The sequence below is a fragment of the Rhodoferax bucti genome, assembly GCF_005876985.1.
In the GTDB taxonomy this organism is placed as follows: domain Bacteria; phylum Pseudomonadota; class Gammaproteobacteria; order Burkholderiales; family Burkholderiaceae_C; genus Allorhodoferax; species Allorhodoferax bucti.
The window spans coordinates 338,459-394,426 of sequence record NZ_VAHD01000002.1 but is presented as its reverse complement, the minus strand read 5'-3'; the positions used below and the strand labels follow the sequence as shown (position 1 = coordinate 394,426).

General features: G+C 62.3%; 54 protein-coding genes and 6 tRNA genes (2 of these 60 only partly in view). 33 read left to right on the top strand and 27 right to left on the bottom strand.

The genetic code is table 11. The features are described 5' to 3' along the window. Positions 1-519, bottom strand: the 5' portion of a protein-coding gene (locus FDM28_RS08425) for an ATP-binding cassette domain-containing protein (RefSeq protein WP_138514711.1). 162 nt of this gene lie to the left of the window's left edge; 519 of the gene's 681 nt are visible here — the first part of the coding sequence; its start codon is at positions 517-519; the stop codon falls past the left edge of the window. Further along, entirely contained in the window at positions 516-1,004 is a 489-nt protein-coding gene (locus FDM28_RS08420; RefSeq protein WP_138514710.1) for a Fur family transcriptional regulator, read from the bottom strand. Before FDM28_RS08420 ends, FDM28_RS08425 begins: the two co-directional genes overlap by 4 nt. 268 nt (positions 1,005-1,272) lie before the next feature. Between FDM28_RS08420 and FDM28_RS08415 the strand changes: the two genes are divergently transcribed. From FDM28_RS08415 to FDM28_RS08400, 4 genes are all read left to right on the top strand, one after another. After that, the gene (locus FDM28_RS08415) at positions 1,273-2,034 is read left to right on the top strand and encodes a metal ABC transporter ATP-binding protein (protein WP_138514709.1); all 762 of its coding nucleotides are present in this window, start codon (positions 1,273-1,275) and stop codon (positions 2,032-2,034) included. Beyond that, a complete protein-coding gene (locus FDM28_RS08410) occupies positions 2,031-2,918 on the top strand; it encodes a metal ABC transporter permease (protein WP_138514708.1) in 888 nt (295 codons plus the stop codon). The genes FDM28_RS08415 and FDM28_RS08410 overlap by 4 nt, the downstream gene beginning before the upstream one ends. Before the next feature lie 40 nt (positions 2,919-2,958). After that, positions 2,959-3,906: a metal ABC transporter substrate-binding protein gene (locus tag FDM28_RS08405; RefSeq protein ID WP_138514707.1), complete on the top strand. Its 948-nt coding sequence runs from the start codon at positions 2,959-2,961 to the stop codon at positions 3,904-3,906. 117 nt (positions 3,907-4,023) lie between these two features. Then, positions 4,024-4,218: a hypothetical protein gene (locus tag FDM28_RS08400; RefSeq protein ID WP_138514706.1), complete on the top strand. Its 195-nt coding sequence runs from the start codon at positions 4,024-4,026 to the stop codon at positions 4,216-4,218. Positions 4,219-4,242: 24 nt separating this feature from the next. Here FDM28_RS08400 and msrA read toward each other — a convergent pair whose 3' ends face one another. Further along, on the bottom strand, positions 4,243-4,785 hold the full coding sequence (gene msrA, locus FDM28_RS08395) for a peptide-methionine (S)-S-oxide reductase MsrA (RefSeq protein WP_138514705.1): 543 nt from the start codon (positions 4,783-4,785) through the stop codon (positions 4,243-4,245). A 205-nt stretch (positions 4,786-4,990) separates the two neighbouring features. Here msrA and FDM28_RS08390 point away from each other — a divergent pair, with 205 nt between their 5' ends. The 6 genes from FDM28_RS08390 (at position 4,991) to FDM28_RS08365 (ending at position 12,454) form a co-directional block, all read left to right on the top strand. Then, a complete protein-coding gene (locus FDM28_RS08390) occupies positions 4,991-5,680 on the top strand; it encodes a TetR/AcrR family transcriptional regulator (RefSeq protein ID WP_138514704.1) in 690 nt (229 codons plus the stop codon). A 4-nt stretch (positions 5,681-5,684) separates the two neighbouring features. Next, positions 5,685-6,818, top strand: coding sequence for an efflux RND transporter periplasmic adaptor subunit (locus FDM28_RS08385; RefSeq protein WP_138514703.1), 1,134 nt, complete (start codon positions 5,685-5,687; stop codon positions 6,816-6,818). Further along, positions 6,818-9,997, top strand: coding sequence for an efflux RND transporter permease subunit (locus FDM28_RS08380; RefSeq protein WP_138514702.1), 3,180 nt, complete (start codon positions 6,818-6,820; stop codon positions 9,995-9,997). The genes FDM28_RS08385 and FDM28_RS08380 overlap by 1 nt, the downstream gene beginning before the upstream one ends. A 42-nt stretch (positions 9,998-10,039) precedes the next feature. Then, positions 10,040-10,693, top strand: a complete 654-nt coding sequence (locus tag FDM28_RS08375; protein WP_138514701.1) for a protein-L-isoaspartate O-methyltransferase family protein — start codon at positions 10,040-10,042, stop codon at positions 10,691-10,693. A 19-nt stretch (positions 10,694-10,712) separates the two neighbouring features. Continuing rightward, on the top strand, positions 10,713-11,054 hold the full coding sequence (locus tag FDM28_RS08370) for a rhodanese-like domain-containing protein (RefSeq protein WP_138514700.1): 342 nt from the start codon (positions 10,713-10,715) through the stop codon (positions 11,052-11,054). Positions 11,055-11,119: 65 nt separating this feature from the next. Further along, positions 11,120-12,454, top strand: coding sequence for a TolC family outer membrane protein (locus FDM28_RS08365; RefSeq protein ID WP_138514699.1), 1,335 nt, complete (start codon positions 11,120-11,122; stop codon positions 12,452-12,454). A gap of 3 nt (positions 12,455-12,457) precedes the next feature. Here FDM28_RS08365 and FDM28_RS08360 read toward each other — a convergent pair whose 3' ends face one another. Genes FDM28_RS08360 through FDM28_RS08350 form a run of 3 tightly spaced genes read right to left on the bottom strand, consistent with a single transcriptional unit; the run spans position 12,458 to position 16,297 of the window. Further along, complete coding sequence (locus FDM28_RS08360) at positions 12,458-13,816, bottom strand: 3-deoxy-D-manno-octulosonic acid transferase (RefSeq protein WP_138514698.1); 1,359 nt, start codon at positions 13,814-13,816, stop codon at positions 12,458-12,460. Between the two features lie 19 nt (positions 13,817-13,835). Next, positions 13,836-14,891, bottom strand: a complete 1,056-nt coding sequence (gene waaC, locus FDM28_RS08355) for a lipopolysaccharide heptosyltransferase I (RefSeq protein ID WP_240791951.1) — start codon at positions 14,889-14,891, stop codon at positions 13,836-13,838. Next, positions 14,888-16,297, bottom strand: a complete 1,410-nt coding sequence (locus FDM28_RS08350) for a phosphomannomutase/phosphoglucomutase (RefSeq protein WP_138514696.1) — start codon at positions 16,295-16,297, stop codon at positions 14,888-14,890. Before FDM28_RS08350 ends, waaC begins: the two co-directional genes overlap by 4 nt. Before the next feature lie 116 nt (positions 16,298-16,413). Between FDM28_RS08350 and FDM28_RS08345 the strand changes: the two genes are divergently transcribed. From FDM28_RS08345 to FDM28_RS08335, 3 genes are all read left to right on the top strand, one after another. Next, positions 16,414-17,988, top strand: coding sequence for a DNA-3-methyladenine glycosylase 2 family protein (locus tag FDM28_RS08345; protein WP_138514695.1), 1,575 nt, complete (start codon positions 16,414-16,416; stop codon positions 17,986-17,988). Positions 17,989-18,055: 67 nt separating this feature from the next. After that, positions 18,056-18,550, top strand: a complete 495-nt coding sequence (locus FDM28_RS08340; RefSeq protein WP_138514694.1) for a methylated-DNA--[protein]-cysteine S-methyltransferase — start codon at positions 18,056-18,058, stop codon at positions 18,548-18,550. Further along, a complete protein-coding gene (locus FDM28_RS08335; protein WP_138514693.1) occupies positions 18,551-19,483 on the top strand; it encodes a DMT family transporter in 933 nt (310 codons plus the stop codon). On the opposite strand, the gene FDM28_RS08330 is transcribed toward FDM28_RS08335, so the two are convergent. Beyond that, entirely contained in the window at positions 19,480-20,022 is a 543-nt protein-coding gene (locus tag FDM28_RS08330; protein ID WP_338110182.1) for a DUF1345 domain-containing protein, read from the bottom strand. The two genes, FDM28_RS08335 and FDM28_RS08330, sit on opposite strands and share 4 nt — an antisense overlap. Positions 20,023-20,784: 762 nt before the next feature. Here FDM28_RS08330 and FDM28_RS08325 point away from each other — a divergent pair. From FDM28_RS08325 to FDM28_RS08305, 5 genes are all read left to right on the top strand, one after another. Next, on the top strand, positions 20,785-22,278 hold the full coding sequence (locus FDM28_RS08325) for a DUF3987 domain-containing protein (RefSeq protein WP_138514692.1): 1,494 nt from the start codon (positions 20,785-20,787) through the stop codon (positions 22,276-22,278). A gap of 145 nt (positions 22,279-22,423) precedes the next feature. After that, entirely contained in the window at positions 22,424-22,684 is a 261-nt protein-coding gene (locus FDM28_RS08320) for a hypothetical protein (RefSeq protein ID WP_138514691.1), read from the top strand. A 42-nt stretch (positions 22,685-22,726) separates the two neighbouring features. After that, positions 22,727-23,947 carry a plasmid recombination protein gene (locus FDM28_RS08315; protein ID WP_138514690.1) on the top strand — a complete coding sequence of 407 codons (1,221 nt, stop codon included), beginning with the start codon at positions 22,727-22,729 and terminating at the stop codon, positions 23,945-23,947. Between the two features lie 196 nt (positions 23,948-24,143). Then, a complete protein-coding gene (locus tag FDM28_RS08310) occupies positions 24,144-24,452 on the top strand; it encodes a winged helix-turn-helix domain-containing protein (protein WP_240791950.1) in 309 nt (102 codons plus the stop codon). A 59-nt stretch (positions 24,453-24,511) separates the two neighbouring features. Then, the gene (locus tag FDM28_RS08305) at positions 24,512-25,258 is read left to right on the top strand and encodes a sulfite exporter TauE/SafE family protein (protein ID WP_138514688.1); all 747 of its coding nucleotides are present in this window, start codon (positions 24,512-24,514) and stop codon (positions 25,256-25,258) included. Positions 25,259-25,330: 72 nt separating this feature from the next. On the opposite strand, the gene FDM28_RS08300 is transcribed toward FDM28_RS08305, so the two are convergent. From FDM28_RS08300 to folC, 13 genes are all read right to left on the bottom strand, one after another. Continuing rightward, entirely contained in the window at positions 25,331-25,573 is a 243-nt protein-coding gene (locus FDM28_RS08300) for a hypothetical protein (protein ID WP_138514687.1), read from the bottom strand. Continuing rightward, positions 25,573-26,733, bottom strand: coding sequence for a tyrosine-type recombinase/integrase (locus FDM28_RS08295; protein WP_206021937.1), 1,161 nt, complete (start codon positions 26,731-26,733; stop codon positions 25,573-25,575). Before FDM28_RS08295 ends, FDM28_RS08300 begins: the two co-directional genes overlap by 1 nt. A gap of 231 nt (positions 26,734-26,964) precedes the next feature. Continuing rightward, positions 26,965-27,041 (bottom strand) — tRNA-Asp (locus FDM28_RS08290). A 102-nt stretch (positions 27,042-27,143) separates the two neighbouring features. Continuing rightward, positions 27,144-27,219 (bottom strand) — tRNA-Glu (locus FDM28_RS08285). 60 nt (positions 27,220-27,279) lie between these two features. Next, positions 27,280-27,356: transfer RNA gene (locus FDM28_RS08280), tRNA-Asp, on the bottom strand. Positions 27,357-27,458: 102 nt separating this feature from the next. After that, a tRNA-Glu gene (locus tag FDM28_RS08275) sits at positions 27,459-27,534 on the bottom strand. Positions 27,535-27,566: 32 nt separating this feature from the next. Continuing rightward, positions 27,567-27,642, bottom strand: a tRNA-Ala gene (locus tag FDM28_RS08270). Positions 27,643-27,717: 75 nt separating this feature from the next. Further along, positions 27,718-29,118: a glutamate--tRNA ligase gene (gltX, locus tag FDM28_RS08265; protein ID WP_138514685.1), complete on the bottom strand. Its 1,401-nt coding sequence runs from the start codon at positions 29,116-29,118 to the stop codon at positions 27,718-27,720. A 1-nt stretch (position 29,119) separates the two neighbouring features. Continuing rightward, positions 29,120-30,331, bottom strand: a complete 1,212-nt coding sequence (locus FDM28_RS08260) for an O-succinylhomoserine sulfhydrylase (RefSeq protein WP_138514684.1) — start codon at positions 30,329-30,331, stop codon at positions 29,120-29,122. Positions 30,332-30,335: 4 nt separating this feature from the next. After that, positions 30,336-31,838 (bottom strand): amidophosphoribosyltransferase, encoded by a 1,503-nt coding sequence (purF, locus tag FDM28_RS08255; protein WP_138514683.1) that lies wholly within the window; start codon positions 31,836-31,838, stop codon positions 30,336-30,338. Positions 31,839-31,848: 10 nt separating this feature from the next. Beyond that, positions 31,849-32,337, bottom strand: a complete 489-nt coding sequence (locus FDM28_RS08250; RefSeq protein WP_138514682.1) for a CvpA family protein — start codon at positions 32,335-32,337, stop codon at positions 31,849-31,851. 12 nt (positions 32,338-32,349) lie between these two features. Beyond that, entirely contained in the window at positions 32,350-33,180 is an 831-nt protein-coding gene (locus tag FDM28_RS08245; protein WP_138514681.1) for an SPOR domain-containing protein, read from the bottom strand. A gap of 11 nt (positions 33,181-33,191) precedes the next feature. Continuing rightward, positions 33,192-34,538, bottom strand: a complete 1,347-nt coding sequence (gene folC / locus FDM28_RS08240) for a bifunctional tetrahydrofolate synthase/dihydrofolate synthase (RefSeq protein ID WP_138514680.1) — start codon at positions 34,536-34,538, stop codon at positions 33,192-33,194. 48 nt (positions 34,539-34,586) lie between these two features. Here folC and FDM28_RS08235 point away from each other — a divergent pair, with 48 nt between their 5' ends. From FDM28_RS08235 to FDM28_RS08215, 5 genes are all read left to right on the top strand, one after another. After that, positions 34,587-34,937: an ArsC family reductase gene (locus FDM28_RS08235; RefSeq protein WP_138514679.1), complete on the top strand. Its 351-nt coding sequence runs from the start codon at positions 34,587-34,589 to the stop codon at positions 34,935-34,937. 74 nt (positions 34,938-35,011) lie between these two features. Next, entirely contained in the window at positions 35,012-35,338 is a 327-nt protein-coding gene (gene ppnP / locus FDM28_RS08230) for a pyrimidine/purine nucleoside phosphorylase (RefSeq protein WP_138514678.1), read from the top strand. 103 nt (positions 35,339-35,441) lie between these two features. Then, positions 35,442-36,773 (top strand): argininosuccinate synthase, encoded by a 1,332-nt coding sequence (gene argG, locus FDM28_RS08225; protein WP_138514677.1) that lies wholly within the window; start codon positions 35,442-35,444, stop codon positions 36,771-36,773. Positions 36,774-37,243: 470 nt separating this feature from the next. After that, the gene (locus FDM28_RS08220; RefSeq protein ID WP_240791949.1) at positions 37,244-37,750 is read left to right on the top strand and encodes a putative pterin-binding protein; all 507 of its coding nucleotides are present in this window, start codon (positions 37,244-37,246) and stop codon (positions 37,748-37,750) included. Between the two features lie 8 nt (positions 37,751-37,758). Further along, the gene (locus FDM28_RS08215) at positions 37,759-39,705 is read left to right on the top strand and encodes a response regulator (protein ID WP_138514676.1); all 1,947 of its coding nucleotides are present in this window, start codon (positions 37,759-37,761) and stop codon (positions 39,703-39,705) included. Here FDM28_RS08215 and FDM28_RS08210 read toward each other — a convergent pair. Continuing rightward, positions 39,682-40,647: a complex I NDUFA9 subunit family protein gene (locus FDM28_RS08210; protein WP_138514675.1), complete on the bottom strand. Its 966-nt coding sequence runs from the start codon at positions 40,645-40,647 to the stop codon at positions 39,682-39,684. The genes FDM28_RS08215 and FDM28_RS08210 overlap by 24 nt on opposite strands. Before the next feature lie 44 nt (positions 40,648-40,691). After that, complete coding sequence (murB, locus tag FDM28_RS08205) at positions 40,692-41,762, bottom strand: UDP-N-acetylmuramate dehydrogenase (RefSeq protein ID WP_138514674.1); 1,071 nt, start codon at positions 41,760-41,762, stop codon at positions 40,692-40,694. Between the two features lie 37 nt (positions 41,763-41,799). Here murB and FDM28_RS08200 point away from each other — a divergent pair, with 37 nt between their 5' ends. Genes FDM28_RS08200 through FDM28_RS08190 form a run of 3 tightly spaced genes read left to right on the top strand, consistent with a single transcriptional unit; the run spans position 41,800 to position 43,918 of the window. After that, positions 41,800-42,306 carry a YajQ family cyclic di-GMP-binding protein gene (locus FDM28_RS08200; RefSeq protein ID WP_138514673.1) on the top strand — a complete coding sequence of 169 codons (507 nt, stop codon included), beginning with the start codon at positions 41,800-41,802 and terminating at the stop codon, positions 42,304-42,306. Beyond that, positions 42,306-42,950 (top strand): retropepsin-like aspartic protease family protein, encoded by a 645-nt coding sequence (locus FDM28_RS08195; protein WP_138514672.1) that lies wholly within the window; start codon positions 42,306-42,308, stop codon positions 42,948-42,950. Before FDM28_RS08200 ends, FDM28_RS08195 begins: the two co-directional genes overlap by 1 nt. Positions 42,951-42,958: 8 nt before the next feature. Then, a complete protein-coding gene (locus tag FDM28_RS08190) occupies positions 42,959-43,918 on the top strand; it encodes an HD-GYP domain-containing protein (protein WP_138514671.1) in 960 nt (319 codons plus the stop codon). A gap of 23 nt (positions 43,919-43,941) precedes the next feature. Here FDM28_RS08190 and plsY read toward each other — a convergent pair whose 3' ends face one another. From plsY to FDM28_RS08170, 4 genes are read right to left on the bottom strand one after another with little or no spacing between them, the layout of a single operon-like run. Further along, positions 43,942-44,583 (bottom strand): glycerol-3-phosphate 1-O-acyltransferase PlsY, encoded by a 642-nt coding sequence (plsY, locus tag FDM28_RS08185; protein ID WP_138514670.1) that lies wholly within the window; start codon positions 44,581-44,583, stop codon positions 43,942-43,944. Between the two features lie 14 nt (positions 44,584-44,597). Further along, on the bottom strand, positions 44,598-45,089 hold the full coding sequence (locus FDM28_RS08180; RefSeq protein WP_138514669.1) for an aminoacyl-tRNA deacylase: 492 nt from the start codon (positions 45,087-45,089) through the stop codon (positions 44,598-44,600). Positions 45,090-45,128: 39 nt separating this feature from the next. Next, positions 45,129-46,196: an aldo/keto reductase gene (locus tag FDM28_RS08175; RefSeq protein ID WP_138514668.1), complete on the bottom strand. Its 1,068-nt coding sequence runs from the start codon at positions 46,194-46,196 to the stop codon at positions 45,129-45,131. Positions 46,197-46,218: 22 nt separating this feature from the next. Next, positions 46,219-48,033 carry an acetate--CoA ligase gene (locus FDM28_RS08170; protein ID WP_138514667.1) on the bottom strand — a complete coding sequence of 605 codons (1,815 nt, stop codon included), beginning with the start codon at positions 48,031-48,033 and terminating at the stop codon, positions 46,219-46,221. Positions 48,034-48,068: 35 nt separating this feature from the next. Here FDM28_RS08170 and FDM28_RS08165 point away from each other — a divergent pair, with 35 nt between their 5' ends. The 7 genes from FDM28_RS08165 to FDM28_RS08135 all read left to right on the top strand — a co-directional run bounded on the left by FDM28_RS08165 (position 48,069) and on the right by FDM28_RS08135 (position 55,689). After that, complete coding sequence (locus FDM28_RS08165) at positions 48,069-48,971, top strand: alpha/beta fold hydrolase (protein WP_138514666.1); 903 nt, start codon at positions 48,069-48,071, stop codon at positions 48,969-48,971. A gap of 134 nt (positions 48,972-49,105) precedes the next feature. Further along, positions 49,106-50,210 (top strand): peptide chain release factor 2 gene (prfB, locus tag FDM28_RS08160; RefSeq protein ID WP_138514665.1). Its coding sequence is split into 2 segments (ribosomal slippage): positions 49,106-49,186 and positions 49,188-50,210, totalling 1,104 coding nucleotides; the frame shifts between segments, so codons are not numbered across the junction. Positions 50,211-50,212: 2 nt separating this feature from the next. Further along, a complete protein-coding gene (locus FDM28_RS08155; RefSeq protein WP_138514664.1) occupies positions 50,213-50,887 on the top strand; it encodes an HAD family hydrolase in 675 nt (224 codons plus the stop codon). Continuing rightward, positions 50,871-53,597: an aminopeptidase N gene (gene pepN / locus FDM28_RS08150; RefSeq protein ID WP_138514663.1), complete on the top strand. Its 2,727-nt coding sequence runs from the start codon at positions 50,871-50,873 to the stop codon at positions 53,595-53,597. Before FDM28_RS08155 ends, pepN begins: the two co-directional genes overlap by 17 nt. 23 nt (positions 53,598-53,620) lie before the next feature. Beyond that, positions 53,621-54,652, top strand: coding sequence for a class 1 fructose-bisphosphatase (locus FDM28_RS08145; protein ID WP_138514662.1), 1,032 nt, complete (start codon positions 53,621-53,623; stop codon positions 54,650-54,652). A 35-nt stretch (positions 54,653-54,687) separates the two neighbouring features. After that, positions 54,688-54,763 (top strand) — tRNA-Thr (locus FDM28_RS08140). 275 nt (positions 54,764-55,038) lie between these two features. Continuing rightward, on the top strand, positions 55,039-55,689 hold the full coding sequence (locus FDM28_RS08135) for a hypothetical protein (RefSeq protein ID WP_138514661.1): 651 nt from the start codon (positions 55,039-55,041) through the stop codon (positions 55,687-55,689). A 53-nt stretch (positions 55,690-55,742) separates the two neighbouring features. Here FDM28_RS08135 and FDM28_RS08130 read toward each other — a convergent pair whose 3' ends face one another. After that, positions 55,743-55,968: the end of a hybrid sensor histidine kinase/response regulator gene (locus FDM28_RS08130; protein WP_138514660.1), read on the bottom strand. The gene runs 941 nt beyond the window's last position; only the last 226 of its 1,167 coding nucleotides appear in the window; its start codon lies off the right edge, out of view; it ends in the stop codon at positions 55,743-55,745.

Genomic DNA, 55,968 nt, shown 5'->3' with positions numbered 1-55,968 from the left:
GGCGGCGGCGGCATCGTCCAGGCTGGCAGTGGGCTCGTCGGCCAGCAGCACGCGGGGCTGCAACAACACCGCCCGCGCCAGGGCCACGCGCTGCGCCTGCCCACCCGAGAGCTGCTCGGGCTTGCGGCCCGCCAGCTCTGCCACGCCCAGCGCACCCAGCGCGCGGGTGATGGCCGCGGCATCTTCCGGCTGGCCGGCCGCCCACTGGGCCATGGCCAGGTTTTGCTGCACCGTGAGCGCGCTGCTCAGATGCAGCTTTTGCGGCAAAAAGCCAATGGCCTTGGCCCGCCAAGCGTCCGCCGCCACGTTGTGCAGCGCGTGCAGCGGCAGGCCGGCCACTTCCAGCACCCCTTCAGAAGGCGCCACGAGGGCGGCCAACAAGGCCAGCCAGGTGGATTTGCCGCAACCGGACGGGCCGCTGAGCAGCAGCACCGCGCCGGGGGGCACCGTCACATCCGGAAACGTCAGTGCCGCACCTGCCCCGGGGTAGCGGTAGGCCAAGCCACGGCTGCGGATCATGCGGCGGGTCCGGCAGCGCAATCTGCACACACACCGCGCACCGCGAAGTCGAGGTGCATGTCCTGGTAACCCAGGGCGCGCAGCGATTCGATGGCGGTTTGGGCGGCTTTTTCCAGGTCCACTGCGGCCAATGCGCCCGCCAGCGGGCTGTCGCGGTGGCAGGTCTGGCACTCAAAGTGGGGGGTGGCGTGCACGCTGGCCGGCATGGCCTGGTAGCGGCGCACGCGCTGGCTGTCCACCCGGCAGAGCAGCAGGCCGACCTGGGTCAGGCGGTCGATCAGGCGGTACAGCGTCACCCGGTCCAGCGGCTCGGCATCGTTACCGGCCAAGGCATCTTGCAACTGGGCGTGGGTGTAGCTGGTGTCCGGGTGGGCCAGCAGCCAGCCCAGCACGCGGCGCGCAGCCGCTGTGCGGCGCAGGCCGTGGGCAGACAACAGGGCGTCAATCGGGTCGTCACCCTTCAACACAGGAGGCGGAGAAGGCATAAGTGGCGAGGCAGAGGCCATGGCAGCATCCCAATAAATGCAATTCAGTTGCATTAAATACATAAATGCAACCAAGTTGCGTTAGACTATATCGCAATTTAGTTGCATTATGAGGTCGCTTTGTGACAAGTCGCTCCCCCACCCCCGAACTTTACAAACAGGTCAGTTGGCTCGCACTGCCCGCGTGGCGCAGAGTGGCCCTGATCCTGCCCGTCTTGGCCCTCTTGTGGATGGGCGTGTGGTGGGCCAGCCTCGAGGCGGCGCCTTTATGACGGCACCCGCATCGCCTCCCGCCTTGGCCCTGCAGCAACTCACGGTGCACTACCGGCAGCACCGCGCGCTGCAACAGGTGAGTGGTCACTTTGACAAGGGCTCGCTCACCGCCGTCATCGGGCCCAACGGCGCGGGCAAAAGCACCTTGCTCAAAAGCCTGGCCGGCCTGGTGGCGCCGCAGCGCCCCTCGCGCATTACCCGCGCGGCGGGCCTGCGCTTGGCCTATTTGCCGCAGCACAGCGAGTTGGACCGCAGCTTTCCGCTCGAGGTGCGCGACTGCGTGCTCCTGGGCCTCTGGGCGCAATCCGGCGCGTGGGGCTGCACCACTGCGCCCATGCTGGCACGCGTGCACGCCGCACTGGAAGCCGTGGGGCTGCACGGCCTGGAGCGCCGGACGATCAACACCCTCTCCAGCGGCCAACTCCAGCGTGTGTTGTTTGCCCGCCTGGCAGTGCAAGACGCCGACATCATCCTGCTGGACGAACCCTTCAACGCGGTAGACAGCGCCACCACCACCGCCCTGCTCACCCTGGTGCAGCACTGGCACCGGCAAGGCCGCACGGTGATTGCCGCTGTGCACGATGACGCGCAAGTGCGTGAGCACTTCCCCCACACCCTGCTGCTGGCGCGCGAGTGCATTGCCTGGGGCCCCACTGCCGAGGTGCTGACGGACGCACACCTGCAGCGCGCCCGTGCAGTGCTTGCCCGCACCCATGCGGAAGCCGACGCCCCAGCCCACGAGGCCTTGCCCGCATGAGCACGCTCGCACTGGTGGCAGACGCCGTGTTCACACCCTTTGCCGAATTCGCCTTCATGCGCCGGGCGCTGGTGGCCACGCTGGCGCTCTCACTGAGCTCTGCACCGCTGGGAGTTTTTTTGACGCTGCGGCGCATGAGCCTGCTGGGCGATGCACTTAGCCACGCGATCTTGCCGGGCGTGGCCATCGGTTTCATGGTGGGAGGGCTGTCGCTCACGGCCATGGCAGCAGGCGGCGTGGTGGCCGGCCTGGTGGTGGCCGGGCTGGCCGGTGCGGTCAGCCGTTTCACGCCTTTGCAAGAAGACGCCAGCCTGGCCGCTCTCTACCTGGTGGCGCTGGCGCTGGGGGTCACGCTGATCGCCCGCAACGGCACGCAGCTGGATGTGCTGCACATCCTGTTCGGTAGCGCCCTGGGGGTGGATGCTAGCGGCTTGCTGCTGGTGGCCGGTGTGGCCTCCGCCAGCCTGGTGGCGCTGGCGCTGATGTACCGCGGGCTGGTGCTGGAGACCTTCGACCCCGTGTTTTTGAGCGCCCACCGCACCGGGGTGCCGCCCTGGCTGTGGCAGCAAGGCTTTTTGATGCTGGTGGTGCTCAACCTGGTGGCGGGTTTTCAGACCCTGGGTACGCTCATGGCCGTGGGGCTGATGATGCTGCCCGCCGTAAGCGCCCGCCTTTGGCACGTCACCCTGCCCGCCCAACTGCTCAACGCCAGCGCGCAGGCCGCACTGGCCGGTGGGGCCGGCTTGCTGCTGTCCTACCACCTCGACACGCCCTCGGGCCCCACCATCATCGGCTGCGCAGGGGCGCTGTACGCCATCTCGCTGCTGATCGCACCCGGCGGGTGCCTGCCCCGCTGGCGCGCCGGCCTGCTGCGCCCGGCCTGAGGCCGTTTTCACCCTTCTTTTTCTCTTGAGTACCTTCACCATGACCCTGCACGTGTTTCGCCCCTCGTCCCTCGCTGCCATCCCGCGCCGCCTGTTTCTCGCCAGCACCGTGGCACTGACTTTGTGGAGCCCGGCTGCCCGCGCTGCCGACAAATTGCCGGTGACGGCCACCTTCAGCATCTTGGGCGACCTGGTGCGGGTGGTGGGGGGTGACAAAGTCAGCGTTACCACCCTGGTAGGGGCCGACCAGGATGCCCATGTGTTTGAACCCAAACCGGGCGACGCCAAAGCCCTGCTGGCCTCCAAACTGCTAGTCATGAACGGGCTGGGCTTTGAGCCCTGGGCCGGCAAGCTGCTCAAGTCCACGGGTTACCGGGGCGAGACGGTGGTTGCCGCCAAAGGGGTGGAAGCGCGCTTTCTGCGCGCCGGCTCCGGCCACGCGCATGCACACGGCCAGGAGCCCGATCCGCACGCCTGGCAAAACCCCAACAACGTAATGCTCTACGTGCGCAACATTGCAGCCGGCCTGGGCAAAGCAGACCCGGCCAACGCGGCAAGCTACCAAGCCAATGCCAATGCCTACATCAAGGAGCTGCAAGCACTGGACGCCTGGGCGGCCGCCCAAATATTTGCCATTCCCGGCGGGCAACGCAAAGTGATTACCTCGCACGATGCCTTTGGCTACCTCGCTGCGCGCTACGACATCACCTTCCTCGCGCCGCAAGGCATCAACACCGAAGTCGAACCCAGCGCCAAACAGGTGGCCAAGCTCATCCAGCAGATACAGCGTGAAAAGATCGGGGCCGTGTTTCTGGAAAACATGAGCAACCCCCAGCTCATTGCCCAGCTCAGCAAAGACGCCGGCGCCCCTTTAGGTGCCAGCCTGTACGCCGATGCCCTGTCCGCCCCCGACCAGCCGGGCGCCACCTACCTGCAACTGATGCGCCACAACGTCACACATCTGGTGGCGGGCATGAAGTTGAACTGAAGGCTTTTTTTGCTATACATTCAGGAGCTGCTCGCGCACATTCAATGGGCGCTGCAGCCACTTTTGTATGCAATTTACCGTTTAGCTCACTCTGCACGGATTCCACAGTTAGTTCCCATGGCCAGCGATAAAGAACCCAAACTTTGGCTCACCATTCTCAAATTGGCGCTGGGCGCCGCCGCCATTGCCGGACTGGTGTGGCTGCTCCTGTGGTACGCCGCCAACTACGGCGGCGAAAGCATGACGCCACCGCTCAAACCCAAGGCAGACTGGGGCATCGTGCACGACTCGCCCATCCGCAGTAACCGCTGATCTGACCAAACCAACGCCGCAGCGTCACGCTTTCTGCAAGCGCGCAAACGTCTTGCGGAACTTGGCCACCTTGGGCGCAGCCACGGCCACGCAGTAACCCTGCGTGGGGTTGCGGGCAAAAAAATCCTGGTGGTAGTCCTCGGCCGGCCAGTAGTTGTGCAAGGGCAGCACCTCGGTCACGACGGGGCGGCTGTAGTGGCCGCTGGTCGTGAGCTCGGCGATGATGGCGCGCGCCTCGGCCTCTTGCTCCGGGGTGGAGTAATAAATGCCGCTGCGGTACTGGGTACCGGTGTCATTGCCCTGGCGGTTCAGGGTGGTGGGGTCGTGGATCACAAAGAAAATCTCCAACAACTCGCGGGTACTCACCACCGCCGGGTCGTACACCAGCTTCACCACCTCGTTGTGCCCCGTGGTGTCGGTGCACACGGCCTCATAACTGGGCTGGGGCAGATGGCCATTGCTGTAGCCGGACTCCACATCCACCACACCCTGCACCTCCACATACACACTCTCGGTGCACCAAAAGCAACCGCCACCCAAGGTGATAGTTTGAAGGGTCTGGCTCATAAAGTGCTCCTGAAATGAAGTGAATCGTGAAAGCAATGTCGTGCAAGGAGGCTGCATCTTACGGAAGCCCATGGTGATGACAGACACACCAGCCGAATGACCCGAACTTTGCACAACTTTGCCGTGCTCACCCCGGAAATGAAACCGCCCGCATTGACACTGCCCGGTGGCACCGGTACATTAATAACCAACCAGTCAGTAATTTATGCCTACCCTGCCCTCTCTGTGTGACCTTGCAGCCAACGCCCGCGCCAAACATGCGCGGCGCAAAGACGCGCGGCACGGCGAGTTGCTGGAAGCTGCCCTCGAGTTGTTTGTGGAAAAAGGCTTCGCCGCCACCCGGGCCGAAGAAGTCGCCAAGCGCGCAGGCGTCTCCAAAGGCACGCTGTTTCTCTACTTTGCAAGCAAGGAAGAGCTCTTCAAGGCGGTGGTGCGTGAAAACATTTCGGGCCGCTTCTCCGAGTGGAGCATTGAGCTGGAAAACTTCGAAGGCAGCAGTGCCGACCTGCTGCGCTACTGCATGACCGCCTGGTGGGAGCGCGTGGGCGCCACCAAGGCATCCGGCATTTCCAAGCTGATGATGAGCGAAGCCGGCAATTTTCCGGAACTTGCCGCCTTTTACCAAGAAGAAGTCGTCAAACCCGGCAACGACTTGATCCGCCGCATCTTGCAGCGGGGCGTGGACTCCGGCGAGTTCCGCACGCTGGATGTCGAGTACGGCGTTTACCTGCTGCTGGCACCCATGATGTTTCTGGCCCTGTGGCGCCACTCCATCGGCCACTGCGTAGCGGCCGATGCCCCGTTGGACCCCGTCGCCTACATCAACACCCATATCGATAACCTGCTGCTGGGCCTCACGGTGCGGCCACTAGCAGCCGGAGCACCTTCTGCGTGAGCGTATGAAACCCTGGATCAAATGGACTTCGGTCGCCATCAGCGTAGCGGTACTTGCGGGCGTAGGCCTGCGGCTGGTGAACTCCAACAAAGCCAAAAGAGAAGCCCTGGAAAGCCAACAGGCAGCCCTCAAAGTGCCGGTCAGCCTGGAGCTGGCTGCCAGTGACGTGGTGACGGCCCGCACCTTGGACCTGAGCCGCACCCTGCCCGTGTCCGGCCCCATCAAGGCGGTGAACTCCGCATTTGTCAAAGCCCGCGTCTCGGGTGAGCTTCAAGGTCTGACTGTGCGCGAGGGCGATATGGTCAAAGCCGGTCAGGTGCTGGCTCGGGTGGACTCTACCGAGTACCAGGCCCGCACCCGCCAGGCACAACAGCAAGCCGAGTCAGCCAAAGCGCAGGTGGACATTGCCCGCCGCAGCTTTGAGAACAACCGCAAGCTGGTCGACCAGGGCTTTATTTCGCAAACCGCACTCGAATCTTCCAGCGCCAGCCTTGCAGCGGCCGAGGCCTCCTACCGCGCTGCGATGGCAGGTGTGGATGTGGCGGCCAAATCACTGGAAGACACCGTGCTGCGCGCCCCCATCTCAGGCCAGGTCGCACAGCGCCTGACCCAGCCCGGCGAACGCGTGGCGATTGATGCGCGCGTGCTGGAAATCGTGGACCTGAGCCGCCTGGAAGTGGAAGCCAACCTGGCCGCTGCCGATTCGCTGGGTGTCAAACCCGGACAAACTGCGCAACTGACGGTAGAAGGCTCTGCCCAGCGCCTGCAAGCCCGCGTGGCCCGCATCAACCCCAGCGCGGTGGCTGGCAGCCGCTCCGTGCTGGTGTATTTGAGCCTGGAAAAGCCCGAAGGCCTGCGCCAAGGCCTGTTCGCCCAAGGCGCACTGGCGGTGGGTGTCAGCCGCACATTGGCTTTGCCGGTGAGCGCCATCCGCACCGACAAACCACAGCCCTATGTGCAGTGGGTGCAGGACAACAAGGTCGCCCACCAGACAGTGGAGCTGGGCGAGCGCGGTGAGGCAGACGGCGTGGCCGTGGTGGCCGTCAAAGGCATACCCGAGGGCACCCCCGTGTTAGCGGGTGCAGTGGGCGCCCTGCGTGCGGGAACCGCTATCAAAACCATAGCAGGCAGCCGCTGATGTGGTTCACCCGCGTTAGCCTCCAGAACCCGGTGTTTGCCACCATGGTCATGCTGGCCCTGGTGGTACTGGGCCTGTTTTCGCTGCAGCGGCTGCAGGTCGACCAGTTCCCGAATATCGACTTCCCGGTGGTGGTGGTGATTACCGACTACCCCGGCGCATCGCCCGAGATTGTGGAGAGCGAAGTCTCCAAAAAAGTGGAGGAAGGCGTCAACTCGATTGCCGGTATCAATGCCCTGACCTCACGCAGCTACGAAGGCCAGAGCGTGGTGGTGATCGAGTTTGGCCTGCACATCGATGGCCGCAAGGCGGCCGATGATGTGCGCGAAAAGGTGGCGGCCGTCAAACCCAACTTACGTACCGAGGTGAAAGAACCCCGCGTGCTGCGCTTTGACCCGTCCTCGCGCGCCGTGTGGTCAGTGGCCGTGCTGCCGGATAACGCCAACGGAGCGAAAGCACTCACCGCCGTGGAGCTAACCAACTGGGCCGAGCAAAACTTCAAAAAGCGCTTGGAAAACGTGCGCGGCGTGGGCTCAGTCACCTTGGTGGGGGGCACCAAGCGGGAAATTAACCTCTACCTGAATCCGCAGGCGCTGGAATCTTTCGGCATCACGCCCGACCAAGTGGTCACCGCGGTCACCAACGAAAACCAGGACCTGCCCCTGGGCACCATCCACTCAAACGAGCAGGAGCGCGTGATTCAGGTACAAGCCCGCATGCTGCGGCCCGAGGACTTCGGCAGCATCATCGTGGCCCGCAAAAACGGCACGCCGGTGCGCCTGGACCAGGTCGCCCGCGTGGCGGACGGCGCCCAGGAAGCCGAAACCCTGGCCCTCTACAATGGCCAGCGCACCCTGCTGATGAATGTGCAAAAGTCGCAGGACGAAAACACCATCATGGTGGTGGACGGCCTGATCAAAACGCTGGCAGAGATGCAAAAGCAACTACCACCCGGCGTGCGGCTGGAGCAGATTACCGACGGCTCCCGCCAGATCCGCGTATCCGTGGACAACGTGCGGCGTACGCTGATTGAAGGTGCGGTGCTGACCGTGCTCATCGTGTTCCTGTTCCTGAACTCGTGGCGGTCCACCGTGATCACCGGCCTCACATTGCCGATTGCGCTGATCGGCACCTTTTTGTTCATGAATGCCTTCGGCTTCACCATCAACATGATCACGCTGATGGCCCTGTCGCTGTGCGTGGGCCTGTTGATTGACGACGCCATCGTGGTCCGCGAAAACATCGTGCGCCACGTGCAGATGGGCAAAAACGCCTTCAATGCCTCGTTGGACGGAACGCAGGAAATCGGCCTGGCCGTGCTGGCCACCACCCTCTCCATCGTGGCCGTGTTCCTGCCCATCGGCTTCATGGGCGGCATCATCGGCAAGTTCTTCCACGAGTTCGGTATCACCATCGTGGCGGCAGTGCTGATCTCGATGTTTGTGAGCTTCACGCTGGACCCCATGCTCTCCAGCGTCTGGCACGACCCCAGCATTGAAAGCCATGGCAAACATCACGCCCCGGTGGACTGGTACGACAAGACCATAGGCCGCGTCACCGGCCTGTTTGACCGCGGTACCGAGGCCCTGGCCGAGGGCTACCAAAGCATCCTGCGCTGGGCGCTGGTGCACAAGCTGGCCACGGTGCTGATTGCGGTGGGCATTTTTGTGGGCAGCATCTTGATGGTGCCGCTTCTGGGCACCGAGTTCGTGCCCAAGTCCGACTTCTCGGAAACCTCGCTCACCTTCAACACGCCAGTCAGCTCCTCGCTCGAAGTGACCGAGGCCCGCGCCCGGCAGGTGGAGGCCATCATCCGTGAGTTCCCCGAGGTGCGTTACACGTTGACCACCATCAACACGGGCAATGCGCAGGGAAAAATTTACGCCAACATCTACATCCGCCTGGTAGACCGCAAAGACCGCAGCCTGAGCGTGGACCAGATGTCGGTCAAGCTGCGCCAGCGCTTGCGCAATGTGGCGGGCATCACGGTGACCCACGTAGGCCTTCTAGACGCGGTGGGCGGGCAAAAGCAGATTCTGTTTTCCATCCAGGGGCCGGACACGCATGAGCTGGAGCGCTTGACCGTGTTGGCCCTGGAGAAGGTGCGCGATGTTCCCGGCCTGGTCGATCTGGACTCCAGCATGAAACCCAATAAACCCACGCTGGACGTGCAGGTGCGGCGGGATGCGGCCTCTGACCTCGGTCTGAATGTGGCGCAAATCGGCAGCGCCCTGCGCACCTTGATTGCCGGCAAAACCGTGGGCAACTGGCGCGCGCCGGATGATCAAACCTACGACGTCAACGTACGCCTGGCGCCCGATGCCCGCAACGCCGCCGTCGACCTGCAGCGCCTGCCCTTCACCGTGGGCAGCAACGCGGACGGTAGTGCCCGCATCGTGCGCCTGAACCAGGTCGCCGACGTGCGCGAATCCACCGGCCCCAATCAGATCAACCGCCGCGACCTCACGCGCGAGGTCTCCATCAGCGGCAACGTGTCCGGCCGCTCGACGGGCGAGGTGTCGGCCGACATCAAGACCGCGATGGACAGCATCAGCCTGCCGCCGGGCTACAGCTATAAATTCAGCGGCTCCACCAAAGACATGGCTGAAGCCTTTGGCTACGCCATCTCGGCGCTGGTGCTGGCCATTGTGTTTATCTACATGATTCTGGCCAGCCAGTTCAAGAGCTTTTTGCAACCGCTGGCACTTATGACCGCCTTGCCGCTCACGCTGATCGGTGTGGTGCTGGCGCTGATGATGTTCAACTCCACGCTCTCCATGTTCTCCATCATCGGGGTAGTGATGCTGATGGGCTTGGTCACCAAAAACGCCATCCTCCTGGTGGACTTTGCCATCCGCGCGCGGGAGGACCAGACGGACGCGAACGGCCGCACCATCCCCGGCATAGGGCGCTCCGAAGCCTTGCTGCTGGCCGCCAAAGTGCGCCTGCGCCCCATCCTCATGACCACGCTGGCCATGATCTTCGGCATGGTGCCACTGGCCTTTGCCTTGACCGAAGGCTCCGAAATGCGTGCCCCCATGGGCCAGGCGGTGATTGGCGGCGTCATCACCTCCTCCCTGCTCACCCTGGTGGTGGTGCCCGTGGTGTATTGCTATATGGATGATCTGGCCGCCTGGGCCAAGCGCTTGTGGGCCGGCTCAGCCGCCACCGGCCGGTAAAATTTGTCACACCCTTTAAACGTGACCCAAGGAAACTTCGCCATGCATCCGAATCAAGCCCGTTTCAACATGATCGAGCAACAAATCCGCCCGTGGAATGTGCTCGACCTCCAAGTCCTGGAATTGCTGGACAACGTGCACCGCGAGGAGTTTGTGCCCGCCGCCCACAAGGCTCTGGCGTTTGCCGACCTCGAAATCCCCCTGCCCGCCGGCCAGTGCATGCTCGCCCCCCGCCTGGAAGCCCGCCTGCTGCAAGACGTGGCAGTGCAGTCCCACGAGACCGTGCTGGAAATCGGTGCCGGCTCCGGCTTCATGGCCGCCCTGCTAGCCCACCGTGCCCGCCAGGTGCTGACCCTGGAAATCGTGCCCGAACTCGCCGCTTTTGCCCGCAGCAACCTCGCACAAGCCGGCCTGACCAACGTCACCGTGCGCGAAGCCGATGGCTCCAAGCTGGCCGCCGCAGAAGGCAACTTCGACGTGATCCTGCTCAGCGGCTCTGTGGGCCAGATTCCGCAAGACCTGCTGCAGCGCCTGAATGTGGGCGGCCGTCTGGCGGCCATCGTGGGAGATGACCCGGTCATGCAATGCACCATCGTCACCCGCACCAGCGCTACCGATTTCCGCACCAGCGCCACCTGGGAAACCGTGGTGCAGCGCCTGCAGGGCTTTGCAGAGCCTGAGCGTTTCCAGTTTTAAACCTCCCTGTGCAATTGGCATGATCAGTCAAATCCGTCCCACCGACCTAGAAGCCTGGTACGCCAGCGTGGAAGGCCATGGCCAGCCTCTGGTGCTGGATGTGCGCGAGCCCCACGAACTGGCCTTGGCCAGCGTGGCGCCGGACGGATTGGAGGTGCTCAGCATTCCCATGGGGGTGATTCCGGTGCGTATCCACGAATTGCCTGCCGACCGGCCCATCGCCTGCCTGTGCCACCACGGTGCGCGCAGCATGCAGGTCGCACTGTTTTTGCAGAGCCGGGGCTTTGAAGACCTGGCCAACATCGCCCGCGGTATCGATGCCTGGTCCCTGGACAGAGACCCTGCAATCGCCCGCTATTGAGGCCCACGGCAAACGCACGCAACACCCCCTTTGTTTTATTGACATTTCGACTGAGAAAGCACTCCATGCACCGCACTACCTCTTTACGACTGCCCTTGTTGCCCCTGGCACTGGCCCTGGCCGGCGCCCTGGTGGCCCCCCATGCGGGCGCCCAAAGCCTGCAAGACCTGTACACCGCCGCCCGCGGGTTTGATGCGAGCTACCAGTCGGCCAAGAGCCTGTTTGATGCCAACCTGGCCAAGGCCGAGCAAGCCAAGGCCTTGTTGCTGCCCACCGCCAACTTTGCGCTGGGGGCCAGCCGCTCCAACCAGGAGATCCTGCCCAACCCGGACCGCAGCTATGGCGCCCAGACCGCCACCATCAGCGCATCGCAACCGCTGTACCGCCCGGTCAACGCAGCGAGCTATGAACAAGGCATGAAGAGCGTTGAAGCCGCGAAAGCCCAGTTGCAAGTGGCTGAGCAAGACCTGATCGTGCGCGTCAGCCAGGCCTACTTCGATGTGCTGGCCTCCTCGGACAGCCTCACCTTCGTAAAGGCGCAAAAAGCCGCTGTGGCCGAGCAACTGGCCTCCGCCAAACGCAACTTCGAGGTCGGCACCTCCACCATCACCGACACCCGCGAAGCCCAGGCGCGTTTTGACCTGGTGGTCGCCCAAGAGCTGGCCGCTGAAAACGACCTGCGCGTCAAAACCCTCGCGCTGACCCAACTGGTGGGCGTGAGCAATGCAAGCCCCAAACCGCTGGCAGCACCGGTGGTGCTGGCACCCATTGAGCCCGCCGACCCCGAAGCATGGGTGCAACAGTCAGAAGCCCAGCACCCCGGCCTGGCCCAACTCAAGGTTGCGCTGGACGTGGCCAAGCTCGAAACCGCCAAGGCCGAAGCCGGCCACAAGCCCACGCTGGACTTGACGGGTAGCTACTCTGCGGTAAACAACAACGGTACCTCCACCGCCATCGGCGACAGCAGGGTGAATGTGGCCACCGTGGGCGTGAGCTTCAACCTGCCCCTGTTTGCCGGCTTTGCCACCCAGAACCGCATCAAGGAAACCCTGGCGCTGGAAGACAAGGCCCGCACCGATCTGGAAGCCAGCCGCCGCACCATCGCCCAAGGCACCCGCACCGCCTTCTTCGGCGTGCAAAGCGGGCAGGCGCAGGTGAAGGCTTTTGAAGCCGCCGAAGCCTCCAGCCAAAGCGCGCTGGACGCCAACAAACTGGGCTACCAGGTGGGTGTGCGCATCAACATCGATGTGCTCAACAGCCAGAGCCAGCTCTACAGCACCAAAGCCAGCCTGGCCAAGGCGCGCTACGACGTGCTGGTGGGCGGCTTGAAGCTCAAGCAAGCGGCCGGCACGCTCAAGGCAGAAGACCTGGCACCCATCAACAACCAGCTGGTGCCCTGAAAATTACTGCTTGTGAATCACAGCGGCCACTTCGGTGGCCGTTTTCATTGCAGCGCCCCGGTGCGCGGCGCCCAGGCCCCAAGCCGCGTCCTGCATGGCTTGCAAGCGTGTGGGGTCTGCGGCTAGGGCCACCGCCTCGGTCACGGCGTGGGCCAGGTCTGCGCACCGCAGCGCGGCACCAGCCTCTGCCGCCAGCGTGGAGGCTTCTGCAAAATTGAAAAGGTGCGGCCCCATGAACACCGGCACGCCGCACGCGGCCGCTTCAATCAGGTTTTGCCCGCCCAGGGGCGCAAAACTGCCCCCCAGCAAAGCGGCATGGGCGATGCCGAAATACAGCGCCATTTCGCCCAGCGAGTCGCCCACCCACACATCAGCCGTCTGCGGCACCTCGCCCCACTGGCTGCGCCGGCTCACTGCATAGTCGGCATCGACAAACAGCTGCGCCACCTCCGCAAAGCGCTGGGGATGGCGCGGCACCACCAGCAACTGGAATGGCAAGGACGCCCCGCCCTGCGAAACACTTGCTATGGTTTCAGGAGCTGCTTGCGCAGACACTGCGTGCGCTAGAGGCCATTTTTGCTTCAAAACGTCGAGCAGCATCTGCTCTTCGCCTTCCCGCGAACTGGCAAACATCAGCACCGGGCGCCCCGCACTCGCGCGCCAGGCGCGACCTTGCGCCAGCAAGGCGGCATCCGGCGTGGCATCAAACTTGAAATTGCCCAACACGCCCCGCACTGGCGCACCCAGCTCACGCAGACGTTGGGCATCTGCTTCGCTCTGCGCCCACACCGCGTACAAGCCGCGATACGCGGGGCCAGCCAGCCAGCGCAGGCGCAAAGACTGTTGGTAGGTTTTGTCACTCATGCGGGCATTGACCAGGCACAGGGGCACACCGCGCTGCGCACAGCCGGCCACCAGATTGGGCCAGACCTCGGTTTCCATGAGCAGGCCCACATCGGGCTGAAAACGGGCGAGAAAACGCCCTACTGCCGCAGGCGTGTCCCACGGCTGCCAGACCTGCACATCGCCGGGCTGCAGCAAAGCTTTGCCGGCCTCGCGCCCGGTCGCCGTGCCGTGGGTCAGCACCAGGCGCATGCCAGGCAGGGTGTCGCGCAGCCGCGCCAGCAGCACGGTAGCGGCGCGGGTTTCCCCCAGCGACACCGCGTGCAGCCAGACCACGGGCGGGCGCTGCGCGCCCTCTGCTGGCCGGGGCAGCCCCTCCACAGCAGGGTCGTAGTAGCCAAAGCGCTGCGGGATCCACTCACCATACAAGGGCTCGGCCTGCGCACGGCGCAGCAGTTTGCGCCGCACCAAAGGCTGGGCAGCGTAGGTCAGCAGGGAATAGAGGGCGCGCATCAACATGGGGGGGTCACAGGCAGATTCAGCGGCTCAGCACCGGGGTGGCCAGCGCCTCCCAGGCGGACCACACGGACTCCACATCCGGGCACGGTTGTGCGACCACGCTGCATTGCCGCGCGGGCTTGCCGCGTGCGTCCAGCGCCGCCGGGCCAGTGCGCCAGGCGGTGTCAAAGTTGTAGATTTGCACATGGGGCAAGTCCAGCGCCACCGCAATGTGGCTCACGCCACTGTCCACGCCCACCACGCCGGCGCAGTGGGCCAAGGTGTCAGTGAGCACGTCCAGCCCCACGGCAGGCAGCACCCAGGCCTCGTCGACCCCGGCGGCAATCGCCTGGCTGGTGGCCAGCTCGCGGGCGCCGGCATGGGGCAAGGCCACGCTGAAGCCGGCATCGTTCAATCGGCGGCCCAGCGCAATCCAGTGCTCCAGCGGCCACTCTTTGTCAGCCCGTGAGGTGCCATGCACCAGCGCCACCAGCGGCTTGCGGGGCACAAAGGGGTTGTCGGCATGGCCCAGGTGCTTGGGCAGCGGCGCGCTCAAGGCGCGAGCCTGGCCCACCAACCCGAAGCGCAGCGCATCCGCGGGCGTATAGCCCAGCGCTTTTGCACACAGCAAGCGGCCGCGCTGTACGGCATGCACATGGGGCTCCAGCGCAATGGCCGTATCTGCCACCCAGCGAGTCGGCGCCTCGTAGCCCGAGCCTTCGGTCTGGTTGGCCATGGCGTAGCGGCGCCCCTCGGGCGTAGTACGAGCCAGCCACGCTACCAGCGCGGATTTGCTCAGGCCTTGCAGGTCGATCACCGCGTCATAGTCGTCTTGCTGCAGGTCGGCCTTGAAGCTGCGCCAGGCGGCACGGGTAGCCGCGGCGAATGGCTTTTTGCTCCAGGCACGGAGTTCGCAAGGGATGACCCGCGACACGCCCTCGCAGCGCGCCACCAGTGGCGCAAAGCCGCGCTCTACCACCCAGTCGATGCGGGCTTTCGGAAAAGCAGCGCGCAGGTCTTGCACCGCCGGCATGGTGTGCACCACGTCTCCCAAGGACGAGAGCTTGACGATCAAAATCTTTTGGGGCGCTTTCAATGGGCCGCCTCCATGAGTGCGGCGTCGGGCTGGATGCGTCGCACCCATCCCATCAGCAGGGCCTGAATGCGGGCCAGCGCTTCGGGCGTGCGCCCCTCGCAGCGCATTACCAGCACCGGTGTGGTGTTGGAGGCGCGCAGCAGGCCGAAGCCATCGGGCCAGTCCACGCGCAGACCGTCCACGGTGTTGGGGCGGGCATCCGCATCCAAGGTCAAATTCGCCAGCAACTGCGCCACCAGCGCATGCGCCTCGCCCTCCTGGCAGGCAATGTGCAGCTCGGGGGTGATGTAGCTGTCGGGCAGCGCGTGCAGCACGGCGTTGGCGTCCGCACTGCGGCTCAGCACTTCCAGCAGGCGGCAGGCGGCATACGTGCCATCGTCAAAACCGAACCAGCGGTCGCCAAAAAACACATGACCACTGATTTCGCCGCCCAGGGGCGAATTCAAGGCGCGCATCTTGGCTTTGATCAGGGAGTGACCGGTGCGGTCCATCACCGGCACGCCACCGGCAGCCTCAATCACGGGCGCCAAGCCTTGGCTGCATTTGGCATCGAACACCACGGCTGCACCGGGGTGGCGCGTTAGCACATCGGGCGCCAGCAGCATGAGTTGCCGGTCGGTATGGATGGTGCGGCCATCGCGGGTGACGAGGGCCACGCGGTCGCCATCGCCGTCCCAGGCCAGGCCCAGTTCGGCATCGCCCTCACGCAGGGCGCGCACCAGGTCAGCCAAGTTTTCAGGGCGACTGGGGTCGGGGTGATGATGAGGGAAATGCCCGTCCACCGCGCTGTGCAGCTCTTGCACCTCGCAGCCTACGGCGCGCAGCACCGCCGGTGCGCTGGCACCGGCCACGCCATTGCCGCTGTCCACCACCACCTTCATGGAGCGGGCCAGTTGAATGTCTTGGACTATGCGCTCGCGGTAGGCGGGCAGCACATCGACGCGCTGCACCGGCTGTGCCGGCCATGCCTCATCCGCAGACACCGCATCGTCCGGTCGCGCCAGCAGCGCCTCCATGCGCAAGCGCAAGTCCTGCACCGCATCGCCATACAAAGCCTGGCGGTGCAGCACCATCTTGAAGCCGTTGTCGTCTTTGGGGTTGTGACTGCCCGTGACCTGGATACCGTGCGGGCACAGGGTATGGGTCGCAAAGTACAGCTGGGGCGTGGTGGTTTGGCCGATGTCAATCACCTGCACACCCGCCACCGACAAGCCTTGCATGAGTGCCTCTGCCAAGGCGGGGCTGCTCAGTCGCCCATCGCGGCCCACGGCCACGGCCTCACCGCCCTGCTCGTGCACCAGCGCCGCAAATGCACGGCCCAGCAGGTGCGCCACCGCCGGCGTCAACGTGGAGGGCACGGTGCCGCGGATGTCGTAGGCTTTGAAAATTCGGGGGGACAGGTGCATGCAGCTGAGCGGGTAAGGGCCGGTTCCGCCAGAGGGCGGGTGGGCAGGATTGTAGGCGGCAGCCACATGTCCGGAAACGGCTACTCCGGGCGCAGGCGCTGCGTATCATCCGTCCCATGCCCCGCCACGCCACGCACCCGCCCGCCCCAGCGCCTGCCACCGGTCCACACGACTCCCTGGCGGTGGACGATGCCGGCCGCTACCTTGCTCTGAAGGCGCGGGATGCGCGGTTTGACGGCCGGTTTTTCACCGGCGTGACCAGCACCGGCATCTATTGCCGCCCCGTCTGCCGGGTCCGCACACCCAAGCCGGAGAACTGCCGGTTTTTCGACCGCGCGGCGCAGGCCGAGGCGGCCGGCTTCCGGCCCTGCCTGCGTTGCCGACCCGAGCTGGCTCCGGGTGCCAACCGCTGGCACAGCCCCCACGCCTGGACCACCCAAGACGCCAGCAGCCTGCTGGCGCTGCAAGCCGCCGAGTTGATGGACACGGCCGCCGCCTGGAGCGACGAGCCCATCAGCGCGGCCGGCGTGGCGCAGCGCATGGGCATCAGCGATCGGCATTTGCGCCGTATTTTTGATGCGCACTGGGGCGTCTCGCCCTTGCAATACCTGCAAACCCGCCGCCTGCTGCATGCCAAGCAATTGCTCACCGACACCACGCTCCCGGTTGCCGAGATTGCCCAGCTCAGTGGCTATGCCAGCCAGCGTCGTTTTCACACCGCGTTTCTGGCGCATTACCGGCTCCAGCCCACGGCCTTGCGCAAGCAGGCGGCAGGCAGCGCGGTACAGGCCGCCCACGCGGCCGGCGAGCCCCAAAGCGGATTCACCCTGCACGCGGCCTACCGCCCGCCGCTGGACCACCACAGCCTGCTCCGGTTTTTTCAGCAGCGGGCACTTGCCGGGCTGGAACTGGTGGACCCTGCCGCCGGCACCATGGCCCGCACCCTGGCGCTGCGCCACCGCGGCAGCACCTTACGCGGGGTGGTAGCAGCCCGCTGGCAACCGGCACACCACCGGGTGGAGTTACACATCAGCGCAGCGCTGGCCCCGGCCCTGCCCGGCGTGCTGGCGCGCATGCGCGCTTGGTTGGACTTGGATGCCGACCCGACGTACCTGGAGCCTTTGCTGGCCGCGGACTTCCCCGAGGCCATCGGTGTGCGGGTTCCCGGCAGCCTGGATGGTTTTGAGTTGGGCGTGCGCGCCATTCTGGGTCAGCAAATCACCGTGCAAGCCGCACGCACCCTGACCCAGCGCCTGCTGGAGCCTTGGGGAGCCCCCCTGGAGTCCGCATGGCCCGGACTGCAGCTATGTTTTCCGGATGCTGCCACTGTAGCCCGCATCCCGCCGGACGCGCTGGGTGCCATGGGCATTGTCAAATCCCGGCAACAGGCCCTGATTGCACTGGCACGCGCCGTAGACAGCGGCACATTGGCCTTGCACCCGGGCGCCCCGGTAGAGGCCACCCTGCAAGGGCTGCTGGCACTGCCGGGCGTCGGCCCGTGGACCGCACATTACATTGCCATGCGGGCCTTGCGTTGGCCAGACGCCTTTCCCGCCGGGGACGTGGTGGTGCAGCAAGTGCTCGGTGTGCGCGACGCGCCCCACCCCGCCCGTGCAGCCGAGGCACGCTCACAGACGTGGCGCCCGTGGCGGGCCTACGCCACAGTGCGGGCCTGGCACAGCGCTAAATAAACACTTCCTCATGCTATTAAATTCATAGCTACTCGCGCACCAATTTCAAGCACCAAAGGCCTGTTTTATGAAAATCCCTCTGTCTGCCACCATCTCCCGAGGCCACAGCCCCTGGGGCGATCTGGTGTTCGCCGCGCACGATGCCGGACTCCTCGGCATCTGGTTCGACGGGCAAAAGCACCAACCCGACTTTTCCCGTCACCACCATGCCGTGCATCCCATTGCCACTGTGGCGCAACGCCAGCTGGATGCGTATTTCGCCGGCGAATTGGCCGAGTTTGATGTGCCACTGGACCTCTCCAGCGGCACCGAATTTCAACAATCCGTGTGGCGCGCCCTGTTGGGTGTGCCCCATGGCCTTACCATCAGCTACGGGGCATTGAGCACCCGCGTGGGCAAGCCCAGCGCAGTGCGCGCGGTGGCCGGAGCCGTGGGCCGCAACCCGGTCACCGTGATCGTGCCCTGCCACCGCATCATTGGCAGCAATGGCGCACTCACCGGCTACGCCGGTAGCCTGCACCGCAAAGTCGCCCTTCTGGAACTTGAAACACGAAAGCACTGAGTGAGCACCTCCACATCAGCCCCCGCCTCCGCCCCGCGTACCTGGGTGATCGACTTCATCGTATTGGCCGCCATCTGGGGTGCCTCCTTCTTGTTCATGCGCACCAGCGGCAAAGCCTTTGGTGCCCTGCCCACGGCCGGGCTGCGGGTGATGATTGCCAGTCTGTTTTTGCTGCCCCTGCTGGCGGTACGCGGTCAGCTCCCCGCCTTGCGCCAGCACTGGAAGCTCAGCTTTACCGTGGGCGTGCTGAACTCCGCCATTCCTTTTGCCTGCCTGTCCTGGGCCCTGCTTTCTATCTCCACCGGTTTGTCCGCGCTCATCAATGCCACCGTCCCGCTGTTTGGTGCGGCCATTGCCTGGTGGTGGCTGGGTGACAAATTGCAGGGCTCACGGGTGTTGGGCCTGGTCATCGGCTTTGCGGGCGTGGCCTTGCTCGCTTTGTTTCGCGACACCGGCGGCGGCCATGCAGAGGGTGCCAGCGGCTGGCAGGCCATTCTGGCTTGTCTGACAGCCTGCTTCTTCTATGGGCTGTCTGCCAGCTTCACCCGGCGCTTTCTGCCCGGTGTGCCCTCTCTGGTGCTCGCGACCGGCAGCCAGCTGGGCGCATCGCTGGCACTGCTGCCTCTCACCTGGTGGGCGTGGCCTGCAGAGGCAGCGCCTGCGCAGGCCTGGGGTGCCGTCATCGCGCTCGGCGTGGTCTGCACCGGTTTGGCCTATGTGATTTTCTTTCGCCTGATTGAGCGCACCGGCCCTTCCCGTGCCCTGTCGGTTACCTACGCCATTCCGATGTTTGCCATCCTGTACGGGGTGCTGCTTTTGGGGGAGTCTGTGACCCTGTGGATGGGCATATGCGGCGCCATCATCATGCTAGGCACCTCGCTCTCCACCGGCTTGATTGCGTGGGGAAAAGCACCCGCGGGGCGCAAGCCCTAGAGCAAGCCGGCCATGACGTTGATGCTCAAGGCCAGCACCAACATATTGAAAGCAAACGCGGCCAGGCTATGCAGCAATGTGAGGTGGCGCATGGGCCTCGAAGTCACCACCACGTCCGACACCTGGGACGTCATGCCCACCACGTGGGCGTAGTATAGAAAATCAAAATAATCCGGTGGCAACACCCCGGGGAATTGCAGGCCGCCCCCGGCCGGGTGCCGCCCCAGCTCTGACTGGTAGTACAAATGGGCGTACCTGAAGGCAAAGATGCACTGCATCAACAGCCATGAACTCACCAAAGCAAGGGCAGATACCGCCACATGCCCCACCCGCACCCAAGGCCCCATGTCCCGGCTGTTGGACAACAGCATGGCAATTGCAGCCACGCTGGCAAATACCGACATCAGCAACAAGCTAAACCACACGGCACTGGGTTGATCTTGCGACTGTGCCCGGGCCTTGGTACGGGGTGCGTCAAACACCACCGCCAGCCACCACGCGAGGACGACATAAGTGCTCGCTCCCAGAGTCCACGCCATCAATCCCTGAAGACCTGAGCTCCACGGAGTGGGAACAAAAGCCGCAACCAAACCGACACTGGCCCCGAGCAGCAAGCGCTGGTGTCCGGTAGTGTGTGAAAGACGCTGCAACAACATGCTCGGATTGTGCATGCGCGGTTCATGCGCACAAACTGCGAGACAACAAAAAAGCCGATGCATTCGCATGCATCGGCTTTGTAATTTGGCGGAGTGGACGGGACCTACCGGAAAAAAAGCCCGTTTTCCCTCTGTGCAGCTGTGGGTGGCAGCACAAAAACACGAAAAAAACCGATACCTAAAATGCTACCACGATGGGCGGCGGTTAGGAACTTGGACGAGACTCCGACTGCGAGTCTCACAGCCATGCGATCTGCTGACGGTGCTGACAGTGCTGACGCTTGCTGACAAGCCCGTCAGCACTCTAAGTCATTGAATTCATTAAGGAAATTGCAATTTGCTGACATGCTGACGCCGTTGGGCTACGCCGGTCAGCAGCGAGTCGCGGTTCAAGGGCATAACCACTTCCGACGCCGTGGCTGCTGACATTGCTGACGCCTGTTGACGAGCCTGTCAGCACGGTAAGTCATTGATTTTATTAAGGAAAACTTAGTTTGCTGACATGCTGACGTTTACCCGTCCTAGGAACTAAACTCTTGAAACCCCTTGATTGCTGACGTTTTTGAAATAAAGTCAGCAAACTCATTGACTATTGCTGACGATTTTCGTAAACTGTCAGCAGTTCATCACAACAAGGAGGCAAATATGAAGAAAACAGAGAATCCCATTGAGTCGTCCACCCCTGCGGTGGCACCCCTGCCGGTAGTGTCTGGGGTCTACGAAATCAAGACCCCCACGGGCGACGGCCGTGCAGCCTTAGAGGCGATGGCAGCAGCATCCCCGGTGCCCACCTATGTCTATTCGCAAGAGCAGGTTGACGATCTGATCGTGAACACCCTCGCCCCTAATGAGACGCTATGGCGGGCTTTCGCCAAACCCAGCATTCACGGCAAGTTTGTTCAGGCAGCCATTGACCCTACCCGGTCGATGGTGCGTTCCATGCTGTCTGTGGTCGCTGGCGGCAAGTGGCCAACACTGGATGCCTGCATCCCTCCCGGCAGCATCTTGGACGATGTGGACCGCATGTTCTACGAAGGAACAGACATCCCGCGAGAGCTGCCGTTTTTCACGGTGATTCACTACATTGCCGCGATGCTGTTGCAGCAAGATGTGCAGATCGAGGTCGAGGGCCGCACGACCCGGCCCGACATCTGGACCATTGCACTCGCACCATCCGGTGCAGGCAAGACGTTCACGCAGAACGTCATTGAGGAAATTTTCGGCAAGGGCGTGCGGCAGTTCCCCGAAGCGGCGTCAGCGGCCAAGTTTGTCGAGTGCCTGCGAGACAACAACCATTCGTTGTGGCTCCGCGATGAGTTCGCTCAATACCTCAGCTCCGTGGAGACACAGAGCCACATGGCACAGGTCAAAGACTTCCTGCTCCGCACCTACGACAACAACGACATCGAACACCGCACGAAGGAAGAGGATGTCATCGTCGAAGACCCGGCCCTGACGATCTTCGGCACGACACCATTTGCGACGATCAAGAACTATCTTTCGAGCGAGTCCTTGGTGGACGGCTTCGCCCAGCGGTTCGCGTTCGTGGTTGCTGAGCGTGATGAGCGTCGCATCAAGCCAATCTATCGCACCAAGGCACGGTTGCCCCAAATCCAAGAGAAGTGGGCCGCGAACCTCGCCACGCAGTTCCACAAGGTTTATCACGTCGATGACGTGGGCATCGCAGCCTACGAGGAAGCGTTCTACATGATCGTCGCTCGCAGCGGCTCGGAGTCCATCGACGAGAGCTTCTCACGTCGCATCATGTGGCGGTCCCTCAAATACGCGTTGATCTACCACGTCATCACCGGCAAGACCGACAACGTGTTGCACGCCGAAGACTTGACGTATGCCGCCCGTTTGGCTGCACTGAACCTGCGTGATCTTCGCAAGGTGCTGGACCAATACGACATGCCTGTCTTCAACGACATCTCGAAGAAGGCCAAATCGTTCGTTGAACGTCGTGCCGCCAGCGGCTTGAAGACGAGCAAGCGTGATCTGGTCGCTGGTGTGCGTGGCGTGGGCAAGGCTACCGAAGCTCAGGAGATGCTCGAATTCCTTGCGGATGACCCGGCACTTGCTCCGCACATTGAGCTGGCCGCAGCCCGAAAAAGCAACAGTGGCCGCTCGTCCTACTGAGCTGAACATTGGCCGGGCGGAGATTGACACCTCGCCCGCCCGGCTCAAGACTGGTTCCAGTTCATGGAGGAGTTGCATGTCCAACACACTGATACCTAGCCCGATGATTACAGCGAGTGAGCTGCTTCACGTCAATCTTGACTCCATGCAGCTCGACGATCTGATTGAGCATCAGCGGGAGGCGTTGGACGCGTTAGCGGAGCTGAACGACCGCCTCAATCTGCCGGGACGCAAGAGTGCGGATGAACGCCGCAACATGACCCGGCTGTGGAAGGCCCTGATGGTGCACTTGGCACAACTCCGCGATCTGATCAACGCACGCAAGGCCGCAATGGCCTTGGTGCAGGCCGCTCAGGCGGAAGGGGCTGTCAACACTATGCACGACAGCCGCCCTTTCCGCCACTGACCGCGACCGCCAACTGAGCGGGGTGGAGTTGGATCGCTTGCGATGCAGCTCCACCCCGCTCCATCTTTTGCGAGCCGCCAATGCTGGGAACGATGCCACGCAGGGCATGGTTCCCAGCTCGGCGAGCTGCCGAGGCGTGAGCCTCGGCACATGCCCCCCGCCCTCGTAGGGCGGGGTTGGGGGTGGGTCGAACAGAACCGAGCTTCGCTCGGTGTAGTGAGTAGACCGAACGTTCAGACGGGCGGGCGTGCCATCTTCGGCTGCTCGCGGTATCACTGCGGTATGACTACGACACATACCGCAGGCCATCCGTCAGCACCCGCGTATGCGGTGCTGAGGGTGGATCGCCGCAAGGCGAAGGCCATGGCTGCCATCGCGGCAGCCAGCGGCCACCAACTCCGCACGAATCCGCCGCCAAACGCCGATCCCAACGCACCGCCGCCTATCGTGATGCACCTCGCCGCAGGCAAGACGCCTTACCAAGCGGCCCAACATCTGCTCAATGGTGCGGAGCGACGGAACCGCGACACGGTGCTGTGCCGAGAGATAGTTCTGTCGGCGAGCCCGAGCTACTTCCGGCCCGGTCGGGAGCACATGGGCGGCGTCTATGAACCGGAGCGATTGAAGGCGTGGGCCTCGGCGGCGTTGGCATGGGCCAAGCGGACTTGGCCGGACCAGCTCGCATCCATGGTGCTGCATGCCGATGACGAAGTTACACCGCATGCCCACCTGCTAGTGGTGCCACGCACACGAACCGCAGCGGGTGCATGGAAGCTCAACAGCAAGGCCCTATTTGACAAGGAACGGCTACGCGAATTGCAGACCAGCTTCGCCGAAGCTCTGCAACATCTGGGCATTCGACGCGGTGAGCCTGGCAGCCAGGCCAACCACACCGAAGTGCGTCAGTTCTACGGGACCATCCAGCAGGCCAAGGACTTGCCACAACGAGCCGCCATCCCTGCGGCACCGAAGCCGCCGACGCGGCCCGAGGGCCTTGCTGCTGGTGCATCGAAGGTCGGCGAGGCCCTAGGCATTGAGACGGCCTACCAGAAGGAGGTCAAGGCACACGAGGCAGCCATGCGGGCATGGCGTCAGACCGTCAAGGAGCTACTTCAGGCAGACACACAGGCGTGGGATCGCATGCGAGCCATGGCGTCGGTGGCACCCATCAAGCAACGCAGCCAGCGTCAGGCGACTCCCTCGCCTACCGTCCAGCCATCCCCAAAAGTGCAATCAAGTCCAGCTCGTCCGCGTCCTAGATGAGGCATTCGACCAAACGCCGAGAGATTAGGGGGTATGCCTATCCCTTACCCATGGTCTGATCGGGTCTCCTAGGCCGTTCTATGAGGTCAGTTTTCTGCGGCCCACACCTGCCGCCCGCATATCGAGAGGTTGGCTCGATAATCGAGCTATGCCTAGACGGAAAACGATCACCGAACCTCGCCTGAGAGTTCATGTCATGCATGGTGTTGCCATCGGCCCCGGCAAGGCAGCGTTGTTGGAAATCATCAGCATTACAGGTTCCCTCAGCGAGGCTTCACGAGTCCTCGACATGAGCTATCGAACGGCATGGCAACTGATAACGAGCATGAACGACAGTTTTGCTTCCCCATTGGTGACCCTCACCAAAGGCGGCAGCAGTGGCGGCGGTGCGGCCTTGACTGAAAGAGGTTGGGCTGTGCTCGATGTCTACAAAGACATGGACCAGAAAGCCAGAGACGCTGTTGCAGAGGGTGCCAAGCAGCTCGAAGCATTGATGCGATCCTAGCAGGGCGTCGGTGGGCTGGCAGCACCGATATGTTTTAATCAGCATATCGGAGACGACCCATGTCTGCACACGACATCATCACTGCATTCTTGATCTTGCTGGCTGCGTTGCTCTATGCATCTGTCGGCCATGCCGGTGCGTCCGGCTACTTGGCGGTCATGGCTTTGATGACAGTTCCGCCCGAACAGATGAAGGTGTCGGCCCTTGGCCTCAATGTGCTGGTAGCGATGATCGCAACGGTCCGTTTCTACCGTGCAGGTGCTTTCTCGGCTCGGCTGTTTTGGCCGCTCGCCGTTGCTTCGGTGCCAATGGCATACATAGGGGGAACTCTGACGCTGCCCGGACACATCTACAAGCCGGTGGTTGGCGTCTTGCTGATCTACGCGGCGGTCAAGTCGTTTGCGACAGCAAAGACAGCCGCAACTGCCGAGATTCGCTCTGTCGCTACGCCCATCCTGCTTGCAGTGGGTGCGGCCCTAGGCTTGCTCTCGGGCCTTACTGGCGTTGGCGGCGGCATCTTCCTCAGTCCCATACTCATCTTCTATCGTTGGGCCAGCACCAAGATCGTCTCTGGCGTTGCAGCGGCGTTCATCTTGGTCAACTCAATAGCGGCTCTGGCCGGAGTGCTCACCAATTCCTACGCCATCCCTTCCTCGCTCCCCCTGTGGGCCGTTGCCGCCCTGCTTGGGGGCTTCATCGGTGCTGAGTTCGGCAGCAGACGGCTGGGCAATCCCAACATCCAGCGACTGCTGGCGTTGGTGCTGCTCATTGCAGGCATAAAGATGATGCTGACAGCAGCGAGTTGAGGGACTGGGGGCATGCCAAGCCCTTACCCATGGTCTGATCGCGTCTCCTAGGCCGTTCTGTGAGGTCGGTTTTCACGGATTTGCGTCGAGGAACGTTGAAATATCGTCACCTTCGCTCAATGCGTTCCGAAATGCCGCCTCTTGGCGTGCATCGGCCATGCGTCGCTCAAACTCGGCGGCAGAGTTCAGCAGCTCGAAGTCATCGGCATCAATGGCCGAAAGCACCGCGAGGGTGCTCCGGTCCTCGCCTCGCATGACGGCGAATTCCAGCCGTCCGCTGGGATACTCGTCAAAGATGGCCTGCCACGGCTCCATCAGGCAAACGCGATCAGGTCCAGCAGCTTGATCTGACTCGGCTCCACCAATGCGGCCAGCTCTTGCAGTGTGTATGGCTCGGAGTAGACGGCCACATTGACGTGCTCGATCTCATGGCCCATGAACTGGCACCGTGCCTCGAAGGGCACCTTCTCACGAATGAAGAAGTTGTTGAGGGTCTTGCGAAGACCGTGGAAGGTCAGACCTTCATCACCCAGACCTACGCTCTCCAAGTGCGGCGTGAGCATCTTGCGTATGGGGTCGGATGACCCCTTACCGTCTGGACGGCTGGTGAAGCCGAAGCCTCCGGAGTCGCTGAGGAACGTTTTCAACGGTGCATGCAGGCGTCCCGGTATGGGCACATCGCGTGTGCCTGCTGCGGTCTTGTCGCTCTTCACGCGGATGTAGGGCACACCCTCCATGGAGACCCGCACATCCTTCGCCTTCAACGCTGCCAGAGCGGACACGCGGATACCCGTGATGATCCCTGCAATCGCGATGAACCGAAACGCTGGCTCTGTGGTGGCGAACTCTCGGAAAGCATCGCAGTCATACATCTGCTTGATGTCTTCGAGCTTGAAGAAGGCCAGCCCGCCCGAGTTCTTCTGCTTGCGTGTGAGCAGGTTTCGCTCGGCTGCCGGGTTCTCGCCCACAAAGTATTTCTGCTTGATGGCGAAGTTGAACAGTGCCCGCAGCGTGCCCACCTTCTTGTCCACAGTTCTCTCGGTGTTGCCACGGTCGGAGAGCCACTCCATGTAGGCCGTGATCTTGTCGCCGTCGATCTTCGACATGATGGGCTTGCCTGCCCATTCATCGAACTGCTTGACCGTGGCCTCGTAGTCGGTCTTGGTCCCCGCCGATACCTTCTTCTTCATGGACAGGAACTTCACCAAGAACTGCGTCAGCGTCAGCTCGACCTCATGCAGTTTGAGGTTGCCGCCCGCAGCGGGGGCCGACGCCTGAGGCGTCTTCTGAAACGCCCCTGAGATGGCCCCTATGCGGTCAATGGCAGCCATCAGGTTGTCATGGTCCTCCTTGGTGCCATCGGTTTCCATTTGACCCGTCTGCGGGTTCAGCTTGTATTTGCTGAGCTTGCCCGAGAAGTCGAAGTCGCTCACGTTCGGGTTGTCTCCCTTGATCGCCATATGCACTACCTCCATGATTTTTATGGCTCTCAGTGTAGCGATGCGGGGATCAGCAGTGCGTAGGGTTCGCTTGATCTGTATGCCCTGCACGCGGAAGTGCACGACATAGGTGTTGCCAAGCATGTAGATGGGCAGTGATAGAGCCATGGTTTGCTACCAAAACTGCTACCACCCCAAAAAACACGATCCAAACCCGAAAGCAAAAAACCGTTGCAAATCAATGACTTGCAACGGTTTTTCTCGTTTTGGCGGAGTGGACGGGACTCGAACCCGCGACCCCCGGCGTGACAGGCCGGTATTCTAACCAACTGAACTACCACTCCTGGTAGCGGTAACCATTCGCTCGTTGTCTTGCAACGCGGAGCCAAGTCGCTTCCTTGCAGAAGCTGTTACCGACTTGTTGCCGTTCACCTTGCGGTAAAACTTGGCGACCCTACGGGGATTCGAACCCCGGTACTCACCGTGAAAGGGTGATGTCCTAGGCCTCTAGACGATAGGGTCAAAACCTAGAAAACTCTTCAAGAAAAAAGCCGTTGAATGCTCAACGGCTTTTTTCAAATTTGGCGGAGTGGACGGGACTCGAACCCGCGACCCCCGGCGTGACAGGCCGGTATTCTAACCAACTGAACTACCACTCCTGGTAGCGGCAACCATTTGCTCATCGTCTTTCGACTCGGAGCCAAGTCGCTTCCTTGCAGAAGCTGTTACCGACTTGTTGCCGTTTACCTTGCGGTAAAACTTGGCGACCCTACGGGGATTCGAACCCCGGTACTCACCGTGAAAGGGTGATGTCCTAGGCCTCTAGACGATAGGGTCAAAACCTTGGAACGTATCCGTTTCAGAAGAATTGGTGGAGGTAAGCGGGATCGAACCGCTGACCTCTTGCATGCCATGCAAGCGCTCTCCCAGCTGAGCTATACCCCCAATTTCCTGAACACATTGCTAAATTTTGTTTGGCTTTGCATTCAACTTCCGAGCCTCAAATTATATACAAGTTTTTCAGGCTTTAGCAAGTCGAGCCAAAACTTTTGTTTTTCCGCTGAGTTCGAGCACGGCATCCAGCGAAGGAGTCTGGGCAGTGCCCATCACCAGCACACGCACGGGCATGGCCAACTGGGGCATCTTGAGGCTGTGCGCGGCCAACACTTCTTTGATCACCGCCCCAATCGAGGCTTTGTCCCATGTGCACGCTGTCAGCTTGTCTGCCAATGTGGCAATGGCCGGCTTGACGGTATCGGTCACATGCTGGGCCAACTCTGCGGCATCGACTTGCACCTCGGCATAGAACTTCGCTGCCCACTGGGCCAGAGCCACCGTGGTATCGCAGCGGTCCTTGAGCAAGGCGCACACTTGCGGCAAATGGGTTTCGACTACATCAGCCGGCAAGTCAACACCCAGCTTGGCCAGTTGCACAGCCACCAAGGACGCTAACCGGTTGTTGTCTGCGTGCTTGATGTAGTGAGCGTTGACCCACAGCAGCTTGGCAGGATCCCACTGCGCGGGACTCTTGTTCAAATGGCTGCCATCGAACCAGCTCACGAGCTGATCGCGGGAGAACAATTCGTCATCGCCATGGCTCCAGCCCAAACGGGCCAAATAGTTCAACATGGCTTCGGGCAGGTAGCCGCCCTCTTCGTACGCAGTCACGCTCACCGCGCCACGGCGTTTGGAGAGCTTCTGGCCATCGTCGCCCAGAATCACCGGGCAGTGGCCGAACTCGGGCAGGGGCGCACCCAGTGCGTGGAAGATGTTGATCTGCCAAGGCGTGTTATTGATGTGTTCATCACCCCGGAATACATGGCTGATCTGCATGTCCCAGTCGTCCACCACTACTGCAAAGTTGTAGGTGGGAATGCCATCGGTGCGCACGATGATGAGGTCGTCAATTTCGCAGTTGCTGATGGTGATCGGGCCTTTGACCAGGTCGCTCCAGGTCACATCGCCATCCGGTGGGTTGCAGAAACGCACCACGGGTTTGACGCCCTCGGGAATGGCCGGCAAGGTTTTGCCGGCTGCGGGGCGCCAGGTGCCGTCATAGAGCGCTTTTTCACCACGGGCCTTTTTGGCTTCGCGCACAGCATCCAGTTCTTCGGGCGTGCTGTAGCAGTAGTAGGCCTTGCCTTCTGCAATCAGCTGCTCCACCACGGCCTTGTAGCGCTCCAGGCGCTGCATTTGGTACACCGGGCCTTCGTCGTATTCCAGCCCTAGCCAGCGCATGGATTCCAGAATCTGGTCCACCGAGTCCTGGGTGGAGCGGGCCACGTCGGTGTCTTCAATGCGCAGCACAAACTCACCACCGAAGTGGCGGGCATAGGCCCAGGAATACAGCGCGGTGCGGGCGGTACCTAGGTGCAAAAAGCCGGTAGGCGAAGGGGCAATACGAGTACGGATTTTGCTCATGTCAGATAGTTTGCAAACCACGCGCCAAATCGGCGGTGATGTCGTTGATATGGTCCAGGCCCACGGCCACGCGAATCAAGCCTTGACCAATGCCTGCCGCCTGACGCTGCACTTCCGACAAGCGGCCGTGCGAGGTGCTGGCAGGATGCGCCGCCAGCGTTTTGGTGTCACCGAGGTTGGTGCACAGCGAGAGCACCTGCATGCTGTCGAGCACATGGAATGCGTTTTTGCGCGCAGTGTCCACGTCCGGTGCCTTCACCTCGAACGACAACACAGCGCCGCCACAACCTGATTGCTGGCGCATGGCCAACGCATGCTGCGGGTGGCTGGCCAAGCCGGGGTAATACACCCGCGCGACTTGCGGCTGGGCTTCCAGCCAATGGGCCAGCGCCAGGGTGGTCTCCGACTGCGCCTTCACACGCAAGGCCAGCGTTTCCATGCCCTTGAGCAACACCCAGGCATTGAAGGGCGCCAGCACCATGCCGGCGGTGCGGATCACGGGCAAAAACATTTCATCACGTTGCTTTTGGGTGCAGCAAATCGCACCTGCCATCACACGGCCCTGGCCATCCAAAAACTTGGTGCCGGAATGGATGATGAAATCCGCGCCCAGGCTGGCCGGACGCTGCAACACGGGTGTGGCAAAACAGTTGTCCACGGCCAGGAAGGCGCCTGCGCCATGTGCAATGTCGGCCAAGGCCTGGATGTCGCACACCTCGGTGAGCGGGTTGGTGGGCGTCTCGGCGAACAGCAGCTTGGTGGTGGGGCGGACCGCGGCCTTCCACGCTTCCACGTCGGTTTGCGACACGAAGGTGGTTTCCACACCGAACTTGGCAAACTCGCGGCTGAACATCGGAATGACCGAGCCGAACACCGATTGCGAACAAATGACATGGTCGCCCGCTTTCAGCAGTGCCATGCCCAGCAACAGAATGGCCGACATGCCGGACGAAGTGGCAATCGCTGCTTCAGTGCCTTCCAAAGCCGCCAACCGGATTTCCATGCTGGTGACCGTGGGGTTGCTCACGCGGGAGTAGGTAAACCCATCCTCCTCCATCGCGAAACGCGCCGCGCTGGAAGCAGCGCTGTGTTGCACATAGCCGCTGGTGAGGTACAGAGCTTCAGAGTTTTCGCCGTATTGGCTGCGCTCCAAGGCCGCACGCACCGCCAAGGTGTCGTTGTGCAGGCCTTCGGGTAAGTGGCTTTGCTTCATGGTGTCAGTCAGCGTGGTTGGGCAGCGCGAGGCGGGAGGTGTCTTCCTGGCCTTCTTCAGCCCCGACGCGGTTTTCGTTCAGGCGGGCGATATCGTCGGAAGAAATGTCCCCGGTGACGTACACACCGTCAAAGCAGGATGCATCAAAGCCAGCCAGGTTCTTGCTCAGAGCGCCGATGGCTTTTTTCATGCCGTCCACATCTTGGTAAATCAGCGCATCGCAACCGATGATTTCGCGCACTTCTTCCACCGTACGATTGTGGGCGACCAGCTCGCTGCTGGTGGGCATGTCGATGCCGTACACGTTAGGGTAACGCACAGGTGGTGCAGCGCTGGCCATGTAGACCTTGCGGGCACCGGCGTCGCGCGCCATTTGCACGATTTCCTTGGAGGTGGTGCCGCGGACGATGGAGTCGTCCACCAACAGCACATTGCGGCCTTTGAATTCGCTGGCAATCACGTTGAGCTTCTGGCGCACCGACTTCTTGCGAACGCCCTGGCCCGGCATGATGAAAGTGCGGCCCACGTAGCGGTTTTTCACAAAGCCTTCGCGGTAGGGCAAGCCCAACAACTGGGCCAGTTGTGCGGCACTGGGACGGCTGGATTCGGGAATGGGAATGACCACATCGATTTCGTTTGGCGGCACCGTGGAGATCACGCGCTTGGCCAAGGTTTCGCCCAGGTTCAAACGCGCTTGGTACACCGAGATGCCGTCCATGACCGAATCGGGGCGAGCCAGGTACACAAACTCAAAAATGCAGGGCATGAGCTGCGGGTTCACCGCGCACTGTTGGCTATGCACCGTGCCATCCAGCGCAATGAACACGGCTTCGCCGGGCTGCACATCGCGCACAAACTGGTGGCTGGTACCTTCCAGCACCACGGATTCGCTGGCCACCATGTGGGTGCCATCTGCACCCTTGCCGATGCATAGCGGGCGGATGCCGAAGGGATCGCGGAAGGCCAACAAACCGTGGCCGGCGATGTGGCAAATCACCGCATACGAGCCCTTGATGCGTTGGTGCACACGGGACACGGCAGTAAACAAATCCTGCGGCTGCAGAGGCAGGCCACGGGTAGAGACTTCAATTTCGTGGGCCAGCACGTTGAGCAGGACCTCGGAGTCGCTCTCGGTGTTGATGTGGCGGTGGTCCAGATTGAACAGCTCGGCCTTCAGCGCCTTGGCGTTGGTCAGGTTGCCGTTGTGCACCAACACGATGCCGAAGGGCGCGTTCACGTAGAAGGGCTGGGCCTCTTCCTCGCTGAAGGCATTGCCCGCCGTGGGGTAGCGCACCTGGCCCAGGCCGGAGTTGCCCAGCAGCGCGCGCATATTGCGGGTGCGGAACACGTCCTTCACCATGCCCTTGGCCTTGTGCATGAAGAACTTGCGGTCCTGCTGGGTGACGATGCCGGCTGCGTCCTGCCCGCGGTGCTGCAAGAGCAACAGCGCGTCATAGATCAACTGGTTTACGGGTGCGTTACTGACAACGCCAACAATTCCACACATAGGGTTTCACTCACTCAGGTAAATACTTGCCAAAATCTTGCGGTAGCAGGGGCTTCAAACCCTTGAGCACGGCGCTGCTCAGGTGCGGCCCGGTGGCCTCTGTCCACCACGCGCTGGAGTTCAGCGGCGTCATGCCCACCACCACGGTCACGGCCAACAGCAGCAACACGCCGCGCACCAGGCCGAAACCCGCCCCCAACAAACGGTCTGCGGGGCCCAGGCCCACCGAAGCGACCAGCTTCTTAACGAGGAAGGCCACCAGCCCACCTGCAAAGATGGACGCCACAAACACGATCACAAATCCTGCGGCGTAGCGGATAGGTTCGCCCGCCCCCGACATGGAGAGGTGGGCCGCCACATCAGGCGCAAACCACTGGGCCAGCACAAAAGCCGCCGCCCAGCTCAGCACCGACAGCACCTCAAACACCAGCCCACGCCACGCCCCGACGATCAGGGACACCAGCAAAACGGCCAGAAAAATCCAGTCCACAGTGGGCATGGCGGGCTCGCTTTACAGCTCCAGAATGGCAGCAGGCAGGTTCAGCTTCTTGAGCTTGTCAGCGGCTTTTTGCGCTTCTGCCTTGCTGGCAAACGGCCCAATGCGTACCCGCGTGCGCTGGCTGTCCTTGGCGCCTACCACCTGGGTGTAGGTCTTGAAGCCGGCTTTTTCCACCTTGCTGCGCGCTTCCTGCAATTTGGCCGGCTCGTTGTAAGCACCCACCTGCACGACAAAACGTCCTACGTCTGCCGCCGGTTTTTTCTCCGCCTTCTTGTCGGTCGCCTTGGCTTCCGGCGCGGCTTTGCCGTCCAGCAAGGCCTGCGCTTTGGCAGCATCCGCAGACTTGCCCACTGGGTGAGCTTCTGCCGCCTTTTCGGTGATGATTTTTTCAGCCGGCTTGGTCTCAGGCTTCGCCTCTGCCTTGGAGGGTGCTTTGGCGTCGGCCTTAGTCTCTGCTTTGGGCTCCGGTTTGGCTTCGGGCTTTGCAGCCGCTACCTTGGTTTCAGCCAAGGCCACTTTGGGCTGGGAGGCGGCTGCCGCAGCAGGTGCGGACTCTTCACGCTCCTCGATCACCACCCCGCTGGCTTGCGTGGCCGCAGGCAGCGCAGGTGCACCCAAGGGGCGTACTTTGCCTTTGTCCGGAATTTCAATCGGAATGTCCACCGCAATCGGGCGCGGTTGGCTGTCAAACAACAGCGGGAGGCCGACCACGCCAATCAGCACCAGCACGGCAGCACCCACCAGACGGTGGCGTGCGCGCCTGCGCATGGCCTCTACGCTCTCTGACGCGGTGGGTGGGGTGGGCTGCTCGTCGCCACCTTTGCGAAACTTGAAAAAGGCCATGTGGGGAAGACTTAAGGGTTCAGATGTTTGGCTTGCAGGCGTGGTGTGCCCTGTTGCAGAACGCCGCCCACGGTGTAGAACGACCCAAAGACCACGATTCTATCAGCGGGGTCTGCCGCAGCGATGGCCGCCTCCAGCGCCTGCATGGGGTCGGCATGGGCCGTGGCGGATGCGTCTTTGCGGGTGTTTTGGGCTTGCCACTGCGCCTGCAGGCTGACGCCACTGGCGGCGCGCGGGCTGGGCAGGTCGGTGAAATACCAGCGGTCAATCATGGGGCCGACCTTGGCCAGCATGGGCGCCAAGTCTTTATCGGCCATGGCGCCAAAAATGGCATGGGTGGTGGGGAAGAAGCCCATGGCATCCAGGTTGGCCGCCAGCGCCGCCACCGAGTGCGGGTTGTGCGCCACGTCCAGCACCAGGCTGGGCTGACCGGGAATGATCTGGAAGCGCCCGGGCAGCTCTACAAAAGCCAGCCCATTGCGCACCGCCTGCGCGGTGACCGGCAGGCGCTCGCGCATGGCGGTCAGTGCGGCCAGCACGCCCGCAGCGTTGACCAGCTGGTTCGCGCCCCGCAGCGCCGGATAGGCCAGCCCGCTGTACCGGCGCCCGCGCCCGGCCCAGCCCCACTGCTGCTTGTCGCCGGACACATTGAAATCGGTGCCCACTTGCCACAGGTCTGCGCCGATCTCCAGCGCGCGATCCAGCACGCTTTGCGGCGGCACCGGGTCGCTCACCACGACCGGGCGGCCGGTGCGCATGATGCCGGCCTTCTCAAAGCCAATGGTCTCGCGGTCGTTGCCCAGCAGCTCCATGTGGTCCAGGTCGATGCTGGTGATGATGGCGCAATCGGTGTCGATGATGTTGACCGCGTCCAGCCGCCCGCCCAGACCCACTTCCAGAATGACAGCATCCAGCCCCTCTTGAGACAGAGCCCACAGAATGGCCAGCGTGGTGAATTCAAAGTAGGTGAGCGCGATTTCCGAGCCTTTTTGGCACCTGGCGCTCTCAACATCAGCGAAAGCAGCTACAAATTTAGTAGCAGGCGCCGCCTCGCCCAAGAGCCGCATTCGCTCTTCAAAGTGCACTAGGTGGGGCGAGGTGTACACGCCCGTCTTATAGCCGGCCTGCCCGAGAATGCTTTCCAGCATGGCGCAGGTGGAACCCTTGCCATTGGTGCCCGCCACGGTAAACACCGGGCAGTCAAACCGCAGGCCGAGGCGCTGGGCGACCGCTTGCACCTTGCCCAGCCCCAGCTCGATGCCGTTGATGCCTTTGGGGTGCATGGACTCGATATAGGCCAGCCAGTCGGCCAGAGAGGATTGCACAGTCAAGGGGGAGGTAGCGGGTGTGTGTTCCATAGCGGGCGCCATTGTCGCCCACCGGCAATGCACTGCCACAATAGAGGGATGACCATTCTTTACGGCATCCCCAACTGCGACACGGTGAAAAAGGCCCGCACCTGGCTGGCTGAGCACCATGTCACCCACGAGTTTCATGACTTCAAAAAGCAGGGCGTGCCCGCCGACCTGCTGCCCGGCTGGATACGCGCCGTGGGCTGGGAAACGCTGGTGAACCGCAAAGGCACCACCTGGCGCAAGCTGGACGACGCCACCCAAGCCGCCGTGGTGGACGCCACCTCGGCCGCCCAGCTCATGCTGACCAATGCCAGCGTCATCAAGCGCCCGGTGGTGGTGTGGGCCGACGGCACGGTGACCGTGGGCTTCTCGGACGCGGCCTTCCAAACCCGGGTGGCCTAAAATCCTGCCTTTGCCTTGATGCGCTTGGGCGCGCGGGGCACCGCCTTCTTCTCTTTACTTTTCCACGTTTGACCATGACCACGACCCACTTTGACAACGTTTCCGTCACCACCAAAGCCAATGTGTACTTCGACGGCAAGTGCGTGAGCCACGGCTTCACCTTGGCTGACGGCACCAAAAAGTCGGTCGGCGTCATCCTGCCCGCCACTCTGACCTTCAACACCGGCGCCCCTGAAATCATGGAATGCGTGGGCGGCAGCTGCGACTACAAGCTCGACGGCTCTGACGTATGGGTCACCAGCGGCGAAGGCGACAAATTCAACGTGCCCGGCAACGCAAAGTTCCAGATCCGCGTGACCGAAGGCCATGCCGCCTACCACTACATCTGCCATTTTGGTTGATTAGCGGCTTCCTTTCCGGTTAATCCGCAGAGCGATTTACTCCTAATTTCATAGCTGCTCGCGCAGATTCGGCGAGCGCTACAGCCCGATTAAGGCCTTATTCATGTCTAACACCATCCTGCAAAACATCCCCGTCGGCCAAAAGGTCGGCATCGCTTTCTCCGGCGGCCTGGACACCAGCGCTGCCCTCTTGTGGATGAAGCAAAAGGGCGCCCAGCCCTACGCCTACACCGCCAACCTCGGCCAGCCCGACGAAGCGGACTACGACGAAATCCCCCGCAAGGCCATGGAATACGGCGCCATCAAGGCCCGTTTGATCGACTGCCGCCCCCAGCTGGCTGCTGAAGGCATTGCCGCGCTGCAAGCCGGCGCCTTCCACATCACCACCGCCGGCCAAACCTACTTCAACACCACCCCCTTGGGTCGCGCTGTGACCGGCACCATGCTGGTGACCGCCATGAAGCAGGACGATGTGAACATCTGGGGCGACGGCTCCACCTTCAAGGGCAACGACATCGAGCGCTTCTACCGCTACGGCCTGTTGACCAACCCGTCCCTCAAAATCTACAAGCCCTGGCTGGACCAGCAATTCATCGACGAACTGGGCGGCCGCTCCGAGATGAGCGCCTTCATCACCGCCAACGGCTTTGGCTACAAGATGAGCGCCGAAAAGGCCTACTCCACCGACAGCAACATGCTGGGCGCCACCCACGAAGCCAAAGACCTGGAGTTTTTGAACTCCGGCATCAAGATCGTGAACCCCATCATGGGAGTGCCCTTCTGGCGCGACGACTGCGTGGTCAAGGCCGAAGAAGTAAGCGTGACCTTTGAAGAAGGCCGCCCCGTCGCCCTGAACGGCGTGCACTACAGCGACCTGGTGGAGCTGATTCTCAAGGCCAACGAAATCGGCGGCCGCCACGGCCTGGGCATGAGCGACCAGATCGAGAACCGCATCATCGAAGCCAAGAGCCGCGGCATCTACGAAGCGCCCGGCCTGGCGCTGCTGTTCATCGCCTACGAGCGTTTGGTGACCGGCATCCACAACGAAGACACCATCGAGCAATACCGCGAAAACGGCCGCAAGCTCGGCCGCCTGCTGTACCAAGGCCGCTGGTTCGACAGCCAAGCCATCATGCTGCGCGAAACCGCACAGCGCTGGGTCGCCAAGGCCGTGACCGGCACCGTGACCATGGAACTGCGCCGCGGCAACGACTACAGCCTGCTGAACACCGAGTCCCCCAACCTGACCTACGCGCCCGAGCGCCTGAGCATGGAAAAAGTGGAAGACGCGCCTTTCAGCCCGCTGGACCGCATCGGCCAACTCACCATGCGCAACCTGGACATCACCGACACCCGCGCCAAGCTGGGCATCTACAGCAACGCTGGGTTGCTGGAGCTGGGCAAGGGGGATGACTTCTTGAAGCTGGGCAAGTAAGCACTCGGTTACCCCCCTAAAGAAAAAGCCCGCCAGGTGAAAGCTCGGCGGGCTTTTTTATGTCTTCTTTCCTTTAGGAAACCGAGACAGCCCAAGCTAGCGCATTCTTTAATAAACCCCACAAGAATGGAAGCAGCGCCTTCACAAGCGCATCAACAACACAAAGGGCTCGTTTCCATGGGTTGGTACAGAAATCAACTTTTCAAACCCTGCTTTGCTTTCCAAGCGGCACCGGCTCATAGAGAGTATTTGCAATTTGGCAGCTTAGTCCCGGCACGCTTTGATGCCAAATCGGACTCTAACGCTCATGCAATATGCGCGAACAGCTATCAAAACTATAGTACTCAACGTGTAGTCCCCTACCAACCGCGGCACAGTTTATGAATCCACCAAAGCTGCCGATTTAATTGATACACACAGGGCTCGTGGACTACACTAGCTCGGCCCGTTCACACACCAGGAGTTTCAGGATGACCATTGCCAAACGCACCCTCATTGCCGCAGCTTGTGTATGGATGGCAGCACACTCCAGTGCCTACGCGCTGGAGCCCATCAAAGGCAAGGCCATCCTGACCATCACCGGCAAGGTGACTGAGAAGAACAGTGCCAACGGCGCCGAGTTCGACCTGGCCATGCTGGAAAAGCTGCCCCAGCAAACCTTCAGCACCAAAACGCCATGGGACAAAAACCCCATCAAATTCAAAGGTCCTTTGTTGCGCGATGTACTGGCCGCCGCCAAGGCCAGCGGCACGACCTTGAAGGCCGCAGCGCTCAACGATTACCAGACCACCATTCCCTTCGATGACGCCAAAGCCTTCGATGTGATCGTGGCCTACCAGATGAACGACCAGCCGATTCCTGTGCGCACCAAAGGGCCGCTGTTCATCGTCTACCCCTTTGATACCAAGGCCGAGCTGCGCTCCACCGTGTACTACGAGCGCTCTGCCTGGCAGCTGAAATCCATCACTGTTGAATAAGGCTTCCATTGACCGGATCGAGTAAAAATCGCCGCTACCTGCTGTGGCTGGCCATCGGCACGGGTGTGCTGGCCTTGGCCATGGCGATTTTGTTGGTGCTGCAAATCACCCAGAAACGGGCGATTGAAAAAGCGAGTGAACTGCGGGCCGACTCCATCACGGCCCTGGTGTTTCAGTTTGAACGGGAGTTTTTGCGCTTCCGGCAAACGCTGGAGAGCAGCGTCATCCGCAGCGGGGAGCTGGATGCCGACAACCTCGGGTTGCGGTACGACTTGTTTTTAAGCCGCCTCACCCTGCTGCGCGACAACCCCACAACCGAGCTCATCACCCACCGGCCGGAATACCAAAATGCCATGCCGCATGTGGACACCTTGATTGCCCATGCAGACAAGGTGATGGCTGCCAACCCGCTGTCCAAGCCGGCGTTGGCCCAGCTGTTGGTTCAGTTCAACAATGTGGGGGTGGACGTGCAGGCGCTAAGCCTGGCTGCCAACTCCGAAGTCGCCGCGCTGCTGGAAAGCCAGGAAAAAACCATGCTCCGGCAAAACAACCAGATCATCGGGCTCACCTTGGCCCAGCTGATCTTTCTACTGATTGCGGCAGGAGCACTGGCTTTGCGGCAACGCAAGCAAGAAAAAGAGCGCCAGGCACTGGAAGACCTGACGCACGAGCTGCGGGAGGCGCATTTCCGCGCGGAAGCGGCCAACCGGGGCAAGAGCCAGTTTTTGGCCAACATGAGCCACGAATTGCGCACCCCGTTCAACGGAATGCTGGGTATGCTGGGTTTGCTGGAGAGCACGCCTGTTACCGCCGCGCAGGCCGACTACATCAAGACCGCCAAGGGCTCGGCCAACCACCTGCTCACGCTGCTGAATGACATCCTGGACGTGTCAGCGCTGGAGGCCGGCAAGATGACGCTCAAACCCGAGCCCGCGCAGCTGGGTGCCTTGCTCAACGAGGTAGAGGCGCTGATGCGCCCGCAGGCCACCGAGAAGGGGCTGAAATTCTCTATCGTTTCCCAGGCAGAGTTACCACCTTGGGTGCTGGCAGACACCACACGGCTGAAGCAGATTTTGTTCAACCTGATCAACAACGCCATCAAGTTCACCGACCACGGCAGCGTGACGGTAACCATCGTGCCGCGTGAGCGCACTGACGGCAATATCGGGCTGGCGTTTTTGATCAAAGACACCGGCATCGGCATGGATGACCATGTGCTCTCCAGCCTGTTCCAGCGCTTTTTTCAGGTGGATGGCGGGCTGGCCCGCAAATTCGGCGGTACCGGCCTGGGCCTGGAGATTTCGCAAACACTGGCACGCCTGATGGGTGGCGCCATTGAGGTGGAAAGCACCCAAGGCAAGGGCTCTGTGTTTACCCTGCACCTGCCCTTCTCCCTGTGCCCGGCGCCTCCCGCCGCCGCAGCGGTGCTGCCGATCACGCCACTCACTAAACCACCGGTGGCAATAGCACCGGAGCCACCCAACACCCCGGCTATCCCGGCAACTGCAGCAAATGCGGCGGTGCAAGATGGGGCAACACCGGCCCCCACCTCAGAGACGGCATTGCGGGTCATGGTGGTGGAAGACCACCCGATCAACCGCAAATTTGTAGGCATCCTGCTCGAAAAAATGGGCTGCAAAGTCACCTTTTGCGAGAACGGCCAACTCGGGGTGGAAGCCGCCGAGCGCGAGATGTTTGACCTGATCCTGATGGATGTGCACATGCCCGTCATGGATGGCCTGACGGCCACCCGCACCATCCGCGCCATGCCCGGGCCGATTTCGCAAGTGCCGATCATCGTGCTGAGCGCCGACGTCATGAACGATGCCAAGGAAAAAGCCTTGGCCGCCGGCGTGAACGACTTCGTCAGCAAGCCGGTGCAAGCCGGTCAGCTCCAAGCGACCATGCAAAAGTGCCTGGCCTCAGCACCCTCACACGCGGCGTCGCAGACCTAGCATGCCGTGGCCGGGCAGGCCACGCTGCAAATAATCCATCGCAATCGGCTCCAAAGCAGCCGCTTGAATGCCCAAATCCGCCAAGCCTGCCTCGGTACCGGTGGCAATGTTGTCGAGCTTCATCGAGTCCAGGTTGTCACCACTCATCAGCGGTTCGCCCGGGGCGAGTTGCATCAACGCCGCTTGCAGGCGCCCGGCCCACTCAGGCAAGGGGATCACGGGGCGCCCACGCCCCTCTGCAATACCGGCCCACACACCGGCACCGTGCACCAATTCGCCCAGGGTGTACACCTGCGGACCACACGCCTCCCACACGCCCGTTGTACCCACGGCGGCACGGGCTTGCACCAGACGCACCACCGCAGTAGCCACATCTTCCACCCACACGGGCTGAAAGCGCGCACGGGCGCCCGCCAGCGGCATGAAAGGGAACACTTGCTGCAGCTTGGCAAACATGTTCAAAAACTTGTCTTCCGCACCAAAAATTACGCTGGGGCGCAGCACTGACACCGCCAAAGCCGGATGGCTCAAAGCCAACTCGCCTCGCGATTTGCTGCGCAGGTAGCGGGAAGGCGCAGCATCCGGCTGCCGCGGATTGGCGCCCAACGCACTGATATGCACCACACGGGGCACACCGGCCGCCACTGCGGCACGGGCCAGGTTGACGGGAAGGTCCACATGCACCTTTTGAAAGGCAGCCTCGTTGCCATGCAGGATGGCCACCAGGTTCACCACCGCGTCATGCCCGGCCAGTGCTTGCTGCAACGCAGCGGGGTTATGGACATTGAGCTCTGCCACGGTAACCGTAGGCAGCGTTTGCAGCTCGCGCGCGTTGATCGCCCGCCGCGTAGCCACCGTAACGCTGTAGCCTTGCTTGACCAGTTTCTGGACCACATGGCTCCCGACAAAGCCGGTGCCACCGAGAACGAGTATGTTTTTCATGGTGAGAGGGTAGCCGCTCACCGCACCCGGCGTCTATGCGGGGGTCAAATGACCACGGGCTCCGGCTCCAGCAGGATGCCGAAACGCTCGTACACACTGGTCTGGATAGCCTTGGCCAGCGTCATCACCTCGCCACCGGTCGCGCCATTGCCATCCACCCCGGCACCCCGGTTCACCAGCACCAAGGCCTGCTTTTCATAAACACCCGCTTGACCGACCGACTTGCCCTTCCAGCCACAAGAGTCAATCAGCCAACCCGCCGCCAGCTTGACCGCTCCGTTGTCCAGCCGGTAGTGCACCACCTTGGGGTCGCGGGCGATGATGTCTTCGCACTGCTCGGCAGTGACGGTCGGGTTCTTGAAAAAACTACCCGCATTGCCGATGACGGCGGGATCGGGCAGCTTGGCGCGGCGCACTTCGCACACCCAATCGTAAATCTGGCGGGGTGTGGGCTCGGTTACACCGTGTTCAGCCATCTTGCGCTCAATGTCGGCGTAGCCCAAGACCGGCTTCCAGACCTTGGGCAGGGCAAAGCGCACCCGCAAAATCAAAGCACGGTCTTTCAGGCCCAAGGGCTGGGCGGTGTCCAAAGCCACGCTGCTGGCGTGCTTGAATACCGAGTCGCGGTAGCCAAAGGCGCATTGCGCGGCGTTCAGGGTAAAAACCTGCCCGGTCTGCAGATCAATGGCGTCCAGCGAATCAAAGCGGTCTTGCAGCTCGACGCCATAGGCCCCCACGTTTTGCACTGGCGAGGCACCCACGGTGCCGGGAATCAAAGCCATGTTTTCCATGCCGGGCAGGTTGTGGTCCAGCGTCCAGGTCACAAAGTCGTGCCAGCCCTCGCCGGCACCGGCTTCCACGATGACGGCCTTGGCCGTTTCCCCCACCACCCGGATACCGCGCACCTCTACCTTGAGTACCAAAGGCCTCACATCGCCCGTCAGCACAATGTTGCTGCCACCACCGAGTACAAACTTGGGCGCCTGGGCCCACTCCGGGTCGACCAGCAGCGCGCGGACATCGTCCTCCCCCGTGATACGGGCCAGCGCAGACGCCTTGGCCACGATGCGGAAGGTGTTAAACGCCTGCAGGGGAATGTTTTTCTCGACTACCATCCCCAGATTGTCTCATTGCATTTTTTAGAGCGAACCCATGCCTTCATTTGATACCGTATGCGAAGCCGACCTGGTCAAGGTCAAAAACGGCGTAGAAAACTCTGCCAAAGAAATCAGCACCCGCTTTGACTTCAAGGGCACCTCTGCCAGCATTGAAATCAAAGAGAAAGAAATCACCATCATTGGTGACGCAGACTTCCAACTGGAACAAATTCTGGACGTGCTGCGCAACAAACTCACCAAGCAAGGCGTGGATGTGCGTTTCCTAGACATCGGCGACATGCAGAAGATGGGTGGCGACAAGGTCAAACGCGTCGTCAAGGTGAAGGATGGCATTCAGGCCGAGCTGGCCAAAAAGATCCAACGCCTCATCAAAGACAGCAAGATCAAGGTACAAGCCGCTATCCAAGAAGAAAAAGTGCGCGTCACCGGCGCCAAGCGCGATGACTTGCAAGCCGCCATCGCGCTGATGAAGAAAGAGATGACCGGTGAAAAGGGCGCCCTCAAAGACACCCCACTGGATTTCAACAACTTCCGCGACTGATGCGCACCGCCGCCCGCCTCCTCTTGGCCTTGTTGCTGGCCCCCGCTGCGTGGGGCCAGACGGTGGCCATCAACGGAACGTTGGGCAACAAGGCGCTGTTGATTGTGGATGGTGGATTCCCCAAGAGCGTCGCTGTGGGCGATACGCACAAAGGGGTCAAAGTCGTCTCCCTGCAAGGCGATAGCGTCGTCATCGAGGTGGCCGGCAAGAAACTCAGTTTGCGCGTGGGCGATGCACCTGCCAGCGTGGGCAGCAATGCGGGCCAGGCCGTCGGTGGCAGCCGTGTGGTGCTGACTGCCGGGCCAGGCGGCCACTTCACCAGCGAAGGGCAGATTAATGGCCGTATCGTCCGCTTCATGGTGGATACCGGGGCCACCGCCGTCTCCATGGGCGTGGCGGAAGCGGAACGCATCGGCCTCAAATACCAAAACGGCGACCGCGTGCAAATGAGTACCGCCAACGGCGTGGTGCAAGGCTGGCGCATGACCTTGGACTCCGTGCGGGTGGGCGATGTCAGCGTGGGCGGGGTGGATGCCGTGGTGTCCCCCGTGTCCATGCCCTATGTGCTGCTGGGCAATAGTTTTTTGAACCGTTTTCAAATGAACCGCACTAACGACCAGATGGTGTTGGAAAAACGGTTTTGAGTCAGTCCATGGAAGCGCGCGACGAAAACGAATACGAAGACCTGCTGGGCCAGTGGTCAGACCTGGAGTCCGGCTTGGGTGTCATTTTGGGCAGCCCCAGTAGCACCCAGCAGTTCTCCCACCGGGTGCTGCAGTACGACCGCTGGATGCAAGGGCTGCTGCAGCGCGACCCGGATGTGGGCCTGTACCTGCTGTTTCAACTCGCCAGCAACTCACCGGTAGGCTACAGCGCCTCGCACGCCTTGGTATGCGCCGTGTTGTGCCACCTGGTCGCCACCGAGCTGCGCCTGCCTCTCAAAGCACGCAACAGCCTGGTGCACGCTGCCCTCACCATGAACGTGGCCATGACGGAGCTGCAAGACCAACTAGCCACGCAGACCGAACGCCCGACGCAGGCCCAGCAAGACGCCATCCGCGCGCACTCCATCAAAAGCGCCATGATGCTGGCCAACCTAGGCGTGGCGGATGACGATTGGCTGGACATTGTGTCCAACCACCACGATGACTCCGTGGAGCGGGACAGCCCCGAATCCCAATCCGGCACGGTGCGGCTGACGCGCATCTTGAAAGTGGTAGACCGCTACGCCGCCATGATCTCGCCACGGGCCTCCCGTACCGGGCGCAGCGCGATCGAGTCGGCTCGCTCGGTCATGGCACGCGCCACGGCGGGGGTAGATGAAATCGGCCAGGCGCTGGTGCGTGCAGTGGGCTTGTGCCCGCCCGGCACCTATGTGCGCCTGGACAACGACGAGCTGGCCGTGGTGGTGCGTCGCAGCATCAAGGCCAACCAGCCGTTTGTGGTAATCATCGGCAAGGCGAATGGGGAGCTGCACCCCAACCCGCGTCTGCATGCCACCGCCGACACGCCTCCACGCATACGTGCGGCCCTGCCCTCTGCGGCGGTGCGTACACCGCTCAACCACTTTTATTTGTTACAGCTGGGCAGCCAGGCCTTGGGCATGGCCTGAGCGCCGCCCGGCAGCGGGGCCCGTTATTTAGCCGCGTCTTTCTTCTTGCCGAGCTTGGACTCGGTGCCCTTGACCAAGCGAGAAATGTTCTCCGAGTGGCGCCAGATCAGGAAGATGGACATCACTGCGGTAGACATCAGCAAACTCCGGTCGGCTGCCCACGCCACGCCGTCGCCAAACGCGTAGTAAGCGGGGGCAAACAGCGCGGCCACCAGCGAAGCCAACGACGAATAGCGGAACGCATACGCCACGATGAGCCAGGTGAGGCCGGTCGCCAAGGCCAGCCAGCCGCTGGTAGCCACCAGCACGCCCAGTGCGGTGGCCACGCCCTTGCCACCCACAAACTTAAAAAACACCGGGTACAGATGCCCGATAAAGGCAGCGAACCCCGCCAGCGCCATGGTGCCCTCGCCCAAGCCATAAGGCTGGCCCCACCACTGGATAGCCGCCACGGGCAGCCAGCCCTTCACCGCATCCAGCAACAGCGTGACGACCGCCGCCGCTTTGGAGCCGGAGCGCAGCACATTGGTGGCGCCGGGGTTTTTGCTGCCGTAGGTGCGCGGGTCGTTCAAGCCCATGACGCGGCTCACGATGACGGCAAACGACAAGGAGCCGATCAGGTAGGCCGCCACGGTGGCCAACAGGGGATACAACACAGAATTCAAAACAGGTTCTCCAATCACTCTTCCAGCGCGCACTGTACAGGCTTGGCACCCAACAACTGCACGCAAATCTGGGGATCAATCCCTACCAGGTAGCCACGACGCCCGCCGTTGATGCAAATGCGGGGCAACTCCAGAATGGTGGACTCGATATATACCGGCATGGTTTTGCGTGTGCCAAAGGGTGAGGTGCCACCCACCAGATACCCGCTATGGCGGTTGGCCACTTCGGGAGCGCAAGGCTCCACCGACTTGGCGCCGATCTGGCGCGCGAGATTTTTGGTGGACACCTTGCGGTTGCCGTGCATCAACACGACCAGGGGCTTGGCATCCTGGTCTTGCATGATGAGGGTTTTGACTACTGTGAAAGGGTCAAACCCCAGCACAGCAGCGCTGTGTTGGGCACCACCGTGCTCCAGGTACTCGTAAGGGTGCTCGGTGAAGCCCACCTTGTTCGCCTTGAGCAGCTGGGTGGCGGGGGTCTCGGAAACGTGGTCTTTTTTGGCCATAGGGGCGTATTTTCATACGCCCGCCGACCTCCCACACTCTCAGACCGCCGGATCGCGGATTTCCCAGCGGACTTCGTCGATCTTCTTGAGCAGCTCCTCGGGCAGCACCGTGCCCCAGGCATCGATGTTCTGGTCCAGCTGCTCCAGGGTGCGCACACCGATGATGGTGCTGGCGACCTGCCACTTGGTGTAGCAAAAGGCCAAGGCCATCTGGCTGGGCGTAAAGCCGTATTCGCGGGCCAGCGCGTTGTACTTGCGGGCGGCCTTGAGCGCATCGGGGCGGCCCCAGCGTTGCTTGCGGGTGGACTCGAACTTGCGCAAGCGCCAGTCGGGCGACACGGTAGCGCCCAGCAGGCCTTCGTCGTCGTACTTGCCGGTCAGCAAGCCAAACGCCAGCGGGGAATACGGCAGCAGCGACACGCCCAGGCGGTGCAGGGTTTCGTCCAGCCCGTTTTCTGCGGTGCGGGCCAGCAGGCCGTAGTTGTTTTGCACGGTGGCCACGCGGGGCAGGCCATGCTGCTCGGCCAAGCGCACAAACTCGTGCACGCCGTACGGCGTTTCGTTGGACAAGCCGATGGCGCGCACCTTGCCAGCTTGAACCAGCGTATCCAGCGCGCGCAGCTGCTCTTCGATGCTGCTGGCACCCACGTTTTCTTTCTGCGGGTCGAAATACATGCCGCCAAACATGGGCACGTGGCGCACCGGCCAGTGGATTTGGTAGAGGTCGATCACCTCAATGTTCATGCGCTTCAAGCTGCCTTCGCAGGCGGCAATGATGTCGGCGCCGGTGAGGTTGCTGCTGCCGTTGCGCACCCAATCCATACCGCGCGAAGGGCCCGCCACCTTGGTGGCGATGACCAGCTTCTCCCGCACGCCGGGGTGGGCCTTGATCCAGTTGCCGATGATTTTTTCGGTCAGGTTGAAGGTCTCCGCCCGGGGCGGCACCGAATACATCTCGGCGGTGTCAATAAAGTTCACCCCCCGCTCCAGCGAGCGGCTCAGGATGGCGTGGGAGGTGGCCTCGTCCACCTGCTCACCAAAAGTCATGGTGCCCAGGCAGATGGGGGTGACGTGGAGGTCGCTGCGACCGAGTTGGATTTTGTTCATGGCGTCAAGTTTACGGTTTGGCTTATGCGTTTGCTACCGCATAGCGCGCCTCCTCTTGCAGGCGCAGCACCCGGCGCTGCACTTTGCCGGTGGTGGTCATGGGCAGTGCGTCCACAAATTCGATCTCCTTGGGGTACTCATAGGGGGCCAGCTGCCCTTTCACATGCGCTTGCAAATCCCGGGTGAGTTGGGCATGCAATTGGGCTCTAGCGCCCGCATCACCTGCGCAAGCAGCTATGAAATCAGGAGCAATCACCACATAGGCCTTGACCAGCGCGCCCCGCTCCGCATCGGGCTTGGGCACCACGGCGGCATTGGCGACAGCGGGGTGTTTGACCAAGCAGTTCTCAATCTCGCCGGGGCCGATGCGGTAGCCCGCGGCCTTGAATACGTCGTCGCTGCGGCCCTGGTACCAGAGGTAGCCCTCGGCATCGCGCACCGCGAGGTCGCCGGTGCGACACCAGTCGCCAGTGAACTTGGCGGCCGTGGCGTTCGGGTTCTTCCAGTAGCCCAAGAAAAAAATGGGGTCCGGCTGGCCATGCACGTCATAGCGGTTCAGCGCCACATCGCCAGGCACGCCCACCGGGCACTCATTACCCGCGTCATCAATCACCGCGACCCGGTGGCCGGGGTAGCCCATGCCCATGCTGCCGGGCTTGGAGGGGTAGAGCCGGTTGCAGTTGCCCACGATGTAGTTCATCTCGGTCTGGCCGAACATTTCGTTGGGCTTCACGCCGAGCTGTGTTTCGCAGTAGCCAAACACGGCGTCGCCGACCGCCTCGCCCGCACTCATGATGGCCTGCAACTTGAGCTTGAACTGTTGGCGCACCGTCTTGCCTTGGGTGCCCGGGTTGGCCTTCATCATGGCTTTGAGGGCGGTAGGAAAGAGAAAAGTGTGCGTCACGCCGCAGTCGCGCATCAGCTCCAGCGCGGTCTGCGGGCTGAAGCGGCCGCTGTAGGCCACGATGGGCCGGCCGAAATACAGGGTGGGCAGCAGGGCGTCCATGAGTCCGCCCGTCCAAGCCCAGTCTGCCGGGGACCAAAAAAAGCTCGCCCCCACCCCAGCCCTCCCCCGCACGGGAGTGGGCGCTTGGTCCGCCGGGAAAGGCTCAAAACCAAACCAGTTCTGGCTGGCCACAAAGCCACTCAAGTTGCCGATAAGCGCGCGGTGAGGAATCAGCGCGCCCTTAGGGTTGCCAGTGGTGCCGCTGGTGTAGATGAGCACGGCAGGCTCGTCGGCCAAGGTGTTTACCAGCCCAAACGCGGCGGGGTGCGCCTGCAGGGCGGCCTCCCACGGCGCGTCTTGCGGGCCAGTGAGCAGGGCGGCGTCTGCCTCGGCCAGCCCCACGCCCAGCACGGCGCGCAGCTGCGGGCAGGCCTGGCGCACGCTGGCCAGGGCGGGGAGCGAGCCGGCATCGCAAATGGCGGCCACGGCCTCACTGTCTTGCAGGCGAAACTCCAGCGCTTCCGGCCCGAACAGCATGCTCAAGGGCATGGCCACCGCCCCCATTTGCAGCACCGCCATGTAGGCCACCGCCGTCTCAAAGCGCTGGGGCAGCACGATGCCCACCCGATCGCCCCGCTGCACGCCCTTGGCGGCCAAGGCGTTGGAGAGCCGGTTGGCCTGCTCTTGCAGCTGCGCATAGGTATAAAAAGTGCTGCTAGCGCTCGTGGAATATGCGCGAACAGCTACTCTTTTTGTAGCATCCGGCAAGGCGGCCCAGCGGCGGCTGCACACCTCTGCCATGTTGAAGTGCGTCGGCACCTGCCAGCGGAAGCTGCTGTGCAGCGCCACATAGGCCGGGGGACGTTTGTCTCTGGTTTGACTCGCTGGCATGCCCTGTCTCCTCGTCTGTCCTTATGATTTGTGCAATGTACCAAGCCCGACGCCCCCACCGCAGCGAGTTCATCCCCATCCGCAACCTGCAGTACCACGTGCAAGTGTGGGGCGAGCCCGGCCCGGGCAAAACGCCGCTGGTGATGGTGCACGGCTGGATGGACGTGGCCGCCAGCTACCAGTTTGTGGTGGACGCGTTCCAACACGAGCACTACATCATTGCCCCCGACTGGCGGGGTTACGGCCAGACCGAAGCCCCTCTGGCCGACAACTACTGGTTTCCCGACCACCTGGCCGACCTGGACTTTTTGCTCGACCACTACGCCCCCGACCAGCCGGTGAACCTGGTGGGCCACAGCATGGGCGGCAATGTGGTCATGCTCTACGGCGGCGTGCGGCCCCAGCGCATACGGCGGCTGGTGAACCTGGAGGGCTTTGGCATGCCGGCCACCATTCCTGCGCAGGCGCCCGGCCGCTTTGCCACCTGGATGGACGAACTCAAAAAGCTGCACGCCGGCGAGATGGACCTCAAGGCCTACGACAGCGCTGACGGCGTGGCCCGCCGCCTCATGAAAACCAACCCCCGCCTGGGCGCTGACAAGGCGGCCTGGCTGGCCCGCCACTGGGCGGTGGAAACGGCCGATGGCCGCTGGGCCATCCGCGGCGACGCGGCCCACAAGGTCACCAACGCGCAGCTCTACCGCGTGGAGGAGGTGCAGGCCATTTACCAGCGCCTGAGCATGCCGGTACTGGCCGTCGAGGCCTCTGACAACAGCCTGGACATGTGGTGGAAAGGCCAATTCACCCTGGCTGAGTACCACGAGCGCCTGAAGGTGGTGCCCCAAGTGGAAATCGCCTGCATCGACGATGCCGGCCACATGATGCACCACGACCAACCCGAGGTATTGGCGGGGCTGATCGAGCGTTTTATCGCCTGATGGGGTCTGCGCGGCACCGGGCCGCGTTGCCTCTTGGGAGCGACCCTCTCCGGCATGAGAAAATGCGAGGTTTGGTGCCCGACGCCGCCTTGCGCGCCCGCGCTGCACCCCGCTAACTCACAGGAAGAATCATCATGGAAGCAGAACGTATCAACCTCATCGGCACCACCCTGGCAGACCTCAGCAGCAGGACCCAGGAACTCAGGGGGTATCTTTGACTACGATGCCAAAGCCGAGCGCCTGCGCACCGTCAATGCATCGCTAGAAGACCCGTCGGTCTGGAACGACCCCAAGAAGGCCCAGGAGCTGGGCAAAGAAAAGAAAATGCTCGATGGCGTGGTCGTCACCCTCAACGACCTGACCAGCAACCTCTCGGACAACACCGAACTCTTCGAGATGAGCAAGGAAGAAGGCGACGAAGCCGGACTGCTCACCATCGAAGCGGAAACCGCCAAGCTCACCGAGATTGTGGAAGGCTTGGAGTTCCGCCGCATGTTCAACAACCCGGCCGACCCCCTGCCCTGCTTCCTGGACATCCAAGCCGGCGCTGGCGGCACCGAGGCGTGCGACTGGGCCAGCATGCTGCTGCGCCAGTACCTGAAGTACGCCGAACGCAAAGGCTTTACCGCCACGGTGGAAGACATCACCGACGGCGACACCGCCGGTATCAAGGGCGCCACCATCAAGGTGGAGGGCGAATACGCCTTTGGCCTGCTGCGCACCGAAACCGGCGTGCACCGCCTGGTGCGCAAATCGCCGTTCGACTCTTCCGGTGGTCGCCACACGTCCTTCGCATCGGTGTTTGTGTACCCCGAAATTGATGATTCCATCGAAATCGAGATCAACCCCAGCGACGTGCGTACCGATACGTTCCGCGCCTCCGGCGCCGGTGGTCAGCACATCAACAAGACTGACTCTGCCGTGCGTTTGACCCACATCCCTACCGGCATCGTGGTGCAGTGCCAAGACGGCCGTAGCCAGCACAGCAACCGCGACGTGGCCTGGAAGCGCCTGCGCAGCCGCCTGTACGACTTCGAATTGCGCAAGCAGCAGGAAGCACAGCAAAAGCTGGAAGACGCCAAGACCGACGTGGGCTGGGGCCACCAGATCCGCTCTTATGTGCTGGACAACAGCCGCATCAAGGACTTGCGCACCAACGTGGAAGTGTCTGCCACCCAAAAGGTGCTGGACGGCGACCTGGATGTGTTTATCCAAGCATCTCTCAAGCAGGGTATCTGAGCATGTTGGACGCTTTGATCTTCGACATGGACGGCACCATGATCGACTCCATGCCCTCGCACAAACACAGCTGGGTGGAGTTCGCGCGCCGCAAGCAGTTGCAGGTGGACATTGATGACCTGATGCGCCGCACCACCGGCCGCACCGGCATCGAGTGCATGCGCGACTTGTTCGACCACCCGGAGATGGACGAGACCCTGGCCATGGCCCATGTGCATGAGAAGGAAGCGGTGTACCGCGAAATCTTCTCGCCCATCTTTGCGGAAGTGGCGGGGTTCAAAGCGTTTTTCAACCTGGCCCATGGCCGCGGCCTGAAGCTGGGCGTAGGTACGGCGGGCGACCGCCACAACCAGGCCTTTGCCTACCAGCACCTGCAAATGCCGATTGCGCCGCTCACCACCGTGGGTGGCGACGAGGGCCTGCCGGGCAAACCCGAGCCGGCCATCTTTTTGGAAGCTGCACGCCGCATGGGCGTGGAGCCTGCACGCTGCATCGTGTTTGAAGACGCGCCGCTGGGCATCGAAGCGGCCCGCCGCGCCGGCATGCGTGCCGTGGGCATTGCCAGCAGCCACCACCCGGATCAACTGACCGGCCCGCACGTGCTGGCCGTCGTTCCTGACTACCACGCCTTGATCGCATCCCGTTTTTTGGAGACCCACCATGTTGCATCTTCGTGAGGCCTCGGGCCCTGCCGCCGTGATTCACCGCGGCGACTACTCCGCCCCCGCATTCTGGATCGACACCGTCGACCTCAGCTTTGACCTGGACCCCGCCAAGACCCGCGTGCTCAACAAGATGACCTTGCGCCGCAACCCCGACGTGCAGGCCCAGCCGCTGCGTCTGGATGGCGAGGAGCTGAACCTGGCCCGCGTGCTGGTCAACGGCCAAGGCACCAGCTTCAAGATGGATGGCAACCAGCTGGTGCTGGAAAACCTGCCTGAAGGCAACGAGCCTTTTGCCTTGGAAATTTTCACGACCTGCATGCCGGTGAAAAACACCAAGCTCATGGGTTTGTATGTGAGCAACGACTCCTTCTTTACCCAGTGCGAGGCCGAGGGCTTCCGCCGCATCACCTACTTCCTGGACCGCCCGGATGTGATGGCCATGTACACCGTCACCCTGCGTGCCGACAAAGCCAAGTACCCGGTGCTGCTGTCCAACGGCAACCTGGTGGACAGTGGCGACTTGGAAGACGGCCGCCACTTTGCCAAGTGGGTAGACCCGCACAAAAAACCCAGCTACCTGTTTGCCCTGGTGGCCGGCCAACTGGTGGCGCGCGAGCAGCGCATCACCAGCCGCGCAGGCAAAGACCACTTGTTGCAAGTTTTCGTGCGCCCCGGTGACTTGGACAAGACCGAGCACGCCATGAACAGCCTGATGGCATCCGTGGCCTGGGACGAAGCCCGCTTCGGCCTGCCGCTGGATCTGGAGCGCTTCATGATCGTCGCGACTTCCGACTTCAACATGGGCGCCATGGAGAACAAGGGCCTGAACATTTTCAACACCAAATACGTGTTGGCGAACCAGGCCACCGCCACCGATGTGGACTACGCCAACATCGAAAGCGTGGTGGGGCATGAGTACTTCCACAACTGGACCGGCAACCGCATCACCTGCCGCGACTGGTTCCAGTTGAGCCTGAAAGAAGGCCTGACCGTGTTCCGCGACCAGGAATTCAGCCAGGACCTGTGCGCCGAACCCAGCGCCCGTGCGGTCAAGCGCATTGAAGACGTGCGCGTGCTGCGCACCGCCCAGTTCCCTGAAGACGCAGGCCCCATGGCCCACCCGGTGCGGCCTGACAGCTACATCGAAATCAACAACTTCTACACCGTCACCATTTACGAAAAGGGTGCCGAGGTCGTGCGCATGATGCAGACCCTCGCTGGCAACGGCGACTCCGGTCTTTCGAGCCGCAAAGGCTTTGAGCGCGGCATGAAGCTGTACTTCGAGCGCTTTGACGGCCAAGCGGTAACGTGTGATGACTTCGCGCAATCCATTGCCGACGCTAACCCCGGCTCGCCGCTGGCGAACCTGCTGCCCCAGTTCAAGCGCTGGTACAGCCAGGCCGGCACGCCCCGCGTAAGCGCCCACGGCGAATTTGATGCGGCCGCCCAAACCTACACCCTGCGTTTCGCCCAAAGCTGCGCCCCCACGCCGGGCCAGCCGGTCAAAGAGCCGTTTGTGATTCCTGTGAGCTTGGGCCTGGTGGGCGCTGCCACAGGCACAGCCCTGCCCTTGACCGTGGACGGCCAAGCGGTGGGCGACAGCCACCTGTTTGTGCTGACTGAAGCCAGCCAGAGCATCACTTTCCAGAACGTGGCGGAAGAGCCTGTGCCTTCCATCCTGCGTGGCTTCTCGGCCCCCGTGGTGCTGGACTTTGACTACACCGACGCGCAGCTGCTCGCTCTGCTGGCCAACGACTCCGACCCCTTCAACCGCTGGGAAGCCGGTCAACGCCTGGCCCTGCGTAGCGCTATCAATTCCATAGCTGCTCCCGCATATTCCACGAGCGCTACCCCCCTAAATGATGCTTATATCGCCGCTATGCGCGCCGTGCTGCGTCACCCCACGCTGGATGCGGCCTTCAAAGAGCTGGTACTGACCCTGCCCAGCGAAACTTACATCGCCGAGCAGCTGGATGTGGTGGACCCGCAGCGCATTCACGCCGTGCGTGAAGCCATGCGCCTGCAACTGGCCACCGCCTTGCACGCCGATTGGGAATGGGCCTTTGCCGTGCACGAGAACAACGGTGGCTACCGCCCCGACCCCGTCTCCAGCGGCCGCCGTGCATTGGCGGGTATGGCGCTCAACTTCCTGTGCCTGGCGGCCACCCACAGCGGTGACGAGATTTGGCCCGGCAAAACACTGCAACGCTTCAAAGACGCCGGCAACATGACCGACCGCTTTAACGCTCTGCAGGCGCTGGTCAACAGCGGCCACGCTTTGGCAGCGCCGGCCTTGGCCAAGTTCCACGCCCTGTTCAAGGACGAGGCGCTGGTGCTGGACAAGTGGTTTGCCCTGCAAGCGGGCACGAGCGACCGTGGCGGCCAAGTGCTGCCCGCTGTGCGCCAGTTGATGGCCCACCCGGACTTCCACCTCAAGAACCCGAACCGCGCGCGCAGCGTGATTTTCAGCTTCTGCAGCGCCAACCCCGGTGGCTTCCACCGCTCGGATGCGGCCGGCTATGTGTTCTGGGCCGACCGCGTAATCGAGCTGGATGCCATCAACCCGCAGGTCGCCGCCCGACTGGCGCGCGCGCTGGACCGCTGGAAGAAGCTGGCCGAGCCCTACCGCAGTGCCGCACGTGAAGCGCTGGCCCGCGTGGCTGCCAAAACGGACCTGAGCAACGACGTGCGCGAGGTCGTGGACCGCGCGCTGGCCGACTGATTTTCAAAACTAAGGGAATTCACATGACACAACGCATTTCGCTCACGCGCTATCTCATCGAGAAGCAGCGCGGCAGCCAGGACGCTGGCGGCCAGGGCACCATTCCGCCCCAGCTGCGCCTGCTGCTCGAAGTGGTGGCGCGCGCCTGCAAAAGCATCAGCCTGGCCGTGACCAAGGGCGCTCTGGGTGGCGTGCTGGGCGCAGCAGAGAGCGAGAACGTGCAAGGCGAAATCCAGAAGAAGCTGGACATCATTGCCAACGAGGTGCTGATCGAAGCCAACGAGTGGGGCGGCCACCTGGCAGCCATGGCCAGCGAGGAAATGGAAGGCATCTACGTGGTGCCCAACCGCTACCCGCAAGGCGAATACCTGTTGATGTTTGACCCGCTGGACGGATCGAGCAACATCGATGTGAACGTGAGCATCGGCACCATCTTCAGCGTGCTGGTCAAGCAACCTGAAGGCCCCGGCGTGAGCGAGCAAGACTTTTTGCAAGCCGGCCACCAGCAAGTGGCGGCGGGCTACTGCATCTATGGCCCCCAGACCACCCTAGTGCTGACCGTGGGTGAAGGCGTGGCCATGTTCACCCTGGACCGCGAGCAAGGCTCGTTTGTGCTGACGCAAGAAAACGTGCGCGTGCCCGAAGACACCCAGGAATTCGCCGTCAACATGAGCAATATGCGCCACTGGGCGCCTCCGGTGAAGCGCTACATCGACGAGTGCCTGGCCGGCAAGGAAGGTCCGCGCGGCAAGGACTTCAACATGCGCTGGATTGCCAGCATGGTGGCGGATGTGCACCGCATCCTGACCCGTGGCGGCGTGTTCATGTACCCCTGGGACAAGCGCGAACCCGGCAAGCCCGGCAAGCTGCGTTTGATGTACGAAGCCAACCCCATGGGCTGGCTGATCGAGCAGGCCGGTGGCGCCGCGTCCACCGGCACCGAGCGCATCATGGACATCCAGCCCACCCAGTTGCACCAGCGCGTGAGCGTGGTGCTCGGCTCGAAAAACGAGGTCGAGCGCGTGGTGCGTTACCACGCCGAGCACACCGCTTGATACAAGCCTGCCCGATATAATTTCGGGCTCGGTTAGCCGGTGTAGCTCAGTCGGTAGAGCAGCTCATTCGTAATGAGAAGGTCGGGTGTTCGATTCATCTCTCCGGCACCATCAAATAGTCCCGCAGCCCGCATAAACAGTGGGTTTTCGGCGACTCCACGGACCCCAATCGCGGCAAATAAGTAGTAGTTTCTACATGCACCAAGCGTTTGCCATTCTCAAAGGGGAACTGAAATACTTGTACATCGCCCCTGGCGGTGTCATCTACTTTCAGCTTATGTAACTTAAGCGCTTCTGCGAAGGCGGCATGGCACCTTAGATAAATTTGCTTTTATTTAACCGAAACAATAAAATCGGTAAATAACAATTTATCTTGTAGATGTGCGATGACGATAGCTACAAGCGCAGGCAAATCTTTCACTCGCTGGCTCACTACCCCCACTGTGCTGGCCGAGTGGCCGATTGCGCCCCGCTGGCACCTGGCCCTGAAGCAGATGCGCATGTTGCTGGTGCTGACCGCGTACTCGCTGGCGTGGTTCTGGTTCGGCAGTCAGGCGGCGTCGCCCTCCCCCAGCCATGCGGCCTTCAACCCGGTCACTGCTGCTGCCGCCCCCGAAGTTACCTCCGCACCGGACGACCGCGCCGCCCCTGCCGCCAAGCCGTCTGCAGCCGCCATGGAGTCGCTGGCGGCGGAAGACGCTGCGGGCCTGCGGATTGAGCATTTCCGCATCGGTGCCGTGTATGGCTACTCCAACCGCCTGCGTTACGAATTGAGCCTGAGCAACAAGGGGCGCAAGCTGGTGGGGCAGTTGCAGTTTCTGGTGGTGGGCGAGCAAAACGGGGAGCTGAGCGAAATGCCGCTGGACCAACCCGCCGCGCTGGCCGAAGCCAAGCCGAATGTGGAAGTCTCCCGCCAGCTCAACACCCGTGGCTACCTGGACTTGCCCGAGGGCTATGTGGTGCACAAGGTCGTGGTGCAGGTGGTAGAAGGCCGCAGCCCCCGGGTGGCGCAAATGGCGCCCATGTGGCCGACCTGAGCACCGCGCATTTGCTATATTTTTAATAGCTGTTTGCGCATATTCTGCAAGCGCTAGGCCGCTATTTCAATCTCAATCTCAAATACCAGCCGTACCACGGTGGGCAGGCCGTCAATGCGCGGCACATGCAGGCTGGCGCCATTGCGCCGTGCCGCCAGCTGGCTGATGGCCAGGCCCAGGCCCATGCCTTGCTGCTCGTGCTGCGCACGGTTGGCTTGTGAGAGCGCACCGATCTGGGCAATGAATTGCTCCGGCATGGCGACGCCGAGGTTGGCAATA

Bases quoted from the DNA above. Each gene is read 5' to 3' on its own strand.
- FDM28_RS08175 (WP_138514668.1), bottom strand. From the start codon at position 46,196: ATGAACAAAATCCAACTCGGTCGCAGCGACCTCCACGTCACCCCCATC.
- FDM28_RS08330 (WP_338110182.1), bottom strand. From the start codon at position 20,022: ATGGCGTGGACTCTGGGAGCGAGCACTTATGTCGTCCTCGCGTGGTGG.
- FDM28_RS08385 (WP_138514703.1), top strand. From the start codon at position 5,685: ATGAAACCCTGGATCAAATGGACTTCGGTCGCCATCAGCGTAGCGGTA.
- argG (WP_138514677.1), top strand. From the start codon at position 35,442: ATGTCTAACACCATCCTGCAAAACATCCCCGTCGGCCAAAAGGTCGGC.
- FDM28_RS08250 (WP_138514682.1), bottom strand. From the start codon at position 32,337: ATGCCCACTGTGGACTGGATTTTTCTGGCCGTTTTGCTGGTGTCCCTG.
- FDM28_RS08375 (WP_138514701.1), top strand. From the start codon at position 10,040: ATGCATCCGAATCAAGCCCGTTTCAACATGATCGAGCAACAAATCCGC.
- FDM28_RS08170 (WP_138514667.1), bottom strand. From the start codon at position 48,033: ATGCCAGCGAGTCAAACCAGAGACAAACGTCCCCCGGCCTATGTGGCG.
- FDM28_RS08165 (WP_138514666.1), top strand. From the start codon at position 48,069: ATGTACCAAGCCCGACGCCCCCACCGCAGCGAGTTCATCCCCATCCGC.
- FDM28_RS08300 (WP_138514687.1), bottom strand. From the start codon at position 25,573: ATGGAGCCGTGGCAGGCCATCTTTGACGAGTATCCCAGCGGACGGCTG.
- FDM28_RS08320 (WP_138514691.1), top strand. From the start codon at position 22,424: ATGCAGCTCGACGATCTGATTGAGCATCAGCGGGAGGCGTTGGACGCG.
- gltX (WP_138514685.1), bottom strand. From the start codon at position 29,118: ATGAGCAAAATCCGTACTCGTATTGCCCCTTCGCCTACCGGCTTTTTG.
- FDM28_RS08210 (WP_138514675.1), bottom strand. From the start codon at position 40,647: ATGAAAAACATACTCGTTCTCGGTGGCACCGGCTTTGTCGGGAGCCAT.
- FDM28_RS08390 (WP_138514704.1), top strand. From the start codon at position 4,991: ATGCCTACCCTGCCCTCTCTGTGTGACCTTGCAGCCAACGCCCGCGCC.
- FDM28_RS08195 (WP_138514672.1), top strand. From the start codon at position 42,306: ATGCGCACCGCCGCCCGCCTCCTCTTGGCCTTGTTGCTGGCCCCCGCT.
- murB (WP_138514674.1), bottom strand. From the start codon at position 41,762: ATGGTAGTCGAGAAAAACATTCCCCTGCAGGCGTTTAACACCTTCCGC.
- FDM28_RS08245 (WP_138514681.1), bottom strand. From the start codon at position 33,180: ATGGCCTTTTTCAAGTTTCGCAAAGGTGGCGACGAGCAGCCCACCCCA.
- FDM28_RS08345 (WP_138514695.1), top strand. From the start codon at position 16,414: ATGCCCCGCCACGCCACGCACCCGCCCGCCCCAGCGCCTGCCACCGGT.
- FDM28_RS08260 (WP_138514684.1), bottom strand. From the start codon at position 30,331: ATGAAGCAAAGCCACTTACCCGAAGGCCTGCACAACGACACCTTGGCG.
- FDM28_RS08305 (WP_138514688.1), top strand. From the start codon at position 24,512: ATGTCTGCACACGACATCATCACTGCATTCTTGATCTTGCTGGCTGCG.
- FDM28_RS08145 (WP_138514662.1), top strand. From the start codon at position 53,621: ATGACACAACGCATTTCGCTCACGCGCTATCTCATCGAGAAGCAGCGC.
- FDM28_RS08400 (WP_138514706.1), top strand. From the start codon at position 4,024: ATGGCCAGCGATAAAGAACCCAAACTTTGGCTCACCATTCTCAAATTG.
- FDM28_RS08135 (WP_138514661.1), top strand. From the start codon at position 55,039: ATGACGATAGCTACAAGCGCAGGCAAATCTTTCACTCGCTGGCTCACT.
- FDM28_RS08420 (WP_138514710.1), bottom strand. From the start codon at position 1,004: ATGCCTTCTCCGCCTCCTGTGTTGAAGGGTGACGACCCGATTGACGCC.
- FDM28_RS08190 (WP_138514671.1), top strand. From the start codon at position 42,959: ATGGAAGCGCGCGACGAAAACGAATACGAAGACCTGCTGGGCCAGTGG.
- FDM28_RS08155 (WP_138514664.1), top strand. From the start codon at position 50,213: ATGTTGGACGCTTTGATCTTCGACATGGACGGCACCATGATCGACTCC.
- FDM28_RS08340 (WP_138514694.1), top strand. From the start codon at position 18,056: ATGAAAATCCCTCTGTCTGCCACCATCTCCCGAGGCCACAGCCCCTGG.
- FDM28_RS08410 (WP_138514708.1), top strand. From the start codon at position 2,031: ATGAGCACGCTCGCACTGGTGGCAGACGCCGTGTTCACACCCTTTGCC.
- FDM28_RS08325 (WP_138514692.1), top strand. From the start codon at position 20,785: ATGAAGAAAACAGAGAATCCCATTGAGTCGTCCACCCCTGCGGTGGCA.
- FDM28_RS08415 (WP_138514709.1), top strand. From the start codon at position 1,273: ATGACGGCACCCGCATCGCCTCCCGCCTTGGCCCTGCAGCAACTCACG.
- FDM28_RS08200 (WP_138514673.1), top strand. From the start codon at position 41,800: ATGCCTTCATTTGATACCGTATGCGAAGCCGACCTGGTCAAGGTCAAA.
- FDM28_RS08360 (WP_138514698.1), bottom strand. From the start codon at position 13,816: ATGTTGATGCGCGCCCTCTATTCCCTGCTGACCTACGCTGCCCAGCCT.
- FDM28_RS08350 (WP_138514696.1), bottom strand. From the start codon at position 16,297: ATGCACCTGTCCCCCCGAATTTTCAAAGCCTACGACATCCGCGGCACC.
- ppnP (WP_138514678.1), top strand. From the start codon at position 35,012: ATGACCACGACCCACTTTGACAACGTTTCCGTCACCACCAAAGCCAAT.
- FDM28_RS08235 (WP_138514679.1), top strand. From the start codon at position 34,587: ATGACCATTCTTTACGGCATCCCCAACTGCGACACGGTGAAAAAGGCC.
- FDM28_RS08180 (WP_138514669.1), bottom strand. From the start codon at position 45,089: ATGGCCAAAAAAGACCACGTTTCCGAGACCCCCGCCACCCAGCTGCTC.
- FDM28_RS08380 (WP_138514702.1), top strand. From the start codon at position 6,818: ATGTGGTTCACCCGCGTTAGCCTCCAGAACCCGGTGTTTGCCACCATG.
- FDM28_RS08370 (WP_138514700.1), top strand. From the start codon at position 10,713: ATGATCAGTCAAATCCGTCCCACCGACCTAGAAGCCTGGTACGCCAGC.
- FDM28_RS08315 (WP_138514690.1), top strand. From the start codon at position 22,727: ATGCAGCTCCACCCCGCTCCATCTTTTGCGAGCCGCCAATGCTGGGAA.
- FDM28_RS08310 (WP_240791950.1), top strand. From the start codon at position 24,144: ATGCATGGTGTTGCCATCGGCCCCGGCAAGGCAGCGTTGTTGGAAATC.
- FDM28_RS08405 (WP_138514707.1), top strand. From the start codon at position 2,959: ATGACCCTGCACGTGTTTCGCCCCTCGTCCCTCGCTGCCATCCCGCGC.
- FDM28_RS08295 (WP_206021937.1), bottom strand. From the start codon at position 26,733: ATGGAGGTAGTGCATATGGCGATCAAGGGAGACAACCCGAACGTGAGC.
- purF (WP_138514683.1), bottom strand. From the start codon at position 31,838: ATGTGTGGAATTGTTGGCGTTGTCAGTAACGCACCCGTAAACCAGTTG.
- FDM28_RS08365 (WP_138514699.1), top strand. From the start codon at position 11,120: ATGCACCGCACTACCTCTTTACGACTGCCCTTGTTGCCCCTGGCACTG.
- msrA (WP_138514705.1), bottom strand. From the start codon at position 4,785: ATGAGCCAGACCCTTCAAACTATCACCTTGGGTGGCGGTTGCTTTTGG.
- pepN (WP_138514663.1), top strand. From the start codon at position 50,871: ATGTTGCATCTTCGTGAGGCCTCGGGCCCTGCCGCCGTGATTCACCGC.
- folC (WP_138514680.1), bottom strand. From the start codon at position 34,538: ATGGAACACACACCCGCTACCTCCCCCTTGACTGTGCAATCCTCTCTG.
- FDM28_RS08220 (WP_240791949.1), top strand. From the start codon at position 37,244: ATGACCATTGCCAAACGCACCCTCATTGCCGCAGCTTGTGTATGGATG.